Source organism: Epibacterium ulvae (assembly GCF_900102795.1).
Taxonomy (GTDB): Bacteria; Pseudomonadota; Alphaproteobacteria; order Rhodobacterales; family Rhodobacteraceae; genus Epibacterium; species Epibacterium ulvae.
Genome location: NZ_FMWG01000001.1, coordinates 112,587 through 168,826 on the forward strand (window position 1 = coordinate 112,587; position 56,240 = coordinate 168,826).

57 protein-coding genes (2 of these 57 cut by a window edge) are annotated in these 56,240 nt (G+C 52.2%); 43 read left to right on the top strand and 14 right to left on the bottom strand.

Annotated features, from left to right (window positions below; genetic code table 11):
- Positions 1-312, top strand: the final stretch of a protein-coding gene (locus BLP79_RS00585; protein WP_090214685.1) for an ABC transporter ATP-binding protein. The gene continues 1,275 nt to the left of window position 1, outside the view; 312 of the gene's 1,587 nt are visible here — the last part of the coding sequence; the start codon falls outside the window, past its left edge; the stop codon is at positions 310-312.
- Positions 313-412: 100 nt separating this feature from the next.
- On the opposite strand, the gene hemN is transcribed toward BLP79_RS00585, so the two are convergent.
- Entirely contained in the window at positions 413-1,768 is a 1,356-nt protein-coding gene (gene hemN / locus BLP79_RS00590; protein WP_090214688.1) for an oxygen-independent coproporphyrinogen III oxidase, read from the bottom strand.
- 60 nt (positions 1,769-1,828) lie between these two features.
- On the opposite strand from hemN, the gene fnrL reads away from it, so the two are divergent.
- A complete protein-coding gene (fnrL, locus tag BLP79_RS00595; protein WP_090215618.1) occupies positions 1,829-2,569 on the top strand; it encodes a transcriptional regulator FnrL in 741 nt (246 codons plus the stop codon).
- Between the two features lie 7 nt (positions 2,570-2,576).
- Here fnrL and BLP79_RS00600 read toward each other — a convergent pair whose 3' ends face one another.
- Positions 2,577-3,416, bottom strand: a complete 840-nt coding sequence (locus tag BLP79_RS00600; RefSeq protein ID WP_090214690.1) for a universal stress protein — start codon at positions 3,414-3,416, stop codon at positions 2,577-2,579.
- Between the two features lie 177 nt (positions 3,417-3,593).
- Here BLP79_RS00600 and ccoN point away from each other — a divergent pair, with 177 nt between their 5' ends.
- The 8 genes from ccoN (at position 3,594) to ccoS (ending at position 11,825) form a co-directional block, all read left to right on the top strand.
- On the top strand, positions 3,594-5,198 hold the full coding sequence (ccoN, locus tag BLP79_RS00605) for a cytochrome-c oxidase, cbb3-type subunit I (RefSeq protein WP_090214693.1): 1,605 nt from the start codon (positions 3,594-3,596) through the stop codon (positions 5,196-5,198).
- 11 nt (positions 5,199-5,209) lie between these two features.
- Positions 5,210-5,938, top strand: coding sequence for a cytochrome-c oxidase, cbb3-type subunit II (gene ccoO, locus BLP79_RS00610; RefSeq protein WP_090214696.1), 729 nt, complete (start codon positions 5,210-5,212; stop codon positions 5,936-5,938).
- Positions 5,939-5,949: 11 nt separating this feature from the next.
- Positions 5,950-6,138, top strand: a complete 189-nt coding sequence (locus tag BLP79_RS00615; RefSeq protein ID WP_090214699.1) for a cbb3-type cytochrome c oxidase subunit 3 — start codon at positions 5,950-5,952, stop codon at positions 6,136-6,138.
- Positions 6,135-7,013, top strand: a complete 879-nt coding sequence (gene ccoP, locus BLP79_RS00620) for a cytochrome-c oxidase, cbb3-type subunit III (protein ID WP_090214701.1) — start codon at positions 6,135-6,137, stop codon at positions 7,011-7,013. Before BLP79_RS00615 ends, ccoP begins: the two co-directional genes overlap by 4 nt.
- 538 nt (positions 7,014-7,551) lie before the next feature.
- A complete protein-coding gene (ccoG, locus tag BLP79_RS00625; RefSeq protein WP_090215622.1) occupies positions 7,552-8,991 on the top strand; it encodes a cytochrome c oxidase accessory protein CcoG in 1,440 nt (479 codons plus the stop codon).
- 4 nt (positions 8,992-8,995) lie between these two features.
- Positions 8,996-9,469, top strand: coding sequence for a FixH family protein (locus BLP79_RS00630; protein ID WP_090214704.1), 474 nt, complete (start codon positions 8,996-8,998; stop codon positions 9,467-9,469).
- Positions 9,466-11,655 carry a heavy metal translocating P-type ATPase gene (locus BLP79_RS00635; RefSeq protein WP_090214706.1) on the top strand — a complete coding sequence of 730 codons (2,190 nt, stop codon included), beginning with the start codon at positions 9,466-9,468 and terminating at the stop codon, positions 11,653-11,655. The genes BLP79_RS00630 and BLP79_RS00635 overlap by 4 nt, the downstream gene beginning before the upstream one ends.
- Before the next feature lie 11 nt (positions 11,656-11,666).
- Positions 11,667-11,825: a cbb3-type cytochrome oxidase assembly protein CcoS gene (ccoS, locus tag BLP79_RS00640; RefSeq protein WP_090214708.1), complete on the top strand. Its 159-nt coding sequence runs from the start codon at positions 11,667-11,669 to the stop codon at positions 11,823-11,825.
- A 69-nt stretch (positions 11,826-11,894) separates the two neighbouring features.
- On the opposite strand, the gene BLP79_RS00645 is transcribed toward ccoS, so the two are convergent.
- Positions 11,895-13,364 (bottom strand): D-alanyl-D-alanine carboxypeptidase family protein, encoded by a 1,470-nt coding sequence (locus BLP79_RS00645; protein WP_232716345.1) that lies wholly within the window; start codon positions 13,362-13,364, stop codon positions 11,895-11,897.
- Between the two features lie 418 nt (positions 13,365-13,782).
- Positions 13,783-14,496, bottom strand: coding sequence for an HAD family hydrolase (locus BLP79_RS00650; RefSeq protein WP_090214713.1), 714 nt, complete (start codon positions 14,494-14,496; stop codon positions 13,783-13,785).
- A gap of 88 nt (positions 14,497-14,584) precedes the next feature.
- Between BLP79_RS00650 and clpS the strand changes: the two genes are divergently transcribed.
- The 4 genes from clpS to hemF all read left to right on the top strand — a co-directional run bounded on the left by clpS (position 14,585) and on the right by hemF (position 17,725).
- On the top strand, positions 14,585-14,926 hold the full coding sequence (clpS, locus tag BLP79_RS00655; RefSeq protein ID WP_090215624.1) for an ATP-dependent Clp protease adapter ClpS: 342 nt from the start codon (positions 14,585-14,587) through the stop codon (positions 14,924-14,926).
- A 21-nt stretch (positions 14,927-14,947) separates the two neighbouring features.
- Positions 14,948-15,934: a class I SAM-dependent methyltransferase gene (locus tag BLP79_RS00660; protein WP_090214716.1), complete on the top strand. Its 987-nt coding sequence runs from the start codon at positions 14,948-14,950 to the stop codon at positions 15,932-15,934.
- Between the two features lie 78 nt (positions 15,935-16,012).
- The gene (locus BLP79_RS00665; protein ID WP_090214719.1) at positions 16,013-16,816 is read left to right on the top strand and encodes an SDR family NAD(P)-dependent oxidoreductase; all 804 of its coding nucleotides are present in this window, start codon (positions 16,013-16,015) and stop codon (positions 16,814-16,816) included.
- 15 nt (positions 16,817-16,831) lie between these two features.
- Complete coding sequence (hemF, locus tag BLP79_RS00670) at positions 16,832-17,725, top strand: oxygen-dependent coproporphyrinogen oxidase (RefSeq protein ID WP_090214720.1); 894 nt, start codon at positions 16,832-16,834, stop codon at positions 17,723-17,725.
- A 3-nt stretch (positions 17,726-17,728) separates the two neighbouring features.
- On the opposite strand, the gene BLP79_RS00675 is transcribed toward hemF, so the two are convergent.
- Positions 17,729-18,208 (bottom strand): Lrp/AsnC ligand binding domain-containing protein, encoded by a 480-nt coding sequence (locus tag BLP79_RS00675; protein WP_090214721.1) that lies wholly within the window; start codon positions 18,206-18,208, stop codon positions 17,729-17,731.
- 191 nt (positions 18,209-18,399) lie between these two features.
- Between BLP79_RS00675 and BLP79_RS00680 the strand changes: the two genes are divergently transcribed.
- Entirely contained in the window at positions 18,400-18,837 is a 438-nt protein-coding gene (locus BLP79_RS00680) for a universal stress protein (protein ID WP_090214724.1), read from the top strand.
- Positions 18,838-18,857: 20 nt separating this feature from the next.
- Positions 18,858-20,411: an alanine/glycine:cation symporter family protein gene (locus BLP79_RS00685; protein ID WP_090214727.1), complete on the top strand. Its 1,554-nt coding sequence runs from the start codon at positions 18,858-18,860 to the stop codon at positions 20,409-20,411.
- Positions 20,412-20,534: 123 nt separating this feature from the next.
- Here BLP79_RS00685 and BLP79_RS00690 read toward each other — a convergent pair whose 3' ends face one another.
- Positions 20,535-21,596, bottom strand: a complete 1,062-nt coding sequence (locus BLP79_RS00690) for an ABC transporter ATP-binding protein (protein WP_090214730.1) — start codon at positions 21,594-21,596, stop codon at positions 20,535-20,537.
- A gap of 19 nt (positions 21,597-21,615) precedes the next feature.
- Positions 21,616-22,407: an IclR family transcriptional regulator gene (locus BLP79_RS00695; protein ID WP_090214732.1), complete on the bottom strand. Its 792-nt coding sequence runs from the start codon at positions 22,405-22,407 to the stop codon at positions 21,616-21,618.
- Positions 22,408-22,549: 142 nt separating this feature from the next.
- Here BLP79_RS00695 and BLP79_RS00700 point away from each other — a divergent pair, with 142 nt between their 5' ends.
- From BLP79_RS00700 to BLP79_RS00755, 12 genes are all read left to right on the top strand, one after another.
- Entirely contained in the window at positions 22,550-23,803 is a 1,254-nt protein-coding gene (locus tag BLP79_RS00700) for an ABC transporter substrate-binding protein (protein ID WP_090214735.1), read from the top strand.
- Positions 23,804-23,916: 113 nt separating this feature from the next.
- Complete coding sequence (locus BLP79_RS00705; RefSeq protein ID WP_170830433.1) at positions 23,917-24,834, top strand: carbohydrate ABC transporter permease; 918 nt, start codon at positions 23,917-23,919, stop codon at positions 24,832-24,834.
- Position 24,835: 1 nt separating this feature from the next.
- On the top strand, positions 24,836-25,684 hold the full coding sequence (locus BLP79_RS00710) for a carbohydrate ABC transporter permease (protein WP_090214745.1): 849 nt from the start codon (positions 24,836-24,838) through the stop codon (positions 25,682-25,684).
- Positions 25,681-27,771 carry an alpha-galactosidase gene (locus BLP79_RS00715; protein WP_090214746.1) on the top strand — a complete coding sequence of 697 codons (2,091 nt, stop codon included), beginning with the start codon at positions 25,681-25,683 and terminating at the stop codon, positions 27,769-27,771. Before BLP79_RS00710 ends, BLP79_RS00715 begins: the two co-directional genes overlap by 4 nt.
- Entirely contained in the window at positions 27,768-29,477 is a 1,710-nt protein-coding gene (locus tag BLP79_RS00720; RefSeq protein WP_090214747.1) for an IlvD/Edd family dehydratase, read from the top strand. Before BLP79_RS00715 ends, BLP79_RS00720 begins: the two co-directional genes overlap by 4 nt.
- The gene (locus BLP79_RS00725) at positions 29,477-30,241 is read left to right on the top strand and encodes an SDR family NAD(P)-dependent oxidoreductase (RefSeq protein WP_090214748.1); all 765 of its coding nucleotides are present in this window, start codon (positions 29,477-29,479) and stop codon (positions 30,239-30,241) included. The genes BLP79_RS00720 and BLP79_RS00725 overlap by 1 nt, the downstream gene beginning before the upstream one ends.
- Positions 30,238-31,164: a 2-dehydro-3-deoxygalactonokinase gene (locus BLP79_RS00730; protein WP_090214750.1), complete on the top strand. Its 927-nt coding sequence runs from the start codon at positions 30,238-30,240 to the stop codon at positions 31,162-31,164. Before BLP79_RS00725 ends, BLP79_RS00730 begins: the two co-directional genes overlap by 4 nt.
- Positions 31,161-31,769, top strand: a complete 609-nt coding sequence (locus BLP79_RS00735; protein WP_090214752.1) for a 2-dehydro-3-deoxy-6-phosphogalactonate aldolase — start codon at positions 31,161-31,163, stop codon at positions 31,767-31,769. Before BLP79_RS00730 ends, BLP79_RS00735 begins: the two co-directional genes overlap by 4 nt.
- Positions 31,766-32,608 (top strand): SMP-30/gluconolactonase/LRE family protein, encoded by an 843-nt coding sequence (locus BLP79_RS00740; RefSeq protein ID WP_090214755.1) that lies wholly within the window; start codon positions 31,766-31,768, stop codon positions 32,606-32,608. Before BLP79_RS00735 ends, BLP79_RS00740 begins: the two co-directional genes overlap by 4 nt.
- A 19-nt stretch (positions 32,609-32,627) precedes the next feature.
- The gene (locus BLP79_RS00745; RefSeq protein WP_090214759.1) at positions 32,628-34,541 is read left to right on the top strand and encodes a beta-galactosidase; all 1,914 of its coding nucleotides are present in this window, start codon (positions 32,628-32,630) and stop codon (positions 34,539-34,541) included.
- Positions 34,542-34,559: 18 nt separating this feature from the next.
- Positions 34,560-35,537, top strand: coding sequence for an aldose epimerase family protein (locus BLP79_RS00750; RefSeq protein WP_090214762.1), 978 nt, complete (start codon positions 34,560-34,562; stop codon positions 35,535-35,537).
- 101 nt (positions 35,538-35,638) lie between these two features.
- Complete coding sequence (locus tag BLP79_RS00755) at positions 35,639-36,427, top strand: glycoside hydrolase family 25 protein (RefSeq protein ID WP_090214765.1); 789 nt, start codon at positions 35,639-35,641, stop codon at positions 36,425-36,427.
- Position 36,428: 1 nt separating this feature from the next.
- On the opposite strand, the gene hemC is transcribed toward BLP79_RS00755, so the two are convergent.
- Positions 36,429-37,385 carry a hydroxymethylbilane synthase gene (gene hemC, locus BLP79_RS00760; RefSeq protein WP_090214769.1) on the bottom strand — a complete coding sequence of 319 codons (957 nt, stop codon included), beginning with the start codon at positions 37,383-37,385 and terminating at the stop codon, positions 36,429-36,431.
- A 109-nt stretch (positions 37,386-37,494) separates the two neighbouring features.
- Here hemC and hemE point away from each other — a divergent pair, with 109 nt between their 5' ends.
- From hemE to BLP79_RS00815, 11 genes are all read left to right on the top strand, one after another.
- A complete protein-coding gene (gene hemE / locus BLP79_RS00765; protein ID WP_090215628.1) occupies positions 37,495-38,538 on the top strand; it encodes a uroporphyrinogen decarboxylase in 1,044 nt (347 codons plus the stop codon).
- 18 nt (positions 38,539-38,556) lie between these two features.
- Positions 38,557-38,721, top strand: coding sequence for a hypothetical protein (locus tag BLP79_RS19590; protein WP_170830434.1), 165 nt, complete (start codon positions 38,557-38,559; stop codon positions 38,719-38,721).
- Between the two features lie 141 nt (positions 38,722-38,862).
- Complete coding sequence (locus BLP79_RS00770; protein WP_090214771.1) at positions 38,863-39,792, top strand: ABC transporter ATP-binding protein; 930 nt, start codon at positions 38,863-38,865, stop codon at positions 39,790-39,792.
- Positions 39,789-40,550, top strand: coding sequence for an ABC transporter permease (locus tag BLP79_RS00775; protein ID WP_090214774.1), 762 nt, complete (start codon positions 39,789-39,791; stop codon positions 40,548-40,550). The genes BLP79_RS00770 and BLP79_RS00775 overlap by 4 nt, the downstream gene beginning before the upstream one ends.
- Before the next feature lie 238 nt (positions 40,551-40,788).
- Positions 40,789-41,586, top strand: a complete 798-nt coding sequence (locus tag BLP79_RS00780; protein WP_090215631.1) for a S49 family peptidase — start codon at positions 40,789-40,791, stop codon at positions 41,584-41,586.
- A gap of 171 nt (positions 41,587-41,757) precedes the next feature.
- On the top strand, positions 41,758-42,705 hold the full coding sequence (locus BLP79_RS00790; protein WP_090214780.1) for a calcium/sodium antiporter: 948 nt from the start codon (positions 41,758-41,760) through the stop codon (positions 42,703-42,705).
- 31 nt (positions 42,706-42,736) lie between these two features.
- Positions 42,737-43,510 (top strand): SDR family oxidoreductase, encoded by a 774-nt coding sequence (locus BLP79_RS00795; protein ID WP_090214783.1) that lies wholly within the window; start codon positions 42,737-42,739, stop codon positions 43,508-43,510.
- 313 nt (positions 43,511-43,823) lie between these two features.
- Complete coding sequence (gene uvrC / locus BLP79_RS00800; protein WP_090214786.1) at positions 43,824-45,716, top strand: excinuclease ABC subunit UvrC; 1,893 nt, start codon at positions 43,824-43,826, stop codon at positions 45,714-45,716.
- Between the two features lie 84 nt (positions 45,717-45,800).
- Entirely contained in the window at positions 45,801-46,472 is a 672-nt protein-coding gene (pgsA, locus tag BLP79_RS00805; RefSeq protein ID WP_090215634.1) for a CDP-diacylglycerol--glycerol-3-phosphate 3-phosphatidyltransferase, read from the top strand.
- Positions 46,472-46,717, top strand: a complete 246-nt coding sequence (gene moaD / locus BLP79_RS00810; RefSeq protein WP_090214788.1) for a molybdopterin converting factor subunit 1 — start codon at positions 46,472-46,474, stop codon at positions 46,715-46,717. Before pgsA ends, moaD begins: the two co-directional genes overlap by 1 nt.
- 4 nt (positions 46,718-46,721) lie before the next feature.
- Entirely contained in the window at positions 46,722-47,168 is a 447-nt protein-coding gene (locus BLP79_RS00815) for a molybdenum cofactor biosynthesis protein MoaE (RefSeq protein ID WP_090214792.1), read from the top strand.
- Between the two features lie 10 nt (positions 47,169-47,178).
- Here BLP79_RS00815 and BLP79_RS00820 read toward each other — a convergent pair whose 3' ends face one another.
- The 3 genes from BLP79_RS00820 to ubiA all read right to left on the bottom strand — a co-directional run bounded on the left by BLP79_RS00820 (position 47,179) and on the right by ubiA (position 50,373).
- Positions 47,179-47,493: a hypothetical protein gene (locus BLP79_RS00820; protein ID WP_090214795.1), complete on the bottom strand. Its 315-nt coding sequence runs from the start codon at positions 47,491-47,493 to the stop codon at positions 47,179-47,181.
- Positions 47,490-49,346 (bottom strand): OmpA family protein, encoded by a 1,857-nt coding sequence (locus tag BLP79_RS00825; protein ID WP_090214798.1) that lies wholly within the window; start codon positions 49,344-49,346, stop codon positions 47,490-47,492. The genes BLP79_RS00820 and BLP79_RS00825 overlap by 4 nt, the downstream gene beginning before the upstream one ends.
- Positions 49,347-49,410: 64 nt before the next feature.
- Positions 49,411-50,373, bottom strand: a complete 963-nt coding sequence (ubiA, locus tag BLP79_RS00830) for a 4-hydroxybenzoate octaprenyltransferase (protein ID WP_090214801.1) — start codon at positions 50,371-50,373, stop codon at positions 49,411-49,413.
- Positions 50,374-50,385: 12 nt separating this feature from the next.
- On the opposite strand from ubiA, the gene BLP79_RS00835 reads away from it, so the two are divergent.
- From BLP79_RS00835 to BLP79_RS00850, 4 genes are all read left to right on the top strand, one after another.
- A complete protein-coding gene (locus tag BLP79_RS00835) occupies positions 50,386-51,111 on the top strand; it encodes a 16S rRNA (uracil(1498)-N(3))-methyltransferase (protein WP_090214803.1) in 726 nt (241 codons plus the stop codon).
- On the top strand, positions 51,112-51,984 hold the full coding sequence (locus tag BLP79_RS00840) for a GNAT family N-acetyltransferase (RefSeq protein WP_090214806.1): 873 nt from the start codon (positions 51,112-51,114) through the stop codon (positions 51,982-51,984).
- Entirely contained in the window at positions 51,981-52,508 is a 528-nt protein-coding gene (locus BLP79_RS00845; protein WP_090214809.1) for a hypothetical protein, read from the top strand. The genes BLP79_RS00840 and BLP79_RS00845 overlap by 4 nt, the downstream gene beginning before the upstream one ends.
- 61 nt (positions 52,509-52,569) lie before the next feature.
- Positions 52,570-53,940 (top strand): glutamate--cysteine ligase, encoded by a 1,371-nt coding sequence (locus tag BLP79_RS00850; RefSeq protein WP_090214813.1) that lies wholly within the window; start codon positions 52,570-52,572, stop codon positions 53,938-53,940.
- A gap of 153 nt (positions 53,941-54,093) precedes the next feature.
- Here the strand turns inward: BLP79_RS00850 and BLP79_RS00855 are convergent, their stop codons facing one another.
- From BLP79_RS00855 to pyrC, 3 genes are all read right to left on the bottom strand, one after another.
- Positions 54,094-54,567 (bottom strand): YHS domain-containing (seleno)protein, encoded by a 474-nt coding sequence (locus BLP79_RS00855; RefSeq protein ID WP_090214816.1) that lies wholly within the window; start codon positions 54,565-54,567, stop codon positions 54,094-54,096.
- Positions 54,568-54,965: 398 nt separating this feature from the next.
- Positions 54,966-55,571 (bottom strand): glycerol-3-phosphate 1-O-acyltransferase PlsY, encoded by a 606-nt coding sequence (plsY, locus tag BLP79_RS00860; RefSeq protein ID WP_090214819.1) that lies wholly within the window; start codon positions 55,569-55,571, stop codon positions 54,966-54,968.
- Positions 55,571-56,240, bottom strand: partial view of a dihydroorotase gene (pyrC, locus tag BLP79_RS00865; RefSeq protein WP_090214823.1) — the 3' portion only. 611 nt of this gene lie beyond the right edge of the window; the window shows 670 of its 1,281 coding nt (coding positions 612-1,281); its start codon lies off the right edge, out of view — the gene reads right to left on this strand; the stop codon is at positions 55,571-55,573. Before pyrC ends, plsY begins: the two co-directional genes overlap by 1 nt.

Below are 56,240 nucleotides of genomic sequence, written 5' to 3' on the forward strand. Positions count from 1 at the left end.
CAGCGCCAGAGAATTGCAATTGCACGGGCGATGGTGCTTCGGCCAAAGCTTGTCGTATTGGATGAGCCGACATCAGCTTTGGACATGACCGTGCAGGTGCAAATCGTGGATTTGCTACGTGATTTGCAGAAACGTTATGGGCTGGCCTATTTGTTTATTAGCCATGATTTGAATGTTGTACGCGCTATGTCTCACAGAATTATGGTGATGAAACAAGGCGATGTGGTCGAGACCGGCTTAGCTGAGGCAATCTTTCGCGAGCCAAAACAAGATTACACGCGGCAGTTATTGTCTGCGGTAAAAGCAGGATAGCGCGTCTGCTCTCACTGATGCCGTGATTGGTGTCACGGCACCTTTGTTAGGTTGGGCGAGGAGAGAGCGCCCGCGGTGAAGTGCATGGTTTCGATGGTGTTTATATCGCAGCGCTATGACCTGCTTTGCTCAGCTCATAAGTATCACAGGCGCGCGCAATAACGCGTGTCAGAGGTCGACCTTCTGGAAGAATGATGAATGATTGGGGCGTTCGCTCAACCATCCCTTCGAACCTATTTGAAAGTTGGCCGAGTAGTGTTTCGATTTGGAGTTGGTGCGCGGGAAATGCCTCTGCTAATATATGTTGATCAACGCGAAAATCGCACATGAGCATTTCGATAAGGCGCCCGCGCCAAGCATCGTCTTCTTGATAAATATGGCCACGGGCCGTTGCGAAGTTTTGGGTTTTTATTGCTGAATTATAGGCAGAGGTTGCAGCGGTGTTTTGTGCGTAGCCTTGTGGAAAACGCGAGATCGAAGAAGCCCCAAGACCAATCAGAACTTCACTGGTGTCATCAGTATACCCTTGAAAGTTTCTGCGCAGTCGGCCAGCTTTTTGCGCAACAGACAGGCCGTCGCCTGGACGGGCGAAATGATCGATGCCGACCTCATCGTATCCATCTAAGGTAAACAATTGCCTCGCGGTCTCAAACAGTTGCAGCCGTGCTTCTGGGGTTGGTAAGCTGTTCGAGGGGATCATTGTTTGGCGGCGTGCCATCCAAGGCACATGCGCATAACCATAAAGAGCGACACGATCCGGGTTTAACGAGAGCAATTTTTGTACACTGTCCGCAACGCGGGGCGCAGTTTGATGGGGGAGGCCATATAAAATATCTGCGTTTAAGCTTGTGACACCTTGTGCGCGCAACAGTTTCACGGCCTGCTGTGTGATCGCATAGCTTTGCGGCCGCCCGATTGTTTCTTGAATTTCAGGGTCAAAATCCTGCACGCCAATAGAAACGCGAGTCATCCCTGCTTTTGCAAGCGCTTCTGCCCGATGACCATCAATCTCATTTGGATCAACTTCTACAGAAAACTCGGCGCCGGAAGCGAATGGGAGGATTTGAGTGATCGCGCAAGCAAGGCTGGTGATCATTTCGGCATCTAGCAAGGTTGGCGTCCCCCCGCCCCAATGCAAACGGCTTAGAGAGATTTCTGATGGTAGATGTTCTGCCAAGAGTTGAAGTTCTTGTTTTAGAATTTCAACATATACGCGGACTGGGTCTATGGATTTTGTGCCTTGTGTTCGACATGCGCAAAACCAACAGAGGCGGCGGCAAAATGGGATGTGCAAATACAATGAGATCTGGCTCCCCGCAGGTATTTGCGAGATCCAGTTTTGAAATACAGCAGGCGTCACGTCTGCGTTGAAATGCGGCGCGGTTGGATAACTTGTGTAACGCGGTACTTTCGCGTCAAACAAACCCATACGGGCCAATTGTGAAACTCTTTCCATGTCGATAGAGTAGAAGACAAGACGTATCCATTCTTTGACCCAGATCAATCGAGTATGCCTATGACTGCGCCGAGCCTGACCCATGTCAAATGTGCGGATTGCCCTATTCGCCATCGTGCAGTGTGCGCGCGTTGTGATAGTGATGAATTAGAATTGCTGGATCAGATTAAGTATTATCGCAGTTATGAAGCTGGTCAGGCGATCATTTGGTCTGGGGATCAGATGGATTTTGTAGGGTCTGTTGTTTCGGGTGTTGCGACATTGACGCAGACGATGGAAGACGGGCGGACGCAGATGGTAGGGCTATTGCTGCCGAGTGATTTTGTCGGGCGACCAGGTCGAGATGGTGCTGCGTACAATGTTATGGCCACGACCAATGTCATGATGTGCTGTTTTCGGAAACGTCCGTTTGAAAAGCTATTGGATGAGACACCGCATATTTCGCATAGATTGCTTGAAATGACTCTAGATGAATTGGACGCGGCACGCGAGTGGATGCTTGTGCTTGGTCGAAAGACGGCGCGTGAAAAAATCGCTAGTCTTCTTGCGATTCTGGCGCGAAGGGATAGCAGCTTTGATAAAGCGAACTTTCAGACAGAATCTGAATTTGAGCTTTCGCTAACGCGGGAGGCGATGGCTGATTATCTGGGTCTCACACTTGAAACAGTGAGCAGACAGATTTCAGCGCTGAAAAAAGCTGGTGTCATTGTTCTAGAAGGCAAGCGCCATGTGATTGTTCCAGATATGGGGCGCTTGCTGGAAGAGGCCGGAGATGACAGTGATGGCGGTCTGCTGGCTTAGCAGACGATTAGTGCGCCATTAGAACGGGCCTATCCATTTGCTCCAGTATATTGCGTGTTGCACCGCCTAAGATCGCCTCGCGAAAACGCGAATGCCCATATGCACCCATCACAAGCAGCTCAGCGCTTTTGTCTTCTGCATGACGCAAAAGAACGTCTGAGGTGCGTGGCAAGGATTGGCTTAGGACGTCAATTTCGCAACTTACGCCGTGACGCGCGAGCATCTGGCAGAGTTGTCCCCCAGGGTCCGAGCGTTCAAGGCTGCGTCGCGGTGGATCGATCACCGCCACATGAACGCTTTCGGCGCGTTGCAGAAATGGCAATGACTTTCGAATGGCAGTAAGCGCTTCAGCACTTTCGTTCCAACCGATGACAACATGTCGTGGAACGCGCTGCAAAAGGCGGTCTTCAGGCACCACCAGAACAGGTGCGGCACTTTGAAACAGACCAGCTTCGACCAGCGCTTCGTTTTCGCTGATGTCTTGCGGGCCATATGGTTTGTTCAGCACTATTAAATCCGTAAAGCGGCCATGGCGCGCGACTGCGCGGGCAAGGTCTCCAATCAGAGAAACTTCATCAAGCGTGCCAAAATTCACTTCGTTGCGGGCCAGCACTGTACTTGCCAATTCATGTAGTTTTTTTGCGTCTTTTCGCGCTTGTAACAGGGATTCTTGCCATAAAGTGGCGTTCGTTGCTCCATAATCGATGCCCAACTGTGTTTGATCTATACCCAAACACAGGGCGTCAGCGTGGGCGTCAAACAGCGACGATAAGATCGTCAGCTGGGTCAACGGGACTAAAGCTGTTTCGGGATCAGTGATTACAGTCAAAAGGGATTTGTAAGACATCTCAGACCTCATGTCGGGTTGTCACGCGGTTCCTTTCGGCAGTTTAGGCGCGTTTTGCCGCATTTCGTTTTGATGCAGATCAATGCTTCTTGAGATCAACAAAAATATCAGGGTGTCAGTCTAAACCGCCCAATGCGATCAAAAAGAATCGTTCAGGGCAAGGTAAAGGGACGAAGTATGTCTAATTATATCAAGCTGATAGCGCTTGGTTTCATCACGTTTTTTGCGATGCTTGGGACCAACTTCGCGCGCGATTTAGCCTATCAGGTCCACGCTTTTATCGTTATGGCTGTGGCAGGTGGGTTATTTCTTTATACGTTGCGCCAAACGGATGAGGTGCAAAAGCCAGAGCCAACACATGAGTACTTTGACAGCGTTGTGCGCGCGGGTGTCATTGCAACCGTGTTCTGGGGCGTGGTTGGATTTTTAGTCGGAACGTTTATTGCGTTTCAGCTGGCTTTCCCGGCGCTGAACTTTGAATGGGCCAATGGTCTTGCCAATTTCGGCCGTCTACGCCCGCTGCACACCTCTGCAGTGATCTTTGCGTTTGGTGGGAATGCCCTGATCGCGACCTCTTTTTACGTGGTACAACGGACCTCGGCCGCGCGGCTTTGGGGCGGGAACCTGGGATGGTTTGTCTTCTGGGGCTATCAGCTCTTTATTGTGTTGGCCGCGACCGGCTATCTTTTGGGTGGTACGCAGTCCAAAGAATATGCAGAGCCCGAATGGTATGTTGATCTATGGTTGACCGTCGTGTGGGTGGCGTATCTGGCGGCCTACCTCGGCACAATTATCAAACGCCGTGAGCCGCATATCTATGTAGCAAACTGGTTCTACCTTGGCTTCATCATCACAGTTGCCATGTTGCACCTTGTCAATAACATGACCATCCCAGTCAGCATCTGGGGGTCAAAATCGGTAATTATCTGGTCCGGTGTCCAAGATGCGATGGTGCAATGGTGGTATGGCCACAATGCGGTTGGTTTCTTCCTAACGGCGGGCTTCCTAGGCATGATGTACTATTTCATTCCGAAACAGGCAGAACGACCCGTTTACAGTTATAAACTCTCTATCATTCACTTCTGGGCGCTTATCTTTCTGTATATCTGGGCAGGTCCACACCATCTGCATTACACCGCGCTGCCGGATTGGGCATCTACCCTTGGAATGGTGTTTTCGATCATGCTCTGGATGCCGAGCTGGGGAGGAATGATCAATGGTTTGATGACGTTGCAAGGGGCGTGGGACAAGTTGCGCACTGATCCAGTGTTGCGGATGATGGTGATTTCTTTGGGCTTTTACGCGATGTCAACATTCGAAGGTCCGATGATGTCTATTCGCGCGGTGAACGCATTAAGCCATTATACGGATTGGACCATTGGACACGTGCATTCAGGGGCGTTGGGCTGGAACGGTATGATCACCTTTGGGGCGATGTACTATCTGGTGCCTGTCTTATGGAAACGGGAACGTCTGTATTCACTTTCTTTGGTCAGCTGGCACTTCTGGCTCGCGACAATTGGCATCGTGCTTTACGCGGCGTCCATGTGGGTCACTGGTATCATGGAAGGCCTGATGTGGCGTGAAGTTGATGCAAACGGTTTCCTTGTGAACTCCTTTGCGGACACTGTCGCGGCGAAATTCCCAATGTATGTCGTGCGTGGACTGGGCGGGGTGTTGTACCTCACCGGGGCGCTCATGATGGCTTACAACCTTTGGATGACTGTTCGAAAAGCTCCGGCAAAAGAAGCCAAGCTTTCCGTTGCAGTCCCGGCTGAATAGGAGAGCGGGTTATGTCCATTATTGACAAGCATAAGATCCTTGAAACCAATGCAACCTTGTTGCTGATCTTTTCATTCATCGTGGTCACAATTGGAGGGCTGGTGCAAATCACCCCTCTATTCTACCTCGAAAACACCATTGAGAAAGTCGAAGGGATGCGCCCTTATACGCCTTTGGAACTGGCGGGACGGGACATCTATATTCGTGAAGGCTGCTATGTCTGCCATAGTCAGATGATCCGCCCGATGCGAGATGAGGTGGAGCGCTATGGTCATTACTCGCTTGCGGCGGAATCCATGTATGATCACCCGCATCAGTGGGGGTCAAAACGCACCGGCCCTGATTTGGCGCGTTTAGGGGGGCGCTATTCGGATGAATGGCATGTTGACCACCTACGTAATCCTCAAGCCGTCGTGCCGGAATCGGTTATGCCTAAATACGGCTTCCTTGAAGAAAAGCGTATTGATGGGCGTTACATTGGAGATCTGTTGGCGGCCAACGCCATGGTTGGCGTTCCTTATAGTCAACAGATGATCGATAATGCGGAACGGGATTTCCGCGTCCAGGTCAATCCCGACGGTGACTATGATGGCCTTCTTGAACGCTACGGCGAGGATATCAATGTGCGCAACTTTGATGGTCAGCCCGGAGTCTCTGAAATGGATGCGCTGGTGGCATATCTGCAAATGCTGGGGACTTTGGTTGATTTCTCAACCTTCACCCCAGATGCGAGCCGGTAAGGAGAGAGACTATGGAACTCTATACTCTACTCAGACAGTTCGCTGATAGCTGGATGCTTCTTGTTTTGTTTCTGTTTTTCATCGGCGTGATTGTCTGGGCTTTTCGTCCAGGTAGCACCACAACCTATGCCGATACCGCAGATATTCCATTTCGCAACGCTGATCGGCCAGCTCCTGCCACTGAGGAGGATCGGATATGAGCCAGAAGAAACCTAACAATCCGAACAATCCAAATAATGTTCCAACCACTGGCCATGTTTGGGATGGGATTGAAGAATATGACAATCCGATGCCGCGCTGGTGGTTGTATTGTTTTTATCTCTGCATCATTTGGGCCTTCGTCTATGCGATCTTTTATCCAGCCTGGCCTTTGGTAAGTTCCGCGACAACAGGGCTTACTGGCTGGTCATCACGTGGGGATGTTGCAGCAGAAATCGCTGCGGTTGATGAAGCAAATGGCCCGATAAATGCGCGGCTTGAAGCTGCAGAGCTGACAACAATTGCGGGAGATCCTGATCTTGGCCCCTATGCAGTGTCGGCAGGAGCTGCAGTGTTCAAAACCTTCTGTGCGCAATGCCACGGATCAGGGGCCGCGGGCGCGAAAGGCTATCCAAATCTTCTCGACGATGATTGGCTGTGGGGAGGATCCGTCAGCGATATTCATGAAACTGTCAGCAATGGTATTCGCAACGAAGACTATGATGACGCGCGCTATTCTGCCATGCCAGCCTTTGGGCGCGATGGTCTGTTGGAAGCAGAGCAAATTGATGCGGTCGCAAACTATGTGATGTCTCTATCAGGCACGCCTGCCAACGCAGAGGTCGTTTCTGAGGGAGCGGTACTTTACGGCGAAAACTGTGCCTCTTGCCATGGCGCCGAAGCATTAGGGGATCGAACACAGGGGGCGCCCAACCTAGCGGATGCGATCTGGCTTTATGGGGGGGATTATCAAACGTTGATAAACACCATCTCAAACGCGCGCTTTGGTGTGATGCCGGGGTGGGGGACACGTTTGAGTGAAGCTGAAATCCGTGCTGTTACATCCTACGTGCATCAGCTGGGTGGCGGCGAGTAAGCGTCAAAGTCTGTCGATCAAAACGAATGCGAAGGGGGCGCAATCTGCGGCCCCTTTTTCCATGAAGACGTGTATTGATTTATATCAAAGCCCTGTCTCCCAGGTGTTTGCTAGGGTGAGATTATCCTTAGGATTGCTGACAATCGTTGGTGAAACGTGACAGCATTTTTGGGGCGGGTTTTCCTGCGCCAAATCTGGGGGCCGGTTTTTTGATATGTTCGCGCGTTTCCTAAAAGCTGGCCCCCTTATCGTACTTTGCTCGATCGCATTGCATATTGCGTGCTTCGTCTTTTAGTTCAGCACTTTTGGTAGCGGCTGTGCTCCCAAAAATTCCAGTTCAGACAGGTGTAGCATGAGCGCCTCACTGGCAGGCTGCGCGCAAACGTCACAGGGAAAACACCCTATTTTTCGAGGGTTGAGCCAGTTGGTCGCAGCGCAAACATCAGCCAAAGATGCTCTTTTTGATCCACGTCAAGGTTTCTTCGGGAACTCTTTGAGACAACATCAATCGAACTGCAATCGCCGTGGAGCGCTTCTCGTGTCGCAATCTCACACTCCTCCTAGCCTTTATTCTGCACATGAACCGGTGTTCCCGCGCCGCGTAACGGGGAAATTTCGTAACCTCAAATGGATCCTTATGGCGGTGACATTGGGCATCTACTATCTGCTGCCCTGGCTGCGCTGGGATCGCGGATTGAACCTACCAGATCAGGCTGTGCTTGTAGATCTGGCAAACCGGCGTTTCTATTTCTTCTGGATCGAGATCTGGCCGCATGAATTTTACTTTGTCGCAGGTCTCTTGATTATGGCGGGGCTTGGCCTGTTTCTGTTTACCTCTGCGCTTGGGCGTGTTTGGTGTGGCTATGCCTGCCCGCAAACGGTTTGGACTGATCTTTTCATATTGGTCGAACGCTGGATTGAAGGGGATCGCAATGCGCGTCTACGCCTCTACCATCAAAAGCAGCTCGATCTGCGGAAAATTCGTTTGCGGGTCACAAAGTGGGTGGTGTGGTTGCTGATCGGGCTCGCGACAGGTGGGGCTTGGGTGTTTTATTTTGCTGATGCGCCGACGTTGGTGCAGGATCTCGTGACCGGGAATGCGCATGCTGTTGCCTACACCACGATGGCATTTCTAACCTTAACGACCTTCTTCTTCGGTGGGTTCGCACGCGAACAAATCTGTATCTATGCCTGTCCCTGGCCTCGCATTCAGGCAGCAATGATGGATGAAGATACGCTAACGGTGGGATATCGTCATTGGCGCGGTGAGCCGCGTGGCAAGCATCGGAAAATTAAAGAGGCACAAGTCGAGACTTCACCATTGGGAGACTGCATTGATTGCATGGCCTGCGTCAATGTTTGCCCGATGGGAATTGATATTCGCGATGGACAACAGATGGAGTGTATCACTTGTGCGCTTTGTATTGATGCCTGTGATGACGTGATGGATAAACTCGGCAAGCCGCGTGGCCTGATCGACTATATGGCGCTTTCCGATGAAACACGTGAACAGGCCGGTGAGGCACCGCGTAGCGTGTGGCGGCATATTTTCCGTCCACGGACTATCCTTTACACCGTTCTCTGGGCCGGGATTGGTCTTGCCATGGTCTATGCGCTCTTTATCAGGCCAGACGTTGATCTGACCGTCGCGCCTGTTCGCAACCCAACTTTTGTGGTTTTGTCTGATGGATCTATTCGCAACACCTATGATGTTCGTTTGCGCAACAAACATGGAGAGGCGCGTGAATTCGCTCTCACGTTAACCGGTGCAGATGGACTGGAGCTTGAGCTGGAAAGCGTTGCGGGTCATGTCGTCACTGTCCCTGCTGACAGTGCAAAATTGCAGCGCGTCTACATCGTGTCACCCAAGGAGGAAGCGCCTGCACTGCGGGATGCAACGTCGCTCCGCATCTGGGTCGAAGACCTGATCAGTGGCGAACGTGCCAGCAAGCAGACCAGCTTTAACGGGAAAGGGTAGAACCATGGTCAAAACCGAACGTAAATTGACGGGCCGTCATGTGGCGCTCATCTTTGTTGGGGCGTTTGCCGTGATCATCGGTGTAAATATTCTACTCGCTTACAATGCGGTCACGAGCTTTCCAGGGCTTGAAGTGAAAAACTCTTATGTCGCCAGCCAAGAGTTTAACGATCGTCGTGATGCGCAGCTGGCGCTTGGCTGGCAGGTCGAGGCGCGCGCGGATCAAGAACAGCTCCGCGTTTGGATTGCTGATGCTGACAATACGCCAGTTCGTGTGAAATCTCTTGCGGCAACCTTGGGGCGAGCGACGCATGTTCAGGATGACCAGTCTCCTGAACTCTCATTTGATGGGATGGCATATGTCGCCCCTGTAACGCTTGCGCCGGGGAATTGGAATCTGCGGATGAAAGCGGTGTCTGCAGACGGTGTGGAATTCACTCAACGTATCATTCTTCATGTGCGGGAGGCGCGGGAATGACAGCACATACCCACTCTCGTCTGGCAGTTTGTCCGGGCTGTGTGACAGGATCAGATACTCAAGTGGAGCCAGCGCCGCCGACCAAAGTAAGCTTGGCGCTTTCGTTGCCGACAATTCATTGCCAAGCGTGTATTTCAAAAGTGGAGCGTGGTCTGGCCAAAGTGCCGGGGGTTCGCGAGGCCCGTGTAAACCTGACTCTCAAACGTGCATTCGTCGAAGCTGCCCCAGAGTTGCATGCCGCAGATCTTATCCCGGTGCTCAACGACCTTGGGTATGAAAGTCATGAGCTTGATCTTGCGACGTTGAATGCTACGGCATCCAATCAACAGGGGCGGGATCTTGCGATGCGTCTTGCCGTGGCAGGGTTTGCATCTATGAACGTTATGCTCTTGTCGGTTTCCGTTTGGGCTGGGGCAAGTGACGCCACACGTGATATGTTTCACTGGATTTCCGCCGCGATCACGATCCCGGCGGTGGCTTTTGCGGGGCAACCTTTCTTTAAAAACGCATGGGCTGCATTGCGCGTCCGACGCTTGAACATGGATGTTCCAATTGTTTTGGCACTGTTGCTCGCGCTTGTGACCTCATTGTGGGAAACCAGTTTGGGCGGAGAGCATGCCTATTTCGATGCAGCACTTACCCTCGTGTTTTTCCTATTGGTTGGACGTTTCCTAGATCAGCGCACGCGTGCGGCGGCACGTTCCGCCGCCGAAGAGCTTGCTGCGCTAGAAGTGCCCAACGCTATGCGGCTTGATCCCAAGGGAAACCCACAGGATGTCCCAGTCCGTGCACTTGCCGTGGGAGACAAAATCTTAGTGCGACCGGGTGGACGGATGCCTGTTGATGGTGAAATCATTGAGGGTAAATCCGAATTGGACCGTTCCTTGCTGACCGGGGAAACCGTGCCTGTATATGCGGAGACAGGCACCATTGTTTCGGCAGGTGAAGTGAATTTAACCGGCCCGTTGACCATTCTAGCCACTGCCGTTGGCGAAGATACGTCCCTGCATCGGATGGCGGATTTGGTTGCGATCGCTGAATCTGGTCGCTCTCGTTATACATCGCTTGCGGATCGGGCTGCGAAACTCTACGCGCCGGGGGTTCATATCTTATCTGCTTTGGCCTTTGTAGGCTGGTACCTTTATACGTTTGACCTGCGCACCGCGTTGAATATCGCTGCAGCTGTTTTGATCATCACCTGTCCTTGCGCGCTTGGTCTTGCGGTTCCCGCTGTCACCACGGCTGCATCAGGGCGTTTGTTCAAAAAGGGGTTGCTGATCAAAAACGCTACCGCAATGGAACGGTTGGCTGTCGTTGACACTGTTGTGTTTGATAAGACCGGGACATTGACCGCAGGGACGCCTGAATTAACAAATGCAGAGCTTTATTCTGTCAAGGATCTCTCCATTGCCTTTGCCCTTGCACAGGGATCCGAGCACCCGTTGGCGCGTGCAATTGTCAAAGCCGCTCATGGTCTCAATATTGAAGCGGCTCCCATAACCGATCTCTGTGAAATACCAGGTTTTGGAACCGAAGGATATGTCGCGGGGCAGCGGGTAAGGTTGGGGCGTGCCGGTTGGCTTGGAGTTGATGTTGTTCCCGGCCATTTGACCAGCAGTTATTTGGACACAGGAGAGGGCACTCCTCGTGTGTTTACCTTTGTTGATCGATTGCGCCCCGGTGCACACGAGGCAGTTTCTGCACTACAAACGGCTGGGAAAACAGTCATCTTGATGTCAGGTGACAATGAAGCCCCTGTCGAACATCTCGCTGCGCGTCTGAATATTGAACATTGGCACGCAAATGCGCTGCCGTTGACCAAACTGCAGGAGATTAATGCCATGGCGGCGGCGGGGCGAACGGTCTTAATGGTCGGCGATGGCTTAAATGACACTGCAGCCTTAACGGCCGCACATGTCTCGGTCTCTCCGGCATCTGCTCTTGATGCGGCACGTGTTGCATCTGATATCGTTTTACTTGGGCAAAACCTTGAACCCTTGGCAGATGCGTGTCGCACTGCAGAACAGGCAACCCGCCGCATTCGTGAAAACTTCCGCATGGCAACATTTTACAATGTAGTTGCGGTACCCTTGGCAGTTGCCGGACTTGCGACACCCTTAATCGCTGCCTTGGCGATGTCTTTGTCATCTATTACGGTGTCTTTGAATGCCCTGCGCTTGCGTTGATGGAGTCTAAAATGACGGTGATTTCTTATCTTATTCCGATTTCACTGTTGTTGGGTGGTGTTGGCCTTGCCGGGTTTCTTTATACGCTGAAAAGCCGCCAATATGACGACCCAGAAGGGGATGCACGCCGCATTTTAAACCCTGATTGGGACGATCATCCAAAGCCTTGATGAAGAATAATTCAAACACAATAAACGCCCGTGGTGGAGTGGGGCGTTTATTGTGTTTAGCAGCTTTATTTAAGAGCGAGGGCCTATCGTACGGCACGTTAGGTTGCGCGCCGCGAGACGTCGGCATGCAAGCTCTGCGCGATCTTGGCTAAGTCCTTGAAAAGTCGCGTCAAACCCGCGTGGAGATTTTACGACTTTGCGCAATGTCCCGCTGAGCGTGGACATTTCTGTCAGCGCTGTTTTTAACAAGACCTTCTCCGCTTTGAACCGGTTGGTATAGCGGCCTACATTGATCCCCCAATACCGCCCGCCTGAGCTTGAAAGCCGTGTGACAACAACAGGTTCAGGAGCGACCGCGGCTGTTTCTATATTGGCAGGCCGTGCAATCGGACGCAGACCACCGCGATAAGGTTGTACGCGTGAAACGGTAGGCAGCGCACTGCTGACCGAGGCGACCGCTGCAATGATTTGAGCATCGTTCAGATCTTCATTGGTTGCCTGTGCAGTTTCTAGTGTCGCTTCAGTGATTGCAGCGTCAATACTGGCTTTCAGTGCGTCATCGTCTTGTTCTGGTGTCTCATCTGCGATTGCAACCACTACAGTACTTTCTGGGCGGCTCTTAGGGCGTAAGCTTTTCAAGACTGCGCCGTTCACGCGGATGGTTTTGCCTGCGCGGCCATCATGAGGTTCGCTTGAGGCAACCTGAATTCCTTTGTTGCCTTGGTATGATGGGCGTGAGGGGCGGCGTAGTTTTGCGTGTGTTGGTGCACGCCTGAACCCAAGATCTAGCAATTCCGCGACCTTTGCGTTTCGGGAAGCAGAGGATTTGCCACCAAACACGGTTGCAATAATTCTTTCATCTCCCCTCTTCGCAGAGGCTACAAGGTTAAAGCCCGCAGCATTGGTGTAGCCGGTTTTGATACCATCTGCGCCTTTATAGGATCCTAGAAGGCGGCGATTGGTGTTGGCGACCTGGCGTACTTTTGCATCGGCAGTGCGACGCGAAAACAGATTGTAATATTCAGGATAGTCATACAGCATATGGCGACCCAGAATGGTCATGTCATGTGCTGTAGAAAGATGCCCCTTTTGCGTAAGGCCATGGGCGTTTTTGAAAGTCGTTTTTGTCATGCCCAAGGCTTTTGCAGTCCGCGTCATACGGCGTGCAAAAGCTGCTTCAGACCCTGAAACCGCTTCTCCCAATGCTGTGGCTGCATCGTTTGCCGATTTGATTGCCGCCGCACGGATTAGATACCGCACGGCTATTTTTTGACCACTGCGCAAGCCAAGTTTTGAGGGAGGTTCCGCCGCCGCATTGCGTGAGATTTGGACCTTCGTGTCCAAAGAGAGTTCACCGTTTCGGATAGCTTCAAAGGTGATGTAAAGGGTCATCATTTTTGTCAAAGAAGCTGGATGCAGGCGCGTGTTTGCATTGCGCGAATGCAGTACTTCACCTGTGCGCCCATCCATGACCATCGCGGCGTAAGGCGCTGCCTGAACCTGTGTGGAATGACCAAGCAGCAAAAGAAATGCTACCATGACAGCAATCAATTGGAGAGGTCGTCTCACCATTCGGCGAAATAGGAATGAAATAGCCGGTATCAGACCGGGAGTCCTTGCGGACCAAACCTGCGCTTTATCTGCCATATGTGCCTCGTGCCGCTGGTTTCCAGCTGACTTGTTCTGCTCACGAGTAGGCTAACACAATGACATTTTAGAATAAACTGTCGCGATTATGATAGGTCGAAAATTGTAAAAGCCTGTTCTTCTATATTTGGTGGTGAGTCGGGCGCGTTACACTAAATGGATGTCATTTTCGCGGATAGTTAAGGTTTAGCGTGCGATTGTTCAGTATAATACGACACCGTTCACCCCGTTTTCTCTCAACGTGTGAGGCACTGAGGACACAGGTTTCGACTGATCCTTAATCGCGTTACAGTGGTGAGAGGATTGAACGTTATGACAAGCTGCGTATCAGGTTTTGCAATCCGCTCAGATCGGCAATTTCACGGAATCTAGGATGATCGACAGGGGCCTCGGCATGTTCGTGTTCCCAAACCAATCCATGTGGCACAAATGTTCCCCAGCCACCTGCCTCTATGACAGGCAACACATCAGAGCGCATGGAATTGCCAACCATCATCACCGTGTTGGGGGCGACACCATGGCGTTCAAAGATTCCCGCGTAGGTTTCTGGATTTTTCTCAGAAACGATTTCAACACTATCAAAAAGATCGCCTAAGCCGGATTGCGCCAGTTTACGTTCCTGATCCAGTAAATCCCCTTTGGTGATCAGCAAAACGCGATACTCTTTCGCGACGGCTTCAACAGCATCCTGCGCATATGGTAGAAGATCGATCGCGAAAGAAAGCATCATCTGACCGGCTTCGATCAATTCTTTGATCACGCGTGCAGGGACTTGTTCGTTTGTGACCTCAATCGCGGTTTCGATCATGGAAAGGGTGAAACCTTTGACGCCATAGCCATATCGGCCAAGATTGCGTGTTTCTGCGTCCAAAAGCAGCCGGTCAAGCTGTTCCGCGCCCATATTGGATGGGGTGTAATCCTGTAACAACTCTGCGAACCGCTGCTGTGTGATGCGGAAGAAACGCTCATTGTGCCAAAGTGTGTCATCTGCATCAAATGCGATTGTTGTGAGCTTGTTTGTCATTCTTATGTCCTATGTCTCTTTTCCTGCCGCCCAGAAAGGCTATATAAGCGCCCTAGGAATTTCCATGCATGATCGGATCGATTTCAAGATGACGTTTGAGCCAGTAATGATGTCGGATCGCTCTGACGATGACAGCGATCTTGACCTGTTGACCAAAACGCGCCCCAAAACCAAGCGCCCACCGCGCTACAAGGTTTTGCTTTTGAACGATGACTACACCCCGATGGAGTTTGTTGTCATCGTGTTGGAACGTTTCTTTGGTATGACCCATGCCCAATCTTTCGAGATCATGTTGACGGTGCATAAAAAAGGCGTCGCTGTGGTTGGTGTCTTTAGCCATGAAATCGCCGAAACCAAGGTTGCGCAAGTGATGGAATATGCACAACGGCATCAGCACCCTTTGCAGTGCACCATGGAAAAAGAAGATTGATCAAATAGAAAGGGCCATTTGATGTCTGTGCGCCTGTCCTTGGCCATCGAGACGGGCGGTTTCACCGTGCCGGATCAAGGTCCCATTGTTGTATTTCATCCGCGTTCTGGAAACGATTTATCTGCTTTGCCACAAGACCGTGTTGTTGTTGTGCAACCGTTTCGTCCGGATTTTGAGGCGTTTGAGGCGCAGGGTTATACTTGCGTTGCGCGCTATGAAGGCGAAGCACCAACCGCTTCGGTTGTGTTTGTAACGCGTGCCAAAGCGCTGGCGCGTGATTTGGTCGCGCAAGCTGTGGCAATGACCAAAGGTTCTGTGTTGATTGATGGCGCAAAGACCGACGGTATTGATTCGATTCTGAAAGAAATGAAGAGATACAGCACGCCATCCTCCCCGATTTCCAAAGCACACGGAAAAGTGTTTCATGTGCCAGGTGGCGCAGAACTCTTGCAGTTGCGCCCCCCTGCGCAGGCTGAGATCGAAGGATTTATGACTGCTCCGGGGGTGTTCTCGGCGGATGGTGTTGATCCAGCTTCGGCTCTGTTGTCTGCGGCCCTGCCGACCAAATTGGGACGCCGTATTGCCGACCTTGGGGCGGGTTGGGGATACCTTTCTGCAGAGATATTAAAGCGCTCAGATGTCAGGTCACTTCATCTTGTTGAAGCAGATTATATCGCGCTTGAGTGCGCAAAACGGAATAATTCGGATGAACGGGCGCAGTTTCATTGGGCTGATGCCCGCACATGGTCCACGCCCGAGATTTGCGATTGTGTTGTGATGAACCCGCCGTTTCATTCTGGACGTGCTGCGGAACCAGCGCTAGGGCAGGCTTTTATCGAACAGGCAGCCCGAGTGCTGGCGCCGTCTGGAGACTTGTGGATGGTTGCGAATCGTCATTTGCCCTATGAGACCACATTGGAACAGAACTTTCTGACCGTTGAAGAAGTGGCTGGAGAGTCTCGCTTTAAAGTGCTTCATGCTGCGCGACCTAGACGCCATAAAGGTTAAAGCTGGTATGATTGGTTTCCCTAGTTGGCGAACCAGTCTATCTTGCTGCGAAACCTGAACACGCGCAGAGGCTTTTTTATGTCGTTTTCCATTTCTGGTAAGACAGCGATTGTAACCGGTGCATCAAGCGGTATCGGCTTGGCAATTGGCAAACAGTTCGCCGATGCTGGTGCAAATGTGATGTTTGCAGATATGCAGGAATCTGCGCTTGTGCGAGAGTTGGGGCAGCAAGTCGAGGATAGCAATATTCGTTATTTCGCTGGCGATCTGCGAGAGCGGCTTACGATTGCCAACCTCTTGTCTGCGACCATTGATGCCTTTGATGAGATCGACATTCTGGTGAATGGCGCGCGTCAGGTTGAAGCAACGGATCTGTTGGATCCCGAAGACGATTCGCTTGATCGGATGTTGAATCAAAACTTGCTGCCGACTTTGCGTTTGTCGCAACAGGTGGCGCGCCGGATGATCAAACAAAGCGCAGATCAAGAGGGAGATGATGTTGTGGGGACAATTATCAATTTGTCTTCTATTGCGGCGCGTCGCACGCACCCGGACTTGATGGCTTACTCGGTTGCTTCGGCGGCTTTGGATCAATTGACGCGCTCTCTATCCGTTTCACTGGCGCCGCATCGTATTCGTGTGAACTCGATTGCTTTTGGTTCAGTGATGAGCGCGTCTATGCGACAAACTTTGAAAGACAATCGCAGTTTCCGTGCAGATATCGAAGAACATACCCCATTAGGACGCATCGCTGCACCTACTGAGCTGACAGAGGCAGCCCAGTTTCTGGCATCTGACGCCTCTGGCTTTATGACCGGACAAATTATGACATTGGATGGTGGGCGCACGTTGCTAGATCCCGTCGCCGCGCCGGTGCATTGATCAGGACTTTTGACTATGACTGCCGAGATGAAAACTGAAAAAGCCCGTGCTGCCGCGTGGTTTCGCACCCTTCGTGATGAGATTGTCGCTTGTTTTGAAGCGCTAGAGCAAAGCCATAGTGAAGGGCCCTTTTCGTCAGAAACAGCAGGTCAGTTTGAGGTCAGCGAAACGACACGCAGTTCAGCTGATGGGTCAGACGCTGGTGGCGGACTGATGAGCGTGATGCGTGGTGGTCGTGTGTTTGAAAAGGTCGGTGTCAATATCTCTGAAGTGTATGGCACCCTTGGGGAACGTGCGCAAAATGCTATGGCGGCACGTAAGGGGTTACCTGGCATGAAAGAGGATCCGCGGTTTTGGGCCTCTGGTATCTCGCTCGTTGCCCATATGCGAAACCCGCATGTTCCAGCCGTTCACATGAACACACGTATGTTCTGGACGCCGCATGCATGGTGGTTTGGGGGCGGATCTGATCTGAACCCCTGTCTTGAATATAAAGAAGATACAGCGCATTTTCATGCCACCCAAAAGACACAGCTTGATCCACATGGAAGTGAATTTTATCCGCGTTTGAAAGACTGGGCGGATGAATATTTCTATATCCCGCACCGAAACCGGGCGCGTGGTGTTGGCGGCATCTTTATGGATGATCAGAATTCAGGTGATTGGGAGGCGGATTTTGCTCTGACGCAAGATATTGGCCGTGCCTTTTTACCTGCTTTTGCGCCACTCGTTGAAAAACGGCGTGTGCAAACTTTCGGAGAAGCTGAAAAAGACGCACAGCTCATCCATCGTGGTCTCTACGCCGAGTATAATTTGGTGTATGATCGTGGGACAAAATTTGGATTGGAAACAGGTCATGACGCCAATGCCGTCTTGATGAGTCTGCCGCCGCTTGCGAAGTGGGTTTGACGATCATTCGCTGTTGATCGTAAATGCGATGTCCTGATCATGTTTAACGGTTTCCATAACCGCAAAAGAATTTGTCTGGCGTATGCCGGGAAGTTTATTTATCTTTTCGCCTAAGATTTCGCGGAAGTGGCCCATATCGCGCGTGCGAACGATCAACATGTAGTCAAATGATCCGGCAATCATCATGCAGGTCTCTACTTCTTCGATTCTAGTGACAGCTGCGTTTAATTCGTCCAAACTTGTATCAGCGGTTGCAGCCATTGATATTTGAACAATTGTCAGGTGTGATAATCCTAATGGCTCTGGATCTACAACGGCTTTGTACTTCGTGATAAGACCGGATTTTTCCAGTCTTTTGACACGCTCGGCACAGGGGGTATTTGTTAAGTTAACACGATTGGCCAGTTCGACGACAGACAGTCGCCCGTTTTGTTGTAGTTCGGTAAGAATTTTTCGGTCGATTCGGTCTAATTCTCTCTTCATCTAGTGAAATTCCCTGCAATTCTCTATTATACCGTGAATTATATCGTAATTTTGCTCAAATTTATCGCCAATCGCTAGAGAATTTTACTGATATTACGCGGATGAACGCCGCGCGCCTTGGATAAGGAAATTGGCGTTCCAATAACCAGCTGCGTTTTCGAAACTGCGCGGCATGGGATAAGGAGGAACTAATGAACGCAAAACTCATTATTGGGTTGGATGGCGAAGCGTCAGGAAGTCGCGCGCTATCTTATGGGAAAAAACTATCAAACTTGATCGGAGACTGCGCAATTGTCGTAGTTTATGTGATTGAATGGTCACCCTTTACCTTTCAGACAGCTGAAGAAAATGCACAGCGCCACAAACGCCGGGAAGAAGAGCTGAAGATTGCACAAGAGCGGATCATCGACCCCGCGATCAAACAGCTGGCGGCTGATGGGATCACAGCCACGGGTATTGTACGCCACGGCGATGTAGCGGATACGCTGAACGCGATTGCGCTGGAAGAAGGCGCTGAACAAATCGTGGTTGCTCGTTCGTCAGAGGGCGGCATTTCACGTCGCCTATTTGGTAGTGCCACAAGCAATCTGGTCATGCATGCAAGCGTGCCTGTGACTGTTGTCGGCTAATCCGGATTGTGAGGGATACAATGAATAACATGACTAAGTTTGGCCTGACATCGGCCATGACCGCTCTGGCGGCAAATAGCGCTTTGGCGCAAGAGGCGGTGAGCCTCGATGAAAAGGTGAACGCTGCCTTTGCATCCTCTACTGGCTGGTTCGTCAGCTTTATTTTCTCGCCTTTCCCCGGCACGTCCTTCCCATGGATCGTGATGTGGTTGGTGATCGCAGCGACGATCTTTACCCTGTACTTTGGCTTTGTGCAGTTCCGTTTCTTTGGCCACGCGATTTCGCTGGTTAAAGGAGACTATTCTGATCCCAACGATAAAGGCGAGGTCAGTCACTTCCAAGCGCTCGCAACGGCTTTGTCCGGTACTGTTGGTCTGGGGAATATCGCAGGTGTGGCCGTCGCTGTTGGCATCGGTGGTCCGGGCGCGACGTTCTGGATGATCATGGCCGGTCTGATGGGCATGGCATCCAAATTTGTTGAATGTACGCTTGGCGTGAAATACCGTAACGAGCTGGCGGATGGTACCGTTTCTGGTGGCCCTATGTACTACATCAGCAAAGGTTTCGCTGAAAAAGGCCTGCCGGGCGGTAAAATCCTTGCCGTTCTGTTTGCGATCTTCTGTATTCTTGGCGCCTTTGGCGGCGGCAATATGTTCCAAGCGAACCAAGCGCATGCTCAAATTGCTGGTATTGTTGGTGACTACCCGGGTTGGATCACAGGCATCGTATTTGCGGTTGTTGTCTTTATGGTGATTGTTGGCGGTATCAAATCTATCGCAAACGTGACTGAAAAAGTCGTGCCAATTATGGGCGTCATGTATGTCGGTGCGGCATTGATCATTCTGGCTGTAAACTTTGATATGATCGGTTGGGCCTTTGGTCAGATCTTTGAAGGTGCCTTTACAGGTCTGGGCGTCGCGGGCGGCTTGGTCGGTGCGTTGATCCAAGGTTTCAAACGTGCGGCTTTCTCAAACGAAGCGGGTGTTGGATCTGCGGCGATTGCGCACTCTGCGGTGAAAACCAACGAGCCAATCACTGAAGGTTTTGTTTCTCTGCTGGAGCCACTGATTGATACCGTTGTGATCTGTACAATGACCGCGCTGGTTATCATCATCAGCCAGCAGCTGATCATTGATCAGGAAACCGGAAACTATGTTTTGAATGAAGCAGGCACCGCAATTGCGACAGTTGGTGGTGTTGGCGGCGTTGCGCTGACCTCTGCGGCCTTTGGTGCCTCGATCAGCTGGTTTCCCTATATCCTCGCGATTGCAGTGATTCTGTTTGCCTTCTCTACGATGATTTCCTGGTCCTACTATGGTCTGAAAGCTTGGACATATCTGTTTGGTGAAGGGAAAGCCTCTGAACTGGTATTCAAGATCCTGTTCTGTATCTTCATCGTGATTGGTGCAGCGGCCAGCCTTGGTCCGGTTATCGACTTCTCAGATGCTGCGATCTTTGCAATGGCTGTTGTGAACATCTTCGCTTTGTACTTCCTGATGGGTGTTGTCCGCGAAGAACTTGCATCCTATGCGAGCCGCCTGAAATCTGGCGAAATCGTTAAACATAAAGGCTAAAGCCTGTGTCGTGGCCGGTTTGTACCGGCCGCTTTCCACACGGTATCGCAGCACTAACTTTGGTTTGGCATATAAAAAAGGGGCCCTGCGGGCCCCTTTTTCTTTTTTCGAAGTCGTGTTTGATCAGCGCAAACGCTGTTCACTTGCTGCATCAAAGAAATATGCATCTGCATCGTTGAAGTCCAAGCTTACGGCAGAGCCTTCGGCGATGGCGCCATCATCGCGGGTTTCCACGATAACCTTCTCGCCTGTTGGCGTGGTCAGGTAGTCATAAGAAACGCCTCCCAGACGTTCGCGCAGTTCCAGACGAATCGGGCTGTCCGCTTCGGCCACTTGCAGGTGTTGTGGGCGCACGCCAACCAGCACTTTGCTGCCGTTTGCAGGCAAGGAAACTGATGTGGACACGGCGCGACCACCCAAGGCGGGAACAGTTACAGCACCATTTTCAACCGTGCCCTCTAGGAAGTTCATTGCCGGGGAGCCAATGAAACCAGCCACGAATTTATTGTCTGGATCTTTGTAGAGATCCATCGGGCTGCCAACCTGTTCGATATGGCCTGCACGCAGAACGACGATTTTATCCGCTAGGGTCATCGCTTCAACCTGATCGTGGGTCACATAGATCATGGTTGCGCCAATTTCTTTGTGCAGGCGCGCGATTTCGACGCGCATGTCGACCCGTAGTTCTGCGTCAAGGTTTGACAAAGGTTCGTCAAACAGGAACACCTCAGGACCGCGAACAATTGCACGTCCGATCGCCACACGTTGACGTTGACCACCAGACATCGCTTTGGGTTTGCGCTTTAGGTATTGGTCAAGCTTCAGAATACGGCTGGCTTCTGCGACCTTTTCCTTGATCTCTTCTTTTGGATGGCCATTCATTTTCAGGCCAAATCCCATGTTCTCTTCCACAGTCATATGCGGATACAGGGCATAGGTCTGGAACACCATTGCAACGCCACGCTCCGAAGGATCCATATGAGTCACGTCGCGCGTGCCAATGTTAATCTGGCCATCTGTGGTCTCTTCCAGACCTGCAATCATGCGCAGCAGGGTAGACTTACCACAGCCCGAAGGGCCGACAAAGACGCAGAATTCGCCGTCTTCAATTTCGAGATCAATGTTATGGATAACTTGCACGTCTCCATATTTCTTGACCGCTTTTGATAGTGTGACTCCAGTCATTGCATTCCTCCTTGGGGGGTCAGCATGGGAACTGCCATGTTTCGGCAGCTGATGCGATTTCGGCAGCGGTTTCCTGCAGGACAGGGCGGTGAACCAGAAGCCCGTCCAGTGTCTGGCGCTGCGTTGATGTGGTAATGGAGAGTGCGCCAATCACGCGCCCCCCTTCAGACAGGATCGGTGCGGCAATGCAAATGATCCCGGGTTCATGTTCTTCGCGGTCAAAGGCAACACCGTCGCGTTTGATTTCTGCGAGTTCGGCCAGCAGTGCGTCTGGCGAGGCTAGGGTTGTAGGGGTATGTGCGAGAAAGGCTTGGCGTCGGATCGCGTCGGCCTGGGTGTTTTCATCGAGAAAGGCCATCATGGCTTTGCCAACACCGGTGCAAAAGCCAGGGCCAACTTTACCGGCCTGGCTGAACATTTCGATCGGTTGTGATGCTGAGCGTTTATCAACATATAAGACCTGACCACGATCAAGCTGGGCCAGGTGAATGGTTTCGCCAACTTGTGTGGCCAATGCGTCTATATATGGGCGCGCAATGGGTGCAAGGGAACTTTGACGCCAAGCTGCGTGTGCAAGACGGACCAAACGAAGTCCGGGGGCATAGGTTTGACGATCTTCATCGTAAGTAAGCATCCCTTGATTCGCCAAGGTTTGCACAAGCCGATACAAAGTCGCCTTGGGGTGTTCAGAGGCTGCAAGCAATTCTCCAAACCGGACGGGACGGCCAAATTGGGCCACCTGATCCAATATATTCAACGCTTTGCCGACGGTTCCGTCAGCGCCGCGTTGCGACGACTGTATTGCTGTCATCACGTTCCTCCCTGATGTTTCGCAGTGCGGCTACTATGAAACTGTTGACATTCTTAGCCAGAGTCCTTCATGGTTTCAATAGATGGAATGCAGTTCCATTATTTGAAACCTAGAACACAAAGGTTGAATTGGGAGGAAACCAATGAAAATGTTTAAAGCGACAGCTGCAGCCCTGGCGCTGTCGGTTGGGTTTGGTGCGGGCGCACAGGCGGAAGGTCTGTCCGGCACTCTGAAAATCTTCTCTGACATGTCGAACCCGGCGCCTCGCGCTGTGATGGAAGGCATGGTTGAGCGTTTCGGCGCATTGCATCCTGATCTGGATATTGAGCTGACCGTTATTGATCGCGAAGCGTATAAAACGCAGATCCGTAACTTCTTGACTGCAAACGCGCCAGACGTCGCAAACTGGTACGCTGCAAACCGCATGAAGCCTTACGTTGATGCAGGTCTTTTTGAAGACATCTCAGATGTTTGGGCAGATCCGGCACTGGCAGATCTCGCATCAACCAAGGGTGCGATGACGTTGGATGGTAAGCAGTGGGGCGTGCCTTACACTTACTATCAGTGGGGCGTTTACTATCGCGCAGACATCTATAACGAGTTGGGTCTGAGCGAGCCAGCAAGCTTTGATGAGATGAAGTCTAACTGTCAGGCGATTCTTGATTCTGGTCGTAAGTGCTACACCATTGGCACCAAATTCCTTTGGACCGCAGGTGGTTGGTTTGATTACCTGAACATGCGCACGAACGGGTATGACTACCACGCGAAGCTGACTGGCGGCGAAATCCCTTGGACTGATGACGGCGTAAAAGCGACCTTTGCAAACTGGCGCGAACTGATCGACATGGGTGCCTTTGTTGACAACCACACCGCCTACAGCTGGCAAGAATCACTGCCCTTCATTGTGTCCGGTGATGCGGCTGCGATCCTAAAGGGTAACTTTGCAGTTCCACCTCTGCGTGAAGCAGGCCTGGATGACAGCAAACTGGACTTCTATCAGTTCCCTGCAATCACCGAAGGTGTTGCGTTGTCCGAGGACGCGCCAACCGATACTTTCCACATTCCAGCAAAAGCTGAGAACAAAGAGGCGGCGCGTGAGTTCCTGAAGTTTGTTGTGTCTGCGGACAACCAAACTTTGATCAACAACGGCGATAACCTAGGCCAGTTGCCAGTGAACGCAAAATCATCAGTTGATGATGACAAGTTCCTGAAAGAAGGTTTCGAAATGCTGTCTGCAAACAGCCCAGGCGGTGTTGCACAGTTCTTTGATCGTGATGCACCAGCAGAAATGGCAAAAGTTGCAATGGAAGGCTTCCAAGAGTTCATGGTGAAACCAGATAATCTGGACAAGATCCTTGCGCGCTTGGACCGTGCTGCGAAGCGCATCTACAAGTAACTTTCTCACATGACGGGTGCAGCACGTGTATGTGCTGCACCCTTTTTTGCCACTTCCTGAACGGTCTGGTGAAGCCGACCGACTAAGGAATGACTCTCAATCGGAGATTGACCATGTCTTCATCCACCAAGGCCACGACAAAGTCGTCCTGGTATAAAAGGAATGAGATCGCGGTCACCCCATGGCTGTTCCTCGCACCGGGTGTGATCTTCTTTCTGTTCTATGTGATTTTCCCGATCTTTCAGTCGATCAGCGTGTCCTTTTACGAATGGGACGGTCTAAGCGACCCCGAATGGATCGGTTTGGGCAACTATGAAGAGTTGTATTGGGACGATGCGTTCTACGTCTCGCTGCGCAACAACTTGATCTGGCTGGTTTTATACCTGCTGGCGATTCCTGCGGGATTGTTTATCGCGTTGTTCCTCAACCAGACGGTAATGGGCATCCGCCTCTATAAGTCACTGTTTTTCTTCCCGTTTGTGATCTCTCAAGTTGTCGTGGGCCTTGTTTTTACATGGTTTTATGACCCGACATTTGGCTTGTTGAATGAGTTCATCGGCATTTTCGGGCTCGGTCCGATCAATGTGCTCGGGGACGAACGCTATGTAACTTACGGCATTATTGCTGCAGGCATCTGGCCGCAAACAGCTTATTGTATGATTCTGTATCTTACTGGTTTGAACGCTGTTGACCCTGAACAAATCGAAGCAGCGCGCCTTGATGGTGCGAAAGGCTGGCGCATGTTGTGGCACGTGATTGTTCCGCAGTTGAAACCTGCCACGTTTATTGCATTTGTTGTGACGATCATTGGCGCGTTGCGTTCATTCGACCTGATCTCAATCATGACCAATGGCGGGCCCTTTGGTGAAAGCCGCGTGCTGTCCTTTTACATGTTTGAAGTGGCTCTGTCCGAATATGGCTTCCGCATGGGCTATGGTGCGTCGATTGCGGTTGTGCTGTTCCTGATCATGCTCTTCTTCATCGCGTACTTCCTGTACTCCATGTACCAAGACGACAAAGGGGGTCGTTAAGATGTTTCCCACGCCTATCGAAAAATCCCCCCGCAGTTGGCAATTGACGTATCAGGCTCTTTTGCCTGTGGCGCTTGTAATGTGGCTGCTGCCCTTGATTGCGGTTGCCTTGTTCTCAATCAAACCCGATGCAGACTTCACCACCGGAAACTATTGGGGACTGCCCAGCTCGTTCAATTTCGTGGAGAATTATGGCAAGGTTTTCTTTGCCTCTGACATGCCACGCTATTTGCTCAACTCGGTGTTTATTACCGTTCCAACTGTTGTTGGCTGTGTCATCCTCAGCTCGATGACTGGCTTTGCCCTTGGCGTTTACAAGTTCAAGGCGAATCTCTGGGTGTTCTTCATGTTTGTTGCGGGCAACTTTGTCCCGTTTCAGATCTTGATGGTGCCTGTGCGTGATCTGACTTTGGATTTGGGATTGTACAACACCAAAACAGGGTTGGTTCTGTTCCATATCGCGTTCCAAACCGGCTTTTGTACTCTGTTCATGCGCAACTTTATCCGCGCACTGCCCTTTGATTTGATCGAAGTCGCACGTGTGGAAGGTGTCGCAGAATGGCGCATTTTCTGGTATGTTGTTCTGCCCTTGATGAAACCTGCATTGGCTGCAATGGCCGTGTTGATCTTCACGTTCATCTGGAACGATTTCTTTTGGGCTATCGTGCTCACTCAGGGGGCTGAAAGCCAGCCCGTGACTGCAGGTATTACCAGCTTCAATGCGCAATATCGTGCAGCGTATCACCTGATGAGTGCAGGCTCGATTGTCGCCGCTTTGCCTCCGGTTGCTATGTTCTTCTTGATGCAAAAGCACTTTATCGCAGGTCTCACACTAGGAGCCGTGAAATGATCCGATGCTGGCGTCTTGATGACTCACGCCAAACTCTTGTCCTGGGATCCCACAATGACCACCTCGCTGAGGTGGTCTATTGGGGCCCTAGGCTCTCTGATACTGAAAACCTGACCACGCTGTATCAAGCGCAGGTTTTGGACGTGACCGGGGGGATGCTTGATCAGAACCCCGAATTGTCTATTTGTCCTGAAGCAACACGTACATTCCCCGGTCAACCGGGACTGAACATACGCGATTCTGATGGCACGCCGTTGCTGCCGAAATTTTGTTTTTCGTCCGCAACCGAAGAGGATGGCGTTTTAACGCTGACCTATATCGATGATAGTACAACCCTAACTTACACTGCCAGGTTCTCTATTGATGGGCAGACACATGTGATCGAAGCACAGGCCAGCGTTTCCTCAACGCGCCCAGTGCACTTGCATTGGCTGTCCGCCCCGGTGTTCCCGGCCCCGCAATTCTCTGATGAGATGATCGATTTCGCTGGCCGCTGGTGTGGCGAATTCCAGATGAACCGCACGCCATGGTCTGCAGGTATTCGCTACCGCAACAACCGGACTGGCCGTACCGGACATGAACATTTCCCGGGTTTGATTGTGCCCTGTCGTGGAGCGACGAACGCTACGGGCCATGCTTATGCGTTCCATTATGGATGGTCTGGTGGTCACCGTATGGTGGCCGAAGAACTACCCGATGGCCGCCGTCAGGTGCAGTTTGGGCATGCATCCCGCGTGGAAATGGCAGCTGCGACCGAATTTAAAACCGCAAAGCTATATGCGATGTTCTCAGACGATGGTCTGAATGGCTGCGCGGTTGCGTTCCAGCGCCATTTGCGGGACCGCATCGTGCAATGGCCGCAGGCGGATCGTCCCCGTCCTGTCCATTATAACTGTTGGGAAGCGGTCTATTTCAACCACAACCTACCTGAACTGAAAGATATAGCAGAACGCGCAGCAAAACTTGGTGCTGAGCGTTTTGTTCTGGATGATGGCTGGTTTGGAAACCGTGATGATGACACAACATCGCTGTCAGATTGGGAAGTCGATCCGCGCAAATATCCTGATGGGCTGACGCCGCTGATCGATCACGTTCATAGTCTGGGGATGAGCTTTGGCATCTGGTTTGAGCCAGAGATGATCAACGAAGATTCCGATATCCACCGCGCGCACCCGGATTGGGCATTGGGTGGTGAAGATCAAATTCTGGGTCGCCAGCAGAAAGCCTTGAATATGGGCCTGCCAGAGGTTCGCGATTTTCTGTTTGACCGGATTGGCGCGGTTTTGCGGGATCACGATATTGATTACATCAAATGGGACCACAACCGCGTGTTGCCCATGCCTGATGCAGCACAAACCCGAGGCTCTTATGCGCTGATCGACCGCCTGCGTGAGGCTTTCCCAAAAGTGGAAATCGAAAGCTGTGCTTCTGGTGGCGGTCGGATCGATTTTGGCATTCTTGAGCGCACACATCGGGTGTGGCTGTCAGATTCCAATGATGCACATGAACGCTTGCGGATGCAGCATAATGCGGCAATCTTTCTACCTTCAGCTGTCACTGGTAGTCATGTAGGACCGCGTGAATGCCATACCTCAGGACGCGTGTATGACATCCGTTATCGGGCTTGGGTGGCTGCACAACGTCACATGGGTTTCGAGATGGACCCACGTGAGCTGACAGAAGACGAAGCCAAGGTGCTCACGGATGTGACCAACTGGTGGAAAGAAAATCGCGATTGGATGAACACTGCAGACATTCTGCGGTTGGACAGTTCAGATGAAGCTGTCATTGCCGAACAACAGCTGGCGCAAAACCATGAGCGTTTTGTAGTTTTTGCCGGGAAAGCAGCAACATCAGCACAGATTGCGCCGCGTCCATTGCGACTGACCAGATTGTCGGCCGACAGTATGTACCGAGTTGAGTTGAAGAACCGCGATGAAATCGCACCGCCAACGCTGTCGCGGGGCAACCCACTTCTTAAAACCGATCCGATGGTCGTGAGCGGCGCTTTCCTGATGAACCATGGTATTACCCTGCCGTGGAGCTTCCCGGATCGCATGTGGGTTATTGAAGGAACCTTGGTATGACCAAAGAGAGACGTAACCGCAGCTGGTATGGCATGATGGATAAGGATGGTTTTATCCGTCGCTCTTGGATGAAAAATCAGGGGTTTCCTGATCATGTGTTTGATGGTCGCCCTGTTATCGGCATCTGCAACACTTGGTCTGAACTGACCCCCTGCAACTCTGGCCTGCGGGAACTGGCCGAAGGTGTGAAACGAGGCGTGTGGGAGGCTGGAGGTTTCCCTGTGGAATTCCCAGCAATGTCTTTGGGTGAAACCCAGATGAAGCCCACAGCGATGCTGTTCCGCAACCTTTTGGCGATGGACGTCGAAGAAAGCATTCGCGCCTATGGTATGGATGGCGTGGTTCTGCTGGGCGGCTGTGACAAAACCACACCGGGCCAATTGATGGGCGCGGCTTCGGTTGATCTGCCGACCATCGTTGTGTCATCCGGTCCTATGCTGAACGGAAAATGGAAAGGCCGCGATCTGGGCTCTGGCACGGATGTGCGCAAATTTGCGATGGACGTGAAAGCGGGGGAAATGACCCTCAAAGACTTCATGGCGACTGAATCAGGCATGTCACGCTCCAAAGGGGTTTGCATGACCATGGGCACAGCTTCGACCATGTCGTCTCTGTCCGAGGCCATGGGGCTGTCCTTACCGATGAACGGTTCACTCCCGGCTGTTGATGCGCGGCGTATGGCGTTGGCGCATATGACAGGCAAACGTATTGTTGAGATGGTTGAGGAAGATCTGAAGTTTTCGGATGTGATCACCAAAGAGAGCTTTGAAAATGCGATCCTTGCCAATGCGGCCTTAGGGGGATCGACCAATGCGGTGATGCATCTTCTAGCATTGGCAGGGCGTGTAGGCGTGGATCTGGGTCTGGAAGACTTTGAGATCGGCGGAGAAATTCCATTGCTTGTAAACTGCATGCCATCGGGGAAATACCTGATGGAGGATTTCTGCTATGCAGGCGGTGTTCCGGTTGTGTTGAAAGAGATCGCGCACAAATTGCGGGATGCCAACACTGTGATGGGTAAGGATATTTCCCATTATTACGAAGAGGCGGAATGCTATAACCGTGACGTCATCTATGCCTATGATGAACCGCGCAAACCGGCTGCTGGCCTGCGTGTGCTGCGTGGCAACCTTGCGCCGCGCGGTGCAATTGTAAAACCATCTGCTGCGTCAGATCACTTGCTGGAACACGAGGGCGAAGCCTATGTGTTCGAAACGATTGAAGAGCTGAAAGCAAACATCGACCGGGATGATCTGCCAGTCGATGAAAATACTATTCTTGTTCTGAAACACTGCGGGCCCAAAGGCTATCCGGGTATGCCCGAAGTCGGGGACATGCCCGTTCCTGCAAAATTGGTGAAGCAGGGCGTGCGCGATATCGTGCGCGTGTCTGATGCGCGCATGTCTGGCACTGCCTTTGGCACTGTGATCCTGCATGTGGCACCCGAAGCCACCGCAGGTGGTCCAATCGCGCTGGTAAAAACCGGCGATCGCATCAAAGTTTCTGCCTCTACCGGTGTTCTTGAACTCTTGGTGGATGAAGCTGAGCTGGAAGCGCGCCGCGCTGATTGGGTCGAACCCGACCCTCATTACACCCGTGGTTATGCCAAAATGTACGTCGATCACGTGCTGCAGGCTGACAAGGGTGCTGATCTTGATTTTCTGGTGGGTAAAGACACCCGCCCCGTCACACGGGAGAGCCATTGATGTCTGCAACATTTCATGACCTGAAAGGTAAATCCGTATTTATCACTGGTGGCGGTTCTGGCATCGGCGCATTCTTGACCGAAGGCTTTTTGTTACAAGGGGCTAAGGTGGCTTTTGTTGGGCGTTCAGATGCTACAGAATTCTGTGATGAGATGGAGGAAAAGTACGGGGTTCGCCCTCTGTTTATCCAGTGCGACATCACGGATATTCCAGCCTTGAAAGCAGCAATGCAGCAGGCAGCAGAAGCGCACGGGGCAATAACGGCACTGGTGAATAATGCTGCGAATGACAAACGTCATGAAACCCTCGACGTCGATGAAGAGTTCTGGGATTGGTCGCAGTCGATCAATCTAAAAGCCTATTTCTTTGCCTGTCAGGAAGCTGTGAAAGGTATGAAGGAAGCAGGTGGCGGATCTATCATCAACTTTACCTCAATTTCCTACATGATGGGCAATGCGGGATATCCCGCGTATACAACCGCGAATTCCGGCATCAACGGTATGACCCGTTCACTGGCACGGGAATTTGGGCCTGATAAAATTCGCCTCAACGCGATTGCGCCCGGTTGGGTTTTAACCGACAAGCAAAAAGAACTGTGGGTTACTCCCGAAGCACTTGAAGAGCATCTGGGGCGCCAATGCCTGAAAGACACGCTGGGCCCTGAAGACATCGTGGGCGCGACACTGTTCCTTGCGTCTGACAGCAGTAAAATGATGACGGGTCAGGCGATGGTTGTAGATGGCGGGGTAGTGGTGACAGGATGACCTCTGGCCTTGATATTCCTCCAGCTTGGATTGCAGCGGATTGGGGCACCACCCAAGTGCGTGTGTGGTTGCTTGCCGCAGACGGGACCGTGCTTGCACGGCGCACATCTGACAAAGGCATGGGGCGGATTTCCCCTGATGCTTATGAAGGGGTTCTGTTAGAACTTATCGGAGATGCATTGCCAATTGAAGGCAAGCTGGATGTCGTGATTTGTGGCATGGCCGGCTCGCGCCAAGGTTGGTCTGAAGCGCCTTATGCCGCAACACCTTGCCCGCCGCCATCAATTGACATGGCGACTCATGTTGCCACACAAGACGCTCGGCTCAACGTGCACATATTGCCGGGGGTGAAACAGATGTCTCCGGCTGATGTGATGCGGGGGGAAGAGACGCAGATCATGGGTGTTACGGCACGAGATGCGCAGTTCGATGGGGTGATTTGCCTGCCGGGCACACATACCAAATGGGCGCATGTCCAGGCCGGGCAGATCACTGAATTTGCCACTTTCATGAGTGGTGAATTGTTCAATGTGATCGGAGATCATTCGGTTCTGCGTCATTCTGTCGGGCGTGATGGCTGGAATGAAACAGCCTTTAGAAACGCCTGCGTCAAAGCCATCGAAAACCCAAATACGCTTATGCAGTCGCTGTTTGGATTGCGCGCTGAGGCTTTGGTGGCAGACCTATCCCCTGAGGCTGCACGTGCGACCTTGTCTGGCTTGTTGCTTGGGGCGGAATTGACGGCCGCACAAAGCTACTGGGACAGTTCAGATGTGACGATTGTTGGTGAAAACGCGCTGTCACAGGCCTATGCTGCGGCCTTGGCCACCCAAGGTAAAACGCCTCGCATCGTTGATGCGGAAGAAACAACTTTAAATGGCCTGAAGGCCGCCCACTCCCATTTGCAAGAGAGCCAATCATGAGCCGCGAAATCATTGCCATTCTGCGTGGTATCACACCTGACGAAGCAATTGGCGTAACCGAAGCGCTGATTGACGCTGGGATTTCCAAGATCGAAGTACCACTGAATTCGCCTGAACCCTTTGACAGCATTTCTAAGATGCTTGAACTGGCAGGTGAAAACGCGCTTGTGGGTGCGGGTACTGTGCTGACTGTTGAAAATGTCGCGCGTCTGAAACAGATCGGTGCGCAGATGGTGATTTCACCGGACGCAAACCCGGATGTGATCATGGCCACCAAAGCTTCGGGCATGTTGTCTTACCCCGGTGTATTTACACCGACGGAATGTTTTTCTGCGCTGCGCCACGGCGCAGATGGGTTGAAATTCTTCCCCGCTTTCAAATTTGGGATCGATGGATTTAATGCGGTGAAAGCAGTGTTGCCAAAAGAGACCAAAACCTATGCGGTTGGCGGTGTCGGGCCTGCGAATTTTGCCGATTGGCAGGCTGCCGGTATCACAGGGTTTGGTATTGGTTCTAACCTCTACAAACAGGGTCGAAGTGTTGCAGATATTGCATCAATCGCAAAAGACATGGTTGCGGCCTATGACGAGGCCTTTGGCGCATGATCCAAACAATCAGCTCTACGGCATGTACACTGGGGGAGGGGGCTTTTTGGCATCCCTCCCTTCAGCAATTTTTCTGGTTCGATATTCTAGGTAAGCGGTTTTATACGCTGCAGGACGGGGAAGAGCGACACTGGCAGTTTGACGAATGCGTCTCAGCGGTTGGTTGGATTGATGATAGTCGCTTCCTGCTTGCTTCGGCCACTGCGCTCTGGGAGTTTAATATCGAAACCGGCGAGCAGAGCTTTGTTGTCGGGCTTGAGGCTGACAATGTTGAAACACGGTCAAATGATGGGCGTGCGGACCCTTGGGGTGGGTTCTGGATTGGAACCATGGGTTATAACGCAGAACCCGGCGCTGGTGCCATCTACCGCTATTATCACGGTGAATTGCGTACGGTTGTGCCAGATGTGACGATTTCTAATGCGATTTGTTTCGCCCCAGATCAATCTTGTGCGTACTACACAGATACCGTGACCGGTAAAATCATGCGCCAGCCACTAGATGCTGAGGATGGTTGGCCAATTGGCAAGGCTGAGCTGTTTGTTGATCTGTCCGCTGAAGATTTCGGCCCGGACGGTGCTGTTGTCGATGCGGATGGCAACCTATGGAATGCACAGTGGGGCGCATCGCGTGTGGCCTGCTATAGTCCTGCTGGTGAATTCCTGCGCGCCGTGGCGGTGCCTACGCCGCAGGCGTCATGCCCTGCTTTTGGCGGTGCAGACCTTGCGACGCTGTATGTAACCACCGCCGCTGATGGCGGATTGCCTGCGCCTGCAGGTCAGACCTTTGCCATCGCCGATGTGGCGTGTGGTCAAAAAGAACATCAAGTCAAACTCTAAAAATAAGAGGGCAAAACACATGCTCCGGACCCTTGGCACTTGCTATTATCCCGAACATTGGCCTGAAGATATCTGGGCCGAAGATGCACGTCGCATGGTGGAGGCTGGCTTGACATGGGTTCGGATCGGTGAATTTGCTTGGTCCAGACTAGAACCCAGTCCCGGTGATCTGCAATTTGAATGGCTGGACCGTGCGATTGAGGTGTTGGGACAGGCAGGTCTTAAGGTCGTGCTTGGTACACCAACAGCGACACCACCGCGCTGGATGGCGGATCGACATCCAGACATGTTTGCTGTGGATGATCAGGGTCGCCCACGTGGGTTTGGATCACGCAGGCACTATTGCTTTAGCCACAAAGGGTATTTTGCTGAAAGCCAGCGTATCACCCGTTTGTTTGCCGAGCGCTTTGGGAAAAATCCGCATGTTGCGGCTTGGCAGACTGACAATGAATACGGCTGCCATGATACGATCATAAGCTATTCTGAGGCGGCACGTGATGGGTTTCGCACTTGGCTTCAGGTGCAATTTAATGATGATATCGCAGCGCTGAATGCGGCGTGGGGTAATGTTTTCTGGTCAATGGAATATCGCGCCTTTGACGAGATTGCGCTCCCAAATCTCACAGTGACAGAGCCAAACCCAGCGCATGTTCATGCGTTCCGCAGATTCTCGTCTGATCAGGTTGTGGCATTTAACCGCGCGCAGGTTGAGATCATCAAAGACCATTCAAGCGCGCCGATCTCGCATAATTACATGGGCCGGATCACTGATTTTGATCATTTCAAAACAGGCGATGATCTGGAAATTGCCACATGGGACAGCTATCCTTTGGGCTTCCTTGAAGATCGCGTTGGAGCGTCTCCAGAACAGCAGCGTGCTTATGCGCGCCAAGGTGATCCAGATTTTCAGGCGCTGCATCATGATCTTTACCGCGCTGTTGGCAAAGGTCGCTGGTGGGTGATGGAACAACAGCCCGGTCCGGTCAATTGGGCGCCTTATAACCCTGCGCCTTTATCTGGTATGGTACGGCTGTGGAGCTGGGAAGCCTTTGCCCACGGCGCCGAAGCAGTGTGTTATTTCCGCTGGCGACAAGCGCCTTTTGCCCAAGAGCAATTGCATGCGGGCATGCTGCGTCCCGATAGCAAAGATGCGCCTGCCATGGCCGAGGCAATGCAGGTTGCAGCTGAATTGAAAGATACGCCAGATGTGCAACCTGCACAGGCACCTGTCGCCTTGATGTTTGACTATGATGCAGATTGGGCCTGGGCAACACAGCCACAGGGACAGGGGCTTAGCTATTTTGGTCTGATCTTTGATGTTTATCGTGCGCTGCGTCGTGCAGGTCTTAGCGTGGATATTGTGCGCCCCGAAACCCGCGATTTTGCGGGATATAAAATGGTCCTTGTTCCTGGCATGATGCATATGCCTGATGATCTGAAACAGGCGCTAGCCGCTTCGCAGGCACAGGTGATTTACGGGCCACGCAGTGCTGCACGGGATGCGAGCTTTAATATCCCAAATCCCTTACCACCAGCGTTGCCGGGTTTGGATGTAACTGTGTCCCGGCTTGAAACGATCCGTCCGGACATGCCGCGTCCGCTTAAGGGGGGGGGTGCGGCCATTCATTATGTCGAAGAGCTAGAAGGGACAGGTGAACCCATTTTGCGCACCAACGCCGGTGAGGTGATTGCGATGCGCGATGGTCATAAGATCTATTGCGGTGCCTGGTTGGATGATGACGGATTTGGCATGTTGTTGCGCCAGCTCGCAATCGAGGCCGGATTGACAGTGCGCGATCTGCCCGAAGGTATCCGCGTGCGCCAGACCGCAACCGAAGAGTTCTGGTTTAATCACACCGCGGCCCCAGTAAAGACAGAAGTTGGCCTATTGCCTGCTGCAGGTGTTTTGCGGCGCCCGCGTCCGGCCTGCTGATCCCAAAGGAGCCTGAAAATGCCTGTTCAGACTGTTGCAACTGCGCCTGATGGTTCTGATGTTCATGAGGTCTCGCTTCAGAATGATCAGATGTCTGCACGCCTTTTGACCTTTGGTGCAAGCCTGCGTGATTTGCGACTGGAAGGGATCGAGCATCCGCTGGTGTTGGGGTTTGATGCGGTGGAGGATTATTTCACGCGCGCGGCTTATCTTGGACCGATTGTCGGACCGGTTGCCAACCGTATCCGAGGCGGGTGTTTACCTGTTGGTGGACAGACTCTGCAGCTTGATCAGAACGAACAGGGCGCAAACACGCTACATGGTGGGCGTTTGGGCTGTGCTATGCTCAATTGGCAATTGGAAGACGCGGATGAAACAGCTGCGACTTTTGCGCTGACACTCCCAGATGGGCATATGGGATTTCCCGGTCCCATTACGATCAAAGCAAGATATAATATTCATGGGGCAGGGTTAGAGCTGACGCTGGCGGCTACTTCTGAAGTTGCAACGGTGTGCACACTTGCGCCACATCCTTATTTCAATCTGGATGGGAGCACTACGATTGAACATCATCGCTTGATGGTTCACGCGGATCAGCGCTTGCCTCTGATTGGTGGCTTGCCGTCAGGCGCGCCGGTTCGGGTCGCAAAAACATCATATGATCTGCGCACTCCGCAGCCCGTTCCATTGGGGCTTGATGATCACTTCTGCCTGTCGGACGGTCGCACTCTGATGCGCCCGATCGCCTCTCTTGAGGCTGGTAACCTGCGGATGGATGTGCAGAGCACCGAAGCTGGTTTGCAGATCTATGACGCGGGCGCGATGGATCTGCCCGGTATAGGCCTTGACGGGCGCAGTTATGGTCCGCGTGCAGGGGTCGCGTTGGAGCCGCACGCGTGGGTCGATGCCCCCAACCAACCCTGGCGCGCGCAGGTGGATTTATTGCCCGACGAACCGGCGCTTGCACACACGCGGTTTGAATTCACAAAACTCTGATCGATTTTGCGTAACAATCAGATTTGTTCCCCCTCGACCCTGATTGCAGACGCTCGTTATAGTTGATCTATCCTGTCGTGAGTTGAGTTTGAGGTCGCAGAATGCGTGTGAAGTGGGTTGGTGTTGCTCTGACAAGTCTTTTGATCGCTTGTACGCCCGGCTCACAACCCGCTGATCGTGGAGGGACGACAGGAGAGCAGCGCCTATTTCAGACGCGGTTTGGGGATGCGGACCCGGTTGAATGGAGACGCCGCCCCCCTAGCAGCTATGCGGTGCATGGGATTGATATTTCGCGCTGGCAGGGTGATATCGACTGGAGACGCGCACGTCAGTCCGGTGTTTCGTTTGCTTTTATGAAGGCAACAGAGGGCGGGGACGTGTTTGATCCAAAATTTCGCACACATTGGCGAGCTGCGAAACGGGCAGGTGTGCCACGGGGCGCGTATCACTACTATTATTTCTGCCGCTCTGCGGCGGAACAGGCACGGTGGTTTATACGCAATGTTCCCAAAGATCGCTCTGCCTTGCCGCATGTGCTTGATATGGAGTGGACGCCGACCTCAAAAACTTGTCGCCATCGCCCCTCTCCGAATAAAGTACGGTCCGAGGCACGGATATTTCTGAATATGTTAGAGCGCCATTATGGAAAACGGCCCATCGTCTACACCACGCCGGATTTCTATAAAGATACAGGCATTGGCAGATTGCGCGGCACCGAATTCTGGCTTCGCTCAGTTGCGGCGCATCCAAGCGAAGTTTATCCGGGGCAGAGCTGGAGATTCTGGCAGTACACCGGCACGGGACGTATCCCCGGTATCGCGGGAAATGTTGATATCAACGTGTTTCGGGGTACGCCTGCTGCGTGGCAGCGCTGGTCGCAACAACGCTGACTTAGCGCCAGTCAAAGAACCCCGGCCCAGCCTTCTCTAACAGTTCTGCTGCCATTGCACGACCAAGTGCCGCACCGTCTTCGATAGGGCAGTTTTGATCCGCAGTTATGATTTCCGACCCATCTGGGCGCAAAACCTCGCCTCTAAGTCGTAACACGTTGCCGTCAATTTCAGCCAGCCCCGCAATTGGTGTTTCGCAGGATCCATCCAGAGCCGCCAAGAAAGCGCGTTCCGCCGTTAGGCGCTGGGCCGTTTCAGGGTCATGTAGGGCAGATAATAGATCAGCGGCGTTCATATCGTCACTGCGACGTTCGATGCCAATAGCGCCTTGTGCGATTGCAGGCAGCATGTCTTCTGCAGGCACTGGTGTTGCGGGCACGTCTTTTGCATCTAATCTGTTCAGACCTGCCTGCGCGAGGAATGTACAACTGGCGACACCGTCGTTTAGCTTTTTCAATCGGGTCTGCACATTGCCACGAAATTCAACCACCTGCAGGTCAGGGCGTTTGTGTAAAAGCTGCGCTTTGCGACGCAGTGACGAGGTGCCCACTACCGCGCTGTCGGGAAGATCGCCAATCTGTGTGACGCTTTGTGATACAAATGCGTCTCGAGGATCTTCGCGGGGCAGGAAGGTATCCAGTACCAACCCGTTTGGCTGTTCCACAGGCATGTCTTTTGTTGAGTGTACTGATATATCGATGCGGCCATCGAGCATGGCTTCTTCAATCTCTTTGGTGAACAAACCCTTGTTGCCGATTTCTTTCAGCGGGCGATCAGCCTCAATCATTTGTCGATTGTCGCCGCTGGTGGTGATCACAACAATTTCAAATGCCTCTTCGGGCAAAGCAAAAGCAGCCATCAATCGCAGCCGGGTTTCATAAGCCTGTGCCAGCGCAAGCGGCGAACCACGGGTGCCGATTTTAAGGGGTGAAGCGGGAGAGGGCAGGGTTGGTGTCATAATCGAAGGTCTAATCGCGGCAATTTGCCGTGGCAAGCAATCCGCGACCTACCTTGACAATTTGTCGCTAAAAGAAGACCAGAAGGGGAACAATTTTGAGGTGCCCGACGTGACCACAGCCAATCAAAAGAAACTCCTGCGTGCTCTGGCGGGGGAGGTGCAAGAGGTACCACCGATCTGGATGATGCGTCAGGCGGGACGCTATTTGCCAGAATATCGCGCGACGCGGGCAGAGGCGGGTGATTTCCTGTCGCTTTGCTATAACTCTGATCTGGCGACCGAAGTGACGTTGCAACCGATCCGACGTTATGGGTTTGATGCGGCTATTCTATTTGCTGATATCCTGTTGATCCCACAGGCACTGGGCGCGGATCTGTGGTTCGTGACAGGAGAAGGGCCACGTCTCTCGACGATCACGACTGAGGCGGATTTTGCCAAACTGGGCCCGGTGAGCGATATCCATGAGACCCTTAATCCAATTTACCAGACCGTGCGAAACTTGTCTGGTGCACTGCCAAAAGACACAACTCTGATTGGTTTTGCAGGTGCGCCCTGGACTGTGGCGACCTACATGATCGCCGGGCGCGGGACACCTGATCAGGGCCCAGCACATGCGCTGAAGGCGGAAAATAAGGCACTGTTTGAGGCCTTATTGGCGCGAATTACGGATGCAACGATTGCGTATCTCTCGATGCAGATTGAAGCTGGTGCTGAGGTGGTCAAGATCTTTGACAGCTGGGCAGGCTCTTTGATTGGTGATGATTTCGAAAAATATGCGTTAGAGCCCTGTCGCCAGATCACGGCAGCTTTGAAAGCGCGCCATCCAAATGTGCCGGTAATTGGCTTTCCGCGAGAAGCCAAAGAGAAATATGTAGGTTTTGCCAAAGCAACTGGTGTGGATTGTGTGGCCTTGGACAATTCCGTTGACCCTGAATGGGCTGCACAACATGTGCAGACAGATGGCTGCGTTCAGGGGAATTTGGCGTCCCGACACATGGTCACGGGTGGGCAGGAATTGGTGGATGATACGCGCCGTATCGTACAAGCGTTTGGCAAGGGGGCGCATGTTTTCAATCTGGGGCATGGTATTACCCCCGATGCAAACCCTGACCATGTGCAATTGATGATTGATACTGTGCGCGAGACGCGTTGAGCCAGAGAAGGATAAGCCATGGATTACAAAGCCGCAGGCGCGCCAAAACTTGGCAAGAACAAGCCACGCCATAACGAACACAATGCAAAAGGCTCTGCCAAGAACCCTTATGACAAAGCAGCTGATAAATCATCTTTGTTGCAGCGCATAAAAGCAGCAGCGCAAAAGCCAAAAGCTGAGTAACTCTAAAATCTGCATCCTTTGGTTGCGGGTTTTTTGCAACTCTGCGCTGGTGCACATACTATTGCGCAAGCGCACTGATGGTGTGCTTGTGATGATCTGGCTAGAGTGCGCATAATTCTAGGTGCAAATCACGGAGACGCTATGTCTGCCATCCTATCCATCAACGCTTTGCGCAAGACCTATGAGGGTGGATTCGAAGCGTTGAAGAATGTCACCCTTGAGATTGAGCGGGGTGAAATTCTAGCGCTTTTGGGGCCAAATGGCGCTGGGAAGACCACATTGATTTCAACGATTTGTGGGATAACTACGGCTTCTTCCGGTTCGGTAAAAGTCGGAGGTCATGACATCGTAACCGAGTATCGCGCCGCTCGAAACATGATCGGCTTGGTCCCACAGGAAATCAATCTGGAACCGTTCGAAACGGTTTGGAGCACTGTAAGTTTTTCGCGTGGTTTGTTTGGTAAACCGCGCAATGACGCATTGCTTGAAGATATTCTCAAAAAGCTTTCGCTTTGGGATAAGAGGAAGTCCAAAATTATGGAATTGTCCGGTGGCATGAAGCGACGGGTGCTGATTGCCAAGGCGCTGAGCCATGAACCGCAATTGTTGTTTTTGGATGAACCTAGCGCAGGTGTGGATGTTGAGCTGCGCAAAGATATGTGGAAGATCGTTGCAGATCTGAAGGCGCAGGGTGTCACCATCATTTTGACCACTCACTACATCGAAGAGGCCGAAGCTATCGCAGATCGTATTGGTGTCATTCGACGTGGCGAAATATTACTGGTTGAACACAAAGATACACTGATGGTGCGGCTGGGGCAAAAGCAATTGGAGGTCCAGCTTTCTGCTCCGATTGAAGACGTGCCGGAGGCGTTGTCTGGATACGATCTGACGCTTGCTGCGGATGGGCACGCGCTGATTTACAGCTATGATGTGAAACAAGATCGAACCGGCATTACGGGCTTGCTCAACGCGGTGGCAGAGGCCGGATTGGTGCTAAGTGACGTACAAACCCGCCAAAGTTCGTTGGAAGAGATCTTTGTTGATCTGGTTGCGGAGGATGCAGCATGAACTGGACAGCGGTTGCTGCGATTTACAAATTCGAAATGGCGCGTTTCTTTCGCACGCTGTTGCAAAGCTTTTTATCGCCTGTCTTATCGACCTCGCTTTATTTCGTCGTGTTTGGATCTGCTATTGGAAGCCGGATCCAAGAGGTGGATGGAATTGAATATGGGGCCTTTATTGTACCGGGTCTGATTATGCTGAGCGTGATGACGCAGGGTATTTCAAATGCCTCTTTCGGGATCTATTTCCCCAAATTTATCGGTACAATCTATGAGGTTTTATCAGCGCCAATCAATTTTCTTGAAGTGGTGCTGGGATATGTCGGGGCGGCGGCCAGTAAGGCGCTGTTTATCGGTGTGGTGATTCTTGGCACTGCAGCGCTGTTTGTGGATCTGCCGGTTGCACATCCTGTTGCGATGATCTTGTTTCTTGTTTTGACCAGTCTCAGCTTTGCTCTGCTTGGGTTCATTATTGGGATATGGGCAAAAAGTTTTGAACAATTGCAACTGGTGCCTCTGTTGGTTGTCACGCCTTTGGTTTTTCTGGGCGGTGCGTTTTATTCGATATCTATGCTGCCACCCGTTTGGCAGACGGTGACGTTGTTTAATCCAGTCGTCTATTTGATCTCAGGATTTCGTTGGTCGTTTTTTGGTGCAGCGGATGTGCCCGTACTGGTCAGCCTGCTTGCGATCGGAGGGTTTACACTGGTGTGTTTGGCAGTGATTGGTTGGATTTTCAAAACCGGTTGGCGCATTCGGGACTAACGAATGCATGGTCTATGCACGCGAGGGCTCCCGTCCAAGGATGACAATCTAAATATTGCCCATCCTTCGTTGGGCTTGGCGCCGCACGATGCGCGGCGCGGCCGCTGTATGATGCCACCATCACCGACTTGAGAAGCGTTGCAATTTTACGCCTCAGTTGGGATGTTTTTGCAAATGTGAGGCATTCCATTCGGGTGTGGATCTTGTTTCACCCATGGCGGCATTCTACATGCTCGCTATGAGATATAAATTGCCCCTCTTTAAAAAAGCGCCCTTGGTCGCTGTCGTGCGCCTTTCAGGGGCAATCGGTTCCTCTGGGCGCGGGTCGCTCAACGATGTTGGGTTGGCACCTGTGCTGGAAAAAGCCTTTCGTAAGGGCAAACCCGCCGCTGTGGCACTACAGATCAACTCGCCGGGTGGCTCTCCTGTTCAGAGCTCATTGATTGGCGCACGGATCCGTCGTTTGTCGGAAGAGCTGAGTGTTCCGGTTTATGCCTTTGTCGAAGATGTGGCCGCCTCGGGCGGGTACTGGCTGGCTGCTGCAGCTGATGAAATCTGGGCCGATGAAAGTTCAGTGGTTGGTTCAATCGGTGTTATTTCATCTGGTTTTGGCGCGCATGTTTTCCTAGCCCGTCAGGGAATTGAACGGCGTGTCCACACTGCGGGTGAGAGTAAATCCATGCTGGACCCTTTTAGCCCGCAAAAGCCGGAAGATGTTGCCCGGCTTGAAACACTGTTGGGTGATATTCATGAGGTGTTTAAAACCCACGTAAAGACTCGTCGTGCAGACAGGCTTGCGCAAGATCAGGACTTGTTTACCGGTGAGATTTGGCTTGCGCGTCGCGCTGAAGCGCTTGGGTTGATTGATGGTATTGGGCACCTAAGACCAAAGATGAAAGAGATCCTTGGTGAAAAAGTACGGTTTCGAGTGCATGGTCCTAAAAAATCATTGCTGAGCCATGTAGGAATACGTGTGGCTGAAGATGCCATGACAGCCATCGAGGAGCGCGCATCTTTTGCACGTTTTGGCCTCTGACGTGCTTTTTAAGATTGTAACATTATTTCTGGTGGCGATGGGTGTATTGGCCATGTTTGGAAAATTGCGCTTGCCGGGTCACAAGCACCTGAAATCCGCACGTTGTCCGCAATGTGGGCGATTTAGAATTGGAAAAGGCCCCTGTGGCTGTGGACATGGAGGACGTGGCACATGATGCCATGGCTGTACTCGGCTTTGGGGCTGGTCGTTTTGTTGTTGGCGGGTGATGCATTGGTGCGCGGGGCAGTGAACCTAAGCTTGCGCCTTGGCGTCCCTGCTTTGATTGTAAGCTTAACAATTGTTGCTTTCGGTACTTCCGCGCCTGAGTTGCTTATTGCGATTGAAGCGGTTGATGATCACGCACCTGGTATTGCGCTGGGTAATGTTGTTGGGTCAAATACGGCGAATGTTCTTCTGGTGCTAGGTATTCCAGCCTTGATGACTGGATTGCAGACCAGCCACTGCGACACGCGCAAAAATTATGTCTTTATGATCGTAGCATCGTTGGTTTTTGTTGCGCTGGCTTTTGTTGGCACGTTCACTCTATTCTCTGGCATCGCTCTGCTTGCATTGTTGACTGTTGTGTTGCTGATCGCGGCACGCGAGGCAAAAGCACATCGTAAGATGAGTGGGCAGGCAGATGAGCTGGAAGATATCGAAGAAGCTGATCCAAATATGCCGTATTGGCGGATTGCTATCTATCTGGTTTTGGGCCTCATTGGGCTTCCGCTTGGGGCAGATCTTTTGGTTGATAATGCAACAGTCATTGCGCGCACTTATGGTGTGAGCGAGACTGTGATTGGTTTGACGTTGGTTGCCGTCGGGACATCCTTACCGGAACTCGCCACAACAGTCATGGCTGCACTGCGCCAACAGGCTGAAGTCGCGCTTGGCAATGTGATCGGGTCAAATATGTTCAATCTGCTTGCGATCATCGGTATCGCGACATTCATTGGAGATATACCAGTTGCAGATCGCTTTATGACATATGATTTTTGGGTCATGCTTGGCGCGTCACTTTTGCTGGTGCCTTTTGTTTTCTTCAAAAAGGACATCACTCGGGCTTGGGGGATCGGGTTCTCTGGTCTCTACGTTGTCTACATGGTGTCTTTGTTCTAATCGATTTACATCACTTTTGGAGGGACAGACCATGCGTGCACTTGTAACCGGAGCAGGGCAACGTATCGGTCAGGCGGTGGCAGTTGAACTTGCGCGCCACGGATATGATATCGCGGTGCATTATGCGACTTCTGAGGCGGGCGCAGCAGACACGTGTGCGCAGATCCATAACTTGGGACAGCGTGCTGTCCCTCTGCAAGCGGATCTGCTGGACGAATTGGCTCTGCAGACTTTGCTGCCACAAGCCGCTGACGGGCTAGGGGGACCGATCACCTGTTTGGTTAACAATGCATCCATCTTTGAAGAAGATGATCTGACAACCGCCACGCGTCAGAGTTGGGATCGTCATTTCGGCAGCAATTTACGGGCGCCTTTTGTGTTGACCCAGGCGATGGCTGAACAGGAGCTGACTGCGCAAACGCAGGGAGGTGAGCCCTGTGCCTCAGCACTGATCTTGAATTTTGTGGATCAGCGTGTGCGACGCCTGACGCCTAAGTTTGCGACCTATACGCTCGCAAAGTCTGCGCTTTGGACATTGACGCAAACAGCAGCCCAAGCACTTGCTCCGCATATTCGGGTTAATGCAATTGGGCCGGGTCCGACGCTACAGGGCGCGCGGCAGGCACCTGAAGATTTTAAAGACCAACGTGCGGCTACAATCCTTCAACGTGGTGCGGATTTGGATGATATTCAGTCGGCGGTAAGCTATTTTCTACACGCTAAGTCAGTAACTGGTCAGATGATTTGTGTGGACGGTGGGCAACATTTGGCGTGGGAAACGCCGGATGTTTCAGGTCATGAATAACGCAACTTGGCTGTTAATATTTCGTTAACCGCCACAAAGAATCAACATGCTTTGCTGTTGGTTGCGATTCCGTTACATAAAGTTTCGAGAACGTGAAAGAGGCTTTTTGGATAATAATTTTTCGCTTAAAAACAATACCTTAATTGATTGCCTAAAAATTAATCATTTGAGCGAAACCTCTATATTTCAAGGAAAAATGGCGGATAATCAGAAGATATCATCAGGGTTATCCACAGGATTCGTGGACTTGTTGAGCATTGCGAAAGGCACGCTGATATTGCAGCCTACTTAGACCCAGCCTAAGACTGATTCCATGACAGATACGGCAAATAATACCGACGACGTGACACCGGAAAAGGTTTCCATCCCAACAGGCTACAAGGTTATCCAGCATTATGTAAAAACGCTGGAAACATCACCGGGCGTCTATCGTATGCTCGATGCTGAGAGTCGGGTGTTATATGTCGGAAAGGCTCGTAATCTGCGGGCGCGCGTTAGCAATTACACGCGTCCGGGAAATTCGCCTCGTATCGAGAAGATGATTTCTCTGACAGCTTCGATGATGTTTTTGACCACACGGACAGAAACCGAGGCGCTTTTGCTTGAGCAGAATCTGATTAAGCAGCTGAAGCCGAAATACAATGTTTTGCTGCGGGATGATAAGAGTTTTCCCAATATCATTGTTGCGAAAAACCATGCCTTCGCGCAGATCAAAAAGCATCGCGGCGCGCGTAAAGAAAACGGGAGCTATTTTGGACCTTTTGCCAGTGCTGGCGCTGTGAACCGCACGCTGAACCAGCTGCAAAAAGCATTTTTGCTGCGCAATTGTTCAGATGCGATGTTTGACAGTCGCACTCGGCCTTGTCTGCAATATCAGATTAAGCGTTGCTCGGCGCCTTGTACGGGTATGATTTCTCGCGAAGATTATAATGAAAGCGTCCGCGATGCAGAACGCTTTTTGTCGGGGCGCTCGACCAAAATTCAGGAAGAGCTTGCGGAACAGATGATGGCAGCGTCTGAGGCGATGGAGTTCGAACGCGCTGCCGCCTTACGCGACCGGATCAAGGCGCTAACACAGGTGCAGTCGGTGCAAGGCATTAATCCGCGTGGAGTCGCTGAGGCTGATATAATCGGGCTTCATATCGAAAAGGGCCAAGCTTGCGTTCAAGTGTTCTTTATTCGCGCCAATCAAAACTGGGGCAATCAGGATTTCTACCCGCGCATTGACGCCGACAACTCCCCTGCAGAGGTGATGGAGGCCTTTGTCGGACAGTTCTACGATAACAAAGAAGTACCGCGGCAGTTGATCCTGTCAGATGGGATCGAGAATACTGATTTGATGTGTGATGCGCTCAGCGAAAAGGCAGGGCGTAAGGTTGAAATTCTTGTTCCTATTCGTGGAGAAAAAACGGAGCTGGTGGCGGGTGCTGTGCGAAACGCGCGTGAAAGTCTCGCGCGGAAAATGGCTGAAAGTGCGACACAGGCTAAATTGCTGCGAGGGCTGGCCGAGGCTTTCGCGCTTGAGGGGCCGCCGCAACGGATTGAGGTCTACGACAACTCGCATATTCAAGGTACGAATGCGGTAGGCGGTATGATTGTCGCTGGCCCAGAAGGGTTTGTGAAAAATGCGTATCGCAAGTTTAACATCAAAGGCGATGACCTGACGCCTGGTGATGACTTTGGCATGATGAAAGAGGTGCTGCATCGGCGCTTTTCACGTTTACTGAAAGAAGACCCCGGACGCGACAAAGGGCTCTGGCCTGATTTACTGTTAATTGATGGTGGGGCGGGGCAGGTCAGTGCCGTTGCTGAAATCATGGAAGAGCACGGCGTACAGGATATCCCCATGGTCGGGGTCGCCAAAGGGGAGGATCGGGATCACGGCAAGGAGGAGTTTTATCGCATCGGAGAGCGCCCCTTTGCGCTACAGCGTAATGATCCGGTTCTTTATTTTATCCAGCGCCTGCGAGACGAGGCACACCGTTTTGCTATTGGTACGCATCGGGCAAAACGGGCCAAGTCAATGAGCGCAAATCCTCTTGATGATGTGCCCGGCGTGGGCGCATCACGCAAACGCGCGCTCCTAATACACTTTGGCAGTGCCAAAGCTGTCACACGCGCAGATCTGGCTGATCTGCGGGCGGTGGATGGTATATCTGATGCTCTTGCTGAACGGATCTACGATCATTTTCATGCACAGGGTTAGAGATGCTGTAAGTCTAAGTGTTCTGACGACAAAAGAGCGAAAGGGTGCTTTTCACCACCGGCCAGCACGGCTACTGTGCGCCTCATGCGATGGACGATACCCAATATTCTGACCACACTGCGGCTGCTTGCGGCGCCGGGCGTGGCGATCATGTTTCTTTATTTTGCGCGCCCTTTGGCAGATTGGCTTGCCCTTTTGCTGTTTCTGGGGGCTGCGCTGACCGATTGGTTTGATGGCTATCTGGCTCGCCTGTGGAAGCAGGAAACCAAATTAGGAGCCATGTTAGACCCTATTGCAGATAAGGCGATGGTGGTTGTCGCCCTGATGGTCATCGTTGGGTATTCCGAAGACAACTGGATTCCGTGGCTGGTCCTTCCAGCGACGATTATCTTATTTCGGGAAGTCTTTGTCTCTGGGCTGCGTGAATACCTTGGTGACACGGCAGGCACGTTGAAGGTGACAAAATTGGCCAAGTGGAAAACCACAGTCCAAATGCTGGCCATTGCGGTTTTGTTTGGCAAAGGGATCTTTGAACACTACCTTGGGATGGCAGTTTGGGGGATGGATCAGGATATGGTCGATCAGATCATGACCGGGGCCGTGGAAGATACCCAGTACCTGCGCCTGACCTTTGAGGGGATGGTGTGGAGTGGCCGTTTGGGACTGTGGTTGCTGTGGCTGGCTGCGATTTTGACTTTTCTGACGGGGGCAGATTACTTCCGCAAAGCCCTTCCTCATTTAAAGGAACCTGCGTGATGGATGTTTTATATTTTGCATGGGTTCGGGAACGTATTGGTGAGCCGCGTGAAGTGGTCGAGACCTCTGCGACAACGGTGAATGAGTTGGTGCAGGAACTTGCCGCACGGGAAGAGCGCTACGCTCTTGCGTTTTCTGACCTAACGGCATTGCGCGTGGCTTTGGATCAGGAGCTGAGCGACTTTGATGCCCCGCTTGAAGGTGTGCGTGAAGTTGCCTTTTTCCCCCCAATGACTGGGGGGTAAAGCCATGGATGTGCGGGTTCAGACAGAAGATTTCGACCTAGGCGAAGTTGCAAGTTCATTTTCAACTGGTTTGGACAATGCAGGCGCAGTGGTGACGTTTACTGGTATTGTTCGCGACGCCGATGCCGGCGATATGCTTGCGATGGAGATCGAGCACTATCCGGGCATGACGCAAAAAGCGCTTGAAACCATTACAGCTGAGGCGATTGCGCGCTGGTCTTTGGCGAATGCTTTGGTCATTCACCGACATGGACGTTTAGAGCCGGGCGCGCAGATTATGATGGTCGCGACGGCTGCGCGTCATCGCAAAGATGCCTTTGAAGCTGCAGAGTTTCTGATGGACTTCCTGAAATCACGGGCACCATTTTGGAAAAAAGAAATTCTGAAAGATGGCAACGCGGATTGGGTAGCCGCAAAAGATACCGATGAACAGGCTTTGAAGCGCTGGTAAACTAAATGAACTAGTGATTTAGATGTGCCCGCAGTTCTTCGGTTTCGCGACGTGCATCGCGCAGGCCGTCCATTGCAGCGCGTAGTTCCGCCTCGGTTTGGGCCAATTGATTGGTCAGTTCAGCCTCGCGGCTTTGCAGATAGTGAATGGCCTGATCGCGTGTTTCTTCTGCTTCGTGCAACTCTTGGCTCATCCGGTCCAAATCTGCGACATCGCTTTGATTGACCCGTGTAAAACGGTGAACAAGCCAATTAGAAAACCATCCCATCAGGAAGGCGACAAAGAGAATGATGGCAGTTGCGATAATGAATTCGGGACCGTTCATTGGTCAGTGGCCTCCAGAGCGGTTGTATCAGGGGGAGTTGCGGGCTCTTCGGCTTGGATCAATTTAAATTCGATCCGGCGATTGGCTTCACGACCCTCTGCTGTGTTGTTGTCTGCGATGGGCTGGGCTTCGCCGTAACCACGCGCTTCGTAGGTCAACGTCGGAACACGACGGGCGCGCAGGGCGTTTAAAACAGATTCTGCACGGGTCTGGCTCAGTTCTTGGTTCATGGCCTCGCGGCCCTGACTATCAGTATGGCCTTGGATTTCGATCTTTAACTCACCGCAGCGTTTCAAGATATCAGCAATCTGGTCGAGCGTGTCTTTACTGCCAGTCGCAACGGTCGCAGATCCAGGCTCAAAGGTGATCTTGGCATCGGATTGCACTTCAACCAATGCGCGGGCGCAGATTTCAGGGGTGAGCGGTTGATCTTCGGGCAATGGGGGCTCTTCGTAGGTGATCGCCAGCTCATAGCTTTCGGCCTGCCCAAGGCGTTCCGAAAAGAGGCGTGCAATCGCTGCAGACGCATCTTTGCGGTAGCTCATACCACGTATAGTGACACTGTCCGGTAACACAGTGACAGAGCCACGTTCTAACATAGAGAGTGCCTGCATCGCTGCAAGAATGCGTACCGCCCAATCCGCGGGGAGATCGTCGACCTGCCGAGTTGCATTGTGCACCTGTGTCGTTCCGAACCGCGCTTGGGCAAAACTGTTGGTCATTCGGCTTTGTGTACTGTCTGCCACTCGTCCGCGCAGTTGTACCTGTCCTTCTGGGCTGAGCGTTGCTGAGAATTCAGGTGTCTCTTCACTGGCTTCCTGCGTTTCAGGCAAAATGGCGTGAAGCGCAAAAACATTAGGAAGGCTGTTTTCCAGTTCACCGACCGCGCGATCAAAGGCGGCCTGACTGGTGCCTTGCGTGGCCACAAGTGTGATATCCGCGTTTGCGAGCGTCACGGTCCCACTGCCCAGCTCAGCAAGCTTTGCAAGGCTCAGTTCAACGGCGCGCGCCCAATTGGGAGAGGGAACACCCATACCGATTGTACAATCAGCTTGCCCCGTCAATCCGGCAGATTGTGCGGCTCTTAAAATACGGGCGCGACTGGCTTCGGTTTCGGCTGAACAGGCATCAAATTGTCCGCCGTTTTCGGTGAGCGAATACCGCAGTGTAAAGGGTGTGATGACAGGGCGTGGTGCAGCAATATCTAGGGTTAGGTGCAGTCCAGCAGGGGTCATTCTATTGAGGCGTCGTTCCAATCGCGATTTTGCCTCTGTGCTTTCGGTGATCGCTGTGATTGCGACGGCATGAGGGGTGACCGAAATCTTTGCACGCGGCAGCGATTTAAGCGCCTCCATTCCAAATTCCATTGCTTCAGACCAGCCACGTGGTGCCGCATAGGCCGCCGGTTCAAGAAAATCTGCAACGTTTTCGGAGCCTGCGATTGTATGGAGGTCAGCCACCATCGCATCACGGTTTGTAGAGGCCGGGACCAGCCCGATGACAGATATCCCTGCGTCGTTGCGCAAGATTTCAGCTGAAAACTGTGGTGGTGCAATGCCTTTTGAGGGCACAACAGCCATCTGATCAATGATCCGGGAGACATCCACCAGTTTTCCAATTTCGGATGCTGCAGCAAATCGGGCGGCTTCATCAGGTGCAGTGCCTTCCAAAATCACCCGTAAACCATCGGCGGTCACTTCAGCCCAATCAAAACTTGCACTATCCAACGACGCGCGGACCGCAAATTCTGTACTGCTTTCAACACCGTCCAATGCAAATTTCGCGACAACCAAGCTCAACGCAGCGGCGGCGGCAAAGCTTACACCAGTCAAAAGCAGAGATTTCAAACGCATCGGGTACTGGTATCCTGGATCATCACTTGCATGCGGTAATAAACACAGCGCTGAGATTGATCAATCAAGCGAAGACCGCAGCAATCAAGAATATCAGCGGAATCAAGCCGGTGTTACGGTTGACGCGAAAAATCTTTAGCAAGGTTAAGTTGTCATCAGGGTTAAAGCGTCGCAATTGCCATGTCATATGCCACCCCATGGCCCATGGCCCGATCAGTGCGATCAGCAACGGCAATGGTGTTTCGCGCCCATTGAGCGCCACGAAGACAGCAATCGCCATGAAGGAGACGGTGAGAAGCAAAAAACGACGTAGCCAGCGTGGAGAGTTTTCCGCAAACAGACGCGCAGTGGATTTCACGCCGATCAACGCATCATCTTCTGTGTCTTGATGGGCATAGATCGTGTCGTAAAATAAGGTCCAGCTGATCCCTGCGAGATACAGGAACACAGCAGGCCAACTCAGGCTTCCGGTATGCGCGACCCAGGCCAGCAAAGCGCCCCAATTCAGAGCGATCCCCAAAAACAGCTGAGGCCACCAGGTGAATCGTTTGGCAAAAGGGTATATAATCACCGGCAGCAGCGACAATACGCCCATAAGGATTGCCGCAGTGTTGAAACTGAACAGGATCAACGCGCCCAGCAAGGTTTGCAAACCCATCCAGAGCATGGCGCCTTTGACGGTGACCTGCCCAGATGGAATTGGGCGCGAACGTGTTCTTTCGACTTTACCATCAAAATCACGGTCTGTGATGTCATTCCAAGTGCAGCCTGCACCACGCATGAGCCAGGCTCCGGCGGCGCAGCTGACAGCGATCCAGAGATCGTTCCAGCCCACGTTTTGATCCCACAGGATGGCGAGCGCGAGTCCCCACCAACAGGGAACAAGCAGCAACCAGGTTCCGATTGGTCGATCTGCCCGGCTGAGACGCAGATAGGGGCGGCTCCAGATCGGGGCGACTGTGTCGACCCAATTGTCTTTTACCGCATCTGCGACCTGACCATCTGGTGTTGGGGCGTTGCCTTGCATATGTAAGCTCTCATGAGTGCAAAAGTCAGACTGTATGTAGAGCACCCTTTGGGGGCAGGGCAATCGGTTCCTTTAGACCGCGATCAGGCGCATTACCTCTTTGGAGTCATGCGTTTGCAAGCTGGCGCGCGCGTTGCGTTGTTTAATGGGCGCGATGGGGAATGGCAGACGGTAGTGGTGGACGCCGGGAAACGGAGTGGGCTGCTACAATGTGAAGAGCAAAGCAAACCCTTGCAGATGCCGCCTGATCTGTGGCTGTTATTTGCACCCATCAAAAAGGCACGGACTGATTTTATCGTAGAAAAGGCTGCAGAAATGGGTGCGGCGCGGATCTTGCCGGTAGGAACTGATTTTACGAATTCCGAGCGTATTCGCCGAGACCGATTGCAGGCCCATGCAGTTGAAGCTGCAGAGCAATGCGGTGGCACCTTTGTGCCCGAGGTGGATGACCTGCAAAAACTGTCGCGCCTGTTGGATCACTGGCCGGATGAGCGCCAGTTGATGTTTTGTGATGAAGCAGAGGTGGGCAATGCGCTCGAACTTTATGGCCAACAGCATGAAAATGCACCTTGGGCTATACTGATCGGCCCTGAAGGTGGCTTTTCAGAAACAGAACGCAAACGCTTGCATGCGATGGCGCAATCTCATGTAGTCAGTCTTGGGCCACGAATCCTGCGTGCGGATACGGCAGCAGTCGCGGCGATGACACTCTGGCAGAAAGCCTTGGGAGATTGGTAGATGGTTTGGCGCTTGGCAGAACAGGGCGATTTAAGCTGGATACAGGACTTTCTTATGCAGCACGCGCAAAGTTCCATGTTTTTGCTCAGCAACCTAAAGACTCACGGTCTTGGCAGTGATGCGCCGCGGGCTTTACGGGTGTGGACCCAAGAAGGGATCCATTCAGGGGTTTTTGCAATCACAAACGAAGGCATGGTTATGCCACAGGCCTCTCATGCGAACGAGGCAGAGTGGCGCGCAGCGGCCGGTCTGGTGGCGGGCAGAACAATTATCGGAGTTCTTGCCGAGGCTCATCAGGCGCGTCAGTTCCTGAAATATGCGAGCCTTGGACATCACCCTTGTGAGGTTAATCGGGATGAGCCGGGGTTCGCTCTGGACCTCAATGATCTAGATGTTCCCAATGTTGATGGATTGGAACTCCGCCCACTGGCGCAAGCCCCACGTTCATTGATTGTGAAGTGGCGCCGTGATTATAATGTCGAAATTCTTGGCGCTCCTCAGGCCGAGGCCGGAACGCGAGCCGAAGCCGAAGTATCTGGCTTTCTCGCTAGGGAGACACATTGGGCGCTCTATCGAGGTGCAAACCCGGTTTCAATGTGTGGAATCAATGCCCAAGCGGGACCAGTGGTGCAGATTGGCGGAGTATACACACCGCCTGATTTGCGCAGTCAGGGGTTGGCGCGTTGTGCGGTTGCCTTGATGCTGCGACATTTGCATCATGAGGGGGCGCAACGCGCGGTTTTGTTTGCTGCAAGTGATGCGGCAGCTAAGGCTTACACGTCACTGGGGTTTCAGCGAAACGGCAGCTATGCGCTTGTCGTGTTTGCAAGCCCCACGCATGAGAAAACAGCCACTGTGGAGAAATGCACATGAGCTTTATTCGCCCAGAAGCCCGGGCAGCGCTTTGGCGTTGGCGTGAGCTGATTTTTGCAGCTGCCTTGGTGGCGCTTGGTCTGTGGTGGGCGGTTGGCTCTTTTGGAGTTTTACGTTGGATCGGGTGGGCTATTGTCTGCCTTGGCGTATTGTTTTCTGTGGTCGCGGGACAGCGTTTTCGGTTCCGTTTGGGAGCGGGCGGACCAGGCCTTGTATCGGTTAAAGAAGGGCAAATCACTTATTTTGGCCCACTCTCTGGTGGTGCGATTGCTTTGTCAGAAATGAATAGCCTGCAATTGGATCATACTGCAAAGCCGTCACATTGGGTGTTAGAGCAGTCCGGGCAACCGCCGCTGGCTATCCCAGTGAATGCTCAGGGCGCAGATGCTTTGTTTGATGTATTCTCGACGCTCTCAGGCTTGAAAACGGAACGTATGTTGACTGAGCTTCATAGCAGCGGCGATCACCATGTCGTGATCTGGGAGCGCAATCCCAGCAGAGCTGCGCATCACAGGTTGCATTGACACTGGAGGCGATTCCGCCCACCACAATACTTCAAAGACAGACACAGGACGGAGTACCCAGATGTCCATCCCACAATCCGGCGGCGGTCCGATTGAACGGCACGAACAATTGGCGGAATACCTGGCTTCCGGGTGCAAACCACGGGACACTTGGCGCATTGGCACAGAGCATGAAAAATTCGGCTACTGCAAAGATACGCTGAAACCCTTGCCCTATGAGGGGAAACGTTCAATCCTCGCGGTGCTTGAAGGGTTGCGCGATACCTATGGCTGGGCACCTGTCACCGAAGGCGGCAATCTGATTGGCCTTGAAAAAGACGGGGCAAACGTCAGTCTTGAACCCGGTGGCGCTGTCGAGCTCTCTGGTGCGCCTCTGGAAACCATTCACGAGACCTGTGATGAGGTGAATACGCATCTTGCCGAAGTCAAAGAGATCGCTGACAAGATTGGCGTTGGCTTTATCGGTCTTGGCGCGGCTCCCACATGGTCGCATGACGAGATGCCTTTGATGCCCAAAGGCCGTTACCGTCTGATGAATGACTACATGGCCAAGGTGGGCACGATGGGGCGCGATATGATGCGCCGGACCACCACCGTTCAGGTCAATATCGATTTTGGTTCTGAAGCAGATATGGTGCAGAAACTGCGCGTTGCCTTGGCTTTGCAGCCAGTTGCAACTGCACTGTTCGCAAATTCACCTTTCTTCGAGGGAAAGCCAAACGGTCACAAATCTTGGCGGAGCCGGATCTGGCGCAGTCTGGATGACAGCCGGACCGGCATGTTGCCCTTTGTGTTTGAAGAAGGGTTTGGGTTTGAGCGCTACGTTGAATACGCGCTCGATGTGCCGATGTATTTTGTCTACCGCGACGGTGTTTATATTGATGCGCTGGGCATGTCTTTCCGGGATTTCTTACAAGGAAAGTTGCCAGCCCTTCCCGGTGAGACGCCAACCCTGAGCGATTGGGCCGATCATCTTACGACAGCCTTCCCAGAGGCGCGGATCAAGAAATATATGGAGATGCGCGGTGCGGATGGCGGCCCATGGCGGCGTTTGTGTGCCCTTCCTGCATTTTGGGTTGGTCTGACGTATGATCAAACGGCACTTGATGCCGCTTGGGATCTGGTAAAAGGCTGGGATGCCGAAACGCGGGATAAACTTCGTGTCGCGGCCTCAGTCGATGGGCTTCAAGCGCAAGTTGGATCTCTTAACATGCATGATCTCGCACGCGAAGTGGTGGCGATTTCGCAATCGGGCTTGAAAAACCGTGCACGCCCTGGTGCGGGTGGTTTGGTACCTGATGAGACCCATTTCCTCAATGCATTGAGCGAAAGCATCGAGACTGGCAAAGTCCCAGCAGATGAGTTGTTAGATCGTTACAATGGGGATTGGAGCGGGGATCTGTCACGGATCTTTGCTGATTACAGCTACTGATCTTTCCAGCAGATCTAATTTAAAACAGTTAAAGCGGCTTTCGATAGGGGGCCGTTTCTTTTTTATACTCACGCGTGTTATTTGTATGAAAAACCGGTGGTACCAAAGGCACCACCGGTCCACACAGTTCCAAAATAAGGAGATCTGTACGTCTTAGTTCTGCAGGTCTGCAGGTGCGACGTCTTCGATTTCGTCCCACTGAACTTCTGCACGCTCGATGAAGCCTGGAACGTCGCCTTCCCAACGTTCTTGAATGTCTTTGGACAGGTTCAAGTAAAGAACGTCGTCAACGATCTTCCAGTAGTTTGGATCACCATCAAATTTGAAGCCCATTGCGGTACCAAAGGCGCAATAACCGCCATATGCAGGCAGGTAAGCTTCGGGGTTCTTCTCAAATTCTGCTTTGTTTTCTTCTGATGCAAAACGGTACATAGCGTCGTTGTGCAGCGTGGTAATACGATAATCGCCTTTGGTAGGCTCACCTACAGTAAAATATGCAACTGGGTCATAACCTTGCATTGCCAGGCCAGTAGAAGACGCGTTCAATTCAACGCCTGCTGCCAGTGCGGAAGTTGCCAGCGCAACAGACAATGCGATGCCGCCGAGAAGTGATTTAGCTTTGTTCATATTGCAGGTCCTTTTCATCCACCCATAGGTCGAAAAACAACCTTTTATATGGGCATTTGGTTTTGAAGTGCGGTGCGCTGTGCCCGACACAAAACGGAATTTGGGGAGTCTGCTCTCTGAGTTCAAAACAACTGATTGTGATTGTGCAAATTTAATCAGCGAGTGTGCATGGTTTCCAATCAAAAAGTAATTGTACGGGAAATCATTCCAGTTTTTGATCTTATTTACACCTTGTATAGTTTTTTTTGTCCTCTTTGAGGAAGTAATTCTGTACCAATTGTTCAAATTAAAAATATTCTAAACTCGTATGATGTTCACGGATACAAAGGATTGAGCGCTAACCTGCAGGGAAGATGACAACACAGGCGGTGCGAGATTTAAAGATGCACTTGTATTCCTCACTTCTGCCCAATGCGTGGTTCTGTGCCGTCGCTTAAGCGTGCGATGTTTTCTTTATGGCGCAGAAAAACCATCAGTGCCAGAATAATGGCAAGGCTCATCAGTGAGCTAAATCCTAGAAGAAAAGCCCAGACTGCGCTGCTTGCTGCGGAGATAAGCGCACCTAACGAAGAAATGCGACTGATGGCAGCAGCAACCAGCCATGTTGCGCAACAGGCGATACCAACGGGCCAGGCCAGCGCGAGTATGAGACCTAAGAACGTTGCAACACCCTTGCCACCTTTGAATTTTAACCAAATAGGGAAGCAATGGCCTATGAAGGCGGCCAGCCCTGCCAATTGCGCGGTATCCTCACCTGCAAGAAAACGCGCCAGCAGCACCGCCGCTGCGCCCTTACCGCCATCCAAAAGCAGTGTCAGCGCCGCAGCGGCTTTGCTTCCTGTGCGCAGAACGTTGGTCGTGCCAATATTTCCCGATCCAATTTCCCGTAGATTGCCAAGGCCCATTGCTTTGGTAAGCAGCAGACCAAATGGAATTGAGCCAAAGCCATAGCCGATAACGGCCCAGAGTATAAGAATAGGGAGTGCAGTTTCAAAAACAGGCATCAATCTCTCGCATATACAGAATGACCAGCAACAAATGTTGCAAGCACTTTGCCCTGCATCCGGGCTCCATCAAAGGGGGTGTTTTGCGATTTGGAGCGTAATTTGAAGCGATCCAGTACAAAAGGTACATCTGCGTCAAAAAGCACCAAGTCCGCCGGTGCGCCTTCTGCAACACGCCCAGATGCCAGCCCCAGACGTTGGGCGGGATTGTATGACAAGGCCTTGAACAATGTGGGTAAGTCTAGAAGGTCAGAATGATAAAGGCGCAAAGCGGCGGGCAACAGCGTTTCAAGAGCAACAGCGCCTGCTGCGGCTTCTTCAAATGGCAGTCGTTTGCTTTCCTCGTCTTGCGGGGTGTGCATCGATGAAATGGTATCAATAAGCCCGCTGCGCACAGCATCTACGACAGCAAGACGGTCTTCCTCTGAGCGCAGGGGCGGTTTTACTTTAAAGAACGTTCGGTAATCTGCGACATCCAATTCGTTCAACGTCAGGTGATGGATTGAAGTGCCTGCCGTGATATCCAAGCCGTTGTTTTTGGCGCGTTGCAGCGCAGGCAGGGCGCGTGCGGTGGTGATTTGGTCCGCGTGGTATTTTGCCCCTGTCATTTCGAGCAGGGCAATATCCCGGTCTAGTCCCATGCGTTCGGCCATTGAAGACACAGCCGGA

Bases quoted from the DNA above. Each gene is read 5' to 3' on its own strand.
- BLP79_RS00710 (WP_090214745.1), top strand. From the start codon at position 24,836: ATGTTTCCCACGCCTATCGAAAAATCCCCCCGCAGTTGGCAATTGACG.
- BLP79_RS00775 (WP_090214774.1), top strand. From the start codon at position 39,789: ATGAACTGGACAGCGGTTGCTGCGATTTACAAATTCGAAATGGCGCGT.
- pgsA (WP_090215634.1), top strand. From the start codon at position 45,801: ATGCGATGGACGATACCCAATATTCTGACCACACTGCGGCTGCTTGCG.
- BLP79_RS00725 (WP_090214748.1), top strand. From the start codon at position 29,477: ATGTCTGCAACATTTCATGACCTGAAAGGTAAATCCGTATTTATCACT.
- hemF (WP_090214720.1), top strand. From the start codon at position 16,832: ATGACTGCCGAGATGAAAACTGAAAAAGCCCGTGCTGCCGCGTGGTTT.
- BLP79_RS00720 (WP_090214747.1), top strand. From the start codon at position 27,768: ATGACCAAAGAGAGACGTAACCGCAGCTGGTATGGCATGATGGATAAG.
- BLP79_RS00815 (WP_090214792.1), top strand. From the start codon at position 46,722: ATGGATGTGCGGGTTCAGACAGAAGATTTCGACCTAGGCGAAGTTGCA.
- BLP79_RS00850 (WP_090214813.1), top strand. From the start codon at position 52,570: ATGTCCATCCCACAATCCGGCGGCGGTCCGATTGAACGGCACGAACAA.
- BLP79_RS00755 (WP_090214765.1), top strand. From the start codon at position 35,639: ATGCGTGTGAAGTGGGTTGGTGTTGCTCTGACAAGTCTTTTGATCGCT.
- BLP79_RS00730 (WP_090214750.1), top strand. From the start codon at position 30,238: ATGACCTCTGGCCTTGATATTCCTCCAGCTTGGATTGCAGCGGATTGG.
- ubiA (WP_090214801.1), bottom strand. From the start codon at position 50,373: ATGCAAGGCAACGCCCCAACACCAGATGGTCAGGTCGCAGATGCGGTA.
- BLP79_RS00735 (WP_090214752.1), top strand. From the start codon at position 31,161: ATGAGCCGCGAAATCATTGCCATTCTGCGTGGTATCACACCTGACGAA.
- BLP79_RS00795 (WP_090214783.1), top strand. From the start codon at position 42,737: ATGCGTGCACTTGTAACCGGAGCAGGGCAACGTATCGGTCAGGCGGTG.
- BLP79_RS00855 (WP_090214816.1), bottom strand. From the start codon at position 54,567: ATGAACAAAGCTAAATCACTTCTCGGCGGCATCGCATTGTCTGTTGCG.
- BLP79_RS00680 (WP_090214724.1), top strand. From the start codon at position 18,400: ATGAACGCAAAACTCATTATTGGGTTGGATGGCGAAGCGTCAGGAAGT.
- hemC (WP_090214769.1), bottom strand. From the start codon at position 37,385: ATGACACCAACCCTGCCCTCTCCCGCTTCACCCCTTAAAATCGGCACC.
- BLP79_RS00645 (WP_232716345.1), bottom strand. From the start codon at position 13,364: ATGGTAGCATTTCTTTTGCTGCTTGGTCATTCCACACAGGTTCAGGCA.
- BLP79_RS00820 (WP_090214795.1), bottom strand. From the start codon at position 47,493: ATGAACGGTCCCGAATTCATTATCGCAACTGCCATCATTCTCTTTGTC.
- BLP79_RS00665 (WP_090214719.1), top strand. From the start codon at position 16,013: ATGTCGTTTTCCATTTCTGGTAAGACAGCGATTGTAACCGGTGCATCA.
- BLP79_RS00660 (WP_090214716.1), top strand. From the start codon at position 14,948: ATGTCTGTGCGCCTGTCCTTGGCCATCGAGACGGGCGGTTTCACCGTG.
- BLP79_RS00690 (WP_090214730.1), bottom strand. From the start codon at position 21,596: ATGACTGGAGTCACACTATCAAAAGCGGTCAAGAAATATGGAGACGTG.
- moaD (WP_090214788.1), top strand. From the start codon at position 46,472: ATGGATGTTTTATATTTTGCATGGGTTCGGGAACGTATTGGTGAGCCG.
- BLP79_RS00650 (WP_090214713.1), bottom strand. From the start codon at position 14,496: ATGACAAACAAGCTCACAACAATCGCATTTGATGCAGATGACACACTT.
- BLP79_RS00745 (WP_090214759.1), top strand. From the start codon at position 32,628: ATGCTCCGGACCCTTGGCACTTGCTATTATCCCGAACATTGGCCTGAA.
- ccoP (WP_090214701.1), top strand. From the start codon at position 6,135: ATGAGCCAGAAGAAACCTAACAATCCGAACAATCCAAATAATGTTCCA.
- ccoN (WP_090214693.1), top strand. From the start codon at position 3,594: ATGTCTAATTATATCAAGCTGATAGCGCTTGGTTTCATCACGTTTTTT.
- BLP79_RS00780 (WP_090215631.1), top strand. From the start codon at position 40,789: ATGAGATATAAATTGCCCCTCTTTAAAAAAGCGCCCTTGGTCGCTGTC.
- BLP79_RS00825 (WP_090214798.1), bottom strand. From the start codon at position 49,346: ATGCGTTTGAAATCTCTGCTTTTGACTGGTGTAAGCTTTGCCGCCGCC.
- BLP79_RS19590 (WP_170830434.1), top strand. From the start codon at position 38,557: ATGGATTACAAAGCCGCAGGCGCGCCAAAACTTGGCAAGAACAAGCCA.
- clpS (WP_090215624.1), top strand. From the start codon at position 14,585: ATGACGTTTGAGCCAGTAATGATGTCGGATCGCTCTGACGATGACAGC.
- BLP79_RS00700 (WP_090214735.1), top strand. From the start codon at position 22,550: ATGAAAATGTTTAAAGCGACAGCTGCAGCCCTGGCGCTGTCGGTTGGG.
- hemN (WP_090214688.1), bottom strand. From the start codon at position 1,768: ATGGAAAGAGTTTCACAATTGGCCCGTATGGGTTTGTTTGACGCGAAA.
- BLP79_RS00740 (WP_090214755.1), top strand. From the start codon at position 31,766: ATGATCCAAACAATCAGCTCTACGGCATGTACACTGGGGGAGGGGGCT.
- ccoS (WP_090214708.1), top strand. From the start codon at position 11,667: ATGACGGTGATTTCTTATCTTATTCCGATTTCACTGTTGTTGGGTGGT.
- BLP79_RS00790 (WP_090214780.1), top strand. From the start codon at position 41,758: ATGATGCCATGGCTGTACTCGGCTTTGGGGCTGGTCGTTTTGTTGTTG.
- BLP79_RS00705 (WP_170830433.1), top strand. From the start codon at position 23,917: ATGTCTTCATCCACCAAGGCCACGACAAAGTCGTCCTGGTATAAAAGG.
- ccoO (WP_090214696.1), top strand. From the start codon at position 5,210: ATGTCCATTATTGACAAGCATAAGATCCTTGAAACCAATGCAACCTTG.
- BLP79_RS00600 (WP_090214690.1), bottom strand. From the start codon at position 3,416: ATGTCTTACAAATCCCTTTTGACTGTAATCACTGATCCCGAAACAGCT.
- BLP79_RS00715 (WP_090214746.1), top strand. From the start codon at position 25,681: ATGATCCGATGCTGGCGTCTTGATGACTCACGCCAAACTCTTGTCCTG.
- BLP79_RS00750 (WP_090214762.1), top strand. From the start codon at position 34,560: ATGCCTGTTCAGACTGTTGCAACTGCGCCTGATGGTTCTGATGTTCAT.
- BLP79_RS00630 (WP_090214704.1), top strand. From the start codon at position 8,996: ATGGTCAAAACCGAACGTAAATTGACGGGCCGTCATGTGGCGCTCATC.
- fnrL (WP_090215618.1), top strand. From the start codon at position 1,829: ATGACTGCGCCGAGCCTGACCCATGTCAAATGTGCGGATTGCCCTATT.
- BLP79_RS00845 (WP_090214809.1), top strand. From the start codon at position 51,981: ATGAGCTTTATTCGCCCAGAAGCCCGGGCAGCGCTTTGGCGTTGGCGT.
- BLP79_RS00685 (WP_090214727.1), top strand. From the start codon at position 18,858: ATGAATAACATGACTAAGTTTGGCCTGACATCGGCCATGACCGCTCTG.
- uvrC (WP_090214786.1), top strand. From the start codon at position 43,824: ATGACAGATACGGCAAATAATACCGACGACGTGACACCGGAAAAGGTT.
- BLP79_RS00770 (WP_090214771.1), top strand. From the start codon at position 38,863: ATGTCTGCCATCCTATCCATCAACGCTTTGCGCAAGACCTATGAGGGT.
- BLP79_RS00675 (WP_090214721.1), bottom strand. From the start codon at position 18,208: ATGAAGAGAGAATTAGACCGAATCGACCGAAAAATTCTTACCGAACTA.
- BLP79_RS00635 (WP_090214706.1), top strand. From the start codon at position 9,466: ATGACAGCACATACCCACTCTCGTCTGGCAGTTTGTCCGGGCTGTGTG.
- BLP79_RS00615 (WP_090214699.1), top strand. From the start codon at position 5,950: ATGGAACTCTATACTCTACTCAGACAGTTCGCTGATAGCTGGATGCTT.
- BLP79_RS00835 (WP_090214803.1), top strand. From the start codon at position 50,386: ATGAGTGCAAAAGTCAGACTGTATGTAGAGCACCCTTTGGGGGCAGGG.
- BLP79_RS00840 (WP_090214806.1), top strand. From the start codon at position 51,112: ATGGTTTGGCGCTTGGCAGAACAGGGCGATTTAAGCTGGATACAGGAC.
- plsY (WP_090214819.1), bottom strand. From the start codon at position 55,571: ATGCCTGTTTTTGAAACTGCACTCCCTATTCTTATACTCTGGGCCGTT.
- BLP79_RS00695 (WP_090214732.1), bottom strand. From the start codon at position 22,407: ATGACAGCAATACAGTCGTCGCAACGCGGCGCTGACGGAACCGTCGGC.